Origin of the sequence: uncultured Chloroflexus sp. (assembly GCF_938091255.1) — a bacterium.
In the GTDB taxonomy this organism is placed as follows: domain Bacteria; phylum Chloroflexota; class Chloroflexia; order Chloroflexales; family Chloroflexaceae; genus Chloroflexus.
On sequence record NZ_CALLJH010000005.1, the window covers coordinates 1 to 57,671 of the forward strand.

The following is a 57,671-nucleotide window of genomic DNA, read 5'->3' on the forward strand; positions in this document are numbered from 1 at the left end:
CGCCACCGGCGTGCCAATGCCACCAAATGATGTTGTCGTCCCATTCCCTAGTTGTCCGGAGTAGTTGTCACCCCAGCACCACACCTCGTCAGCCGTGGTCAGCGCGCAGGTGTGAAACCCACCGGCTGCGATGGCGCGCACCCCGCTCAGCCCGCTCACCGCCACCGGCGTGCTGCTGTTGGCTCTCGTCCCGTTCCCCAGTTGGCCAAAGGAGTTGGCACCCCAGCAGCGCACCTCGCCGGCCTCGGTCAGCGCGCAGGTGTGGTCCTCACCGGCTGCGATGGCGCTCACCCCGCTCAGCCCGCTCACCGCCACCGGCGTGCTGCTGGCGGTCGTCGTCCCGTTCCCCAGTTGGCCAGAGGAGTTTTCACCCCAGCAGTGCACCTCGCCGGTCGTAGTCAGCGCGCAGGTGTGATTGTTACCGGTCGCGATGGCGGTGTAGGATAGAACCCCTGACAGGCTCGTTGCGGACGTTGGGCCGATAGCGCGCGGGAAAGCACGATGGTTCGCCATCACAGGCGCGGGCAGGGAGGTGGCGACCAGCATCATCAGCAACATGGCTAGGACGGTTGTACAGCGAGTAGTCATCGATTTCCTCCACGAAGAAGCTGTGCCTTCATACGTTCGCACCAACGAACTTTACTAACCGGTCAACAACTGCTCGATGTCCCTGCCGCACATTGCCCAACCTATCGGCTACTGCGCACGCTGCTGCATCCTTACCGGTAGGAACACCCGCAGCCTGAGCAACTCCTCAAGTACCATTCCAAGAGCCATCGGCGCACGACGGCAATCGTCGCTGGTTGCAGGAAGACGCACCAACCAAAGCAACCCTGTTTCCTTGCAGGGCGTTAGACGCACGTGGTGCCATATATACATTAGGAGCACGGGAAGGATTGAGCGGCACGCTAGGTTGGGGCGGAATGACTATCACCAGCGCGGGTTGATCGGAACAATATGGGCGATGGATGACGGCAACGATGAGCATGGAACGACAGTCATATGGTGAGACGTTGCGTGCGGGCACAGTATAGCACACACGTATGGCGAATGCAAACGTGGAGGCAAGTAGTAGGCCGCACGGTTGCCGGCAGTACGACGAAGCACAGCCCCGTCGCACTGCTCCGCACACACGGCTCGCTGCCTGATGGCACACCAATCACGCTACGCCGCCGCAAGGAGGAGAGGCCGGTTGAAAACCTGCCCCTCACCCCCCCATGCCCAACGGACTGACCGGGGCGGCCTCCATTCCGCCCTCCATTCGGGGGCCACCCCCCTCCCCCCGTGTGGGGGAGGGGCCGGGGGTGGGGGGCATTCCCGTGTGGGGGAGGGGCCGGGGGCGGGGGCCACCCCCCACGCCCAACGGATTAACCGGAGCGGAATTCATTCCGCCCGCCAATGTTCAGACTACGGTACAATAATGGTATGAACATCTTTCTCAGTGCCGACCATCACCGTCATGATCCGCCATTCGAGATACTCGATGGAAAGACGGTGCCATATTTTGAAACACCACAGCGAGTTACGATTATTCTTGCCGCGTTGCAAGCCGCTGGCTTCGCGCCGCCGGTCACTGCGCCGCCAGCGACCATCGCCGAACTGGCTACCGTGCATACGCCCGACTACCTCGATTACCTTGCCCATGCCTACGAACGCTGGCAGGCCGCTGGGTTGCGCGGGCCAGTGATGCCTTCGGCATGGCCGTTGCCCGGTTTGCGCGTGCGCAGCGATTGCCCGCAAGCGGCAGCCGGACGTTATACGTTTGATCTCAGTGCGCCAATCACCGCCGGCACCTTCGCCGCTGCCCGAGCGTCAGCCGGCGCGGCGCTGGCCGGTGCTGCGGCACTGTTGCAGGGTGAACGGTTTGCTTATGCGCTCTGCCGCCCACCCGGCCACCACGCCGCCGCCAATCTAGCCGGTGGCTACTGTTACCTCAACAATGCAGCCCTCGCCGCTGACCGACTGGCACGTGCCACAGCCACTGCTGATACCACATGGACGCTGCGCGCGCCGGCGGTGGCAGTGCTTGACATTGATTATCACCACGGCAATGGGACGCAGAGCATCTTTTACGAACGCAACGATGTACTGACTGTTTCGTTGCATGCTGACCCGGCCCGTGAATACCCATACTTTCTTGGCTACGCTGATGAACGCGGCGCCGGTGCCGGTGAAGGGTACAATCTGAATATTCCTCTGCCGGCCGGAACCGGCGATAGCGAGTATCTGGCCGCTCTCGCGCAGGCCTTGCAAGCGATCGCTGATTATGGCCCGCGCTATCTGGTCGTCTCAGCCGGATTTGACACCTTCCACGCTGATCCGTTAGGTGATTTTGAATTGACTACAGCCGCGTATCGCGCAATTGGCGCTGCGATTGGGCAACTTGGCCTGCCCACGCTCATCGTGCAAGAGGGCGGGTACGCGATCGAAGCCTTGGGCACAAATGTGGCGACACTACTAGATGGAGTTATCTCGCATGCTGACGAATAACCCGCTTGAGCAATCGCAACCGCCGATCGCGCCGGCGTGGGGCTGGCGCGATCTCTTCATTACGCTGCTGGTGATCGGCGCAGGCGGAGCATTGATTGTTCTCCTCCTCCGTACACTGGCCGAAGTAGCCGACTGGGACACCTCGCGCGGCTTTGTCAGCCCGCCCGTTTACCTTGCCGGCATGCTGCTGTATCTCATCATTGGCGGTGCGGTGCTAGCTGTGATTGGCCCACGCGCCGGCTGGCGCGATTTGGGATTGCAATGGCCGCATTGGATGTACTTCGCCCTCGTTCCACCCATCTTTATCTTCGGCATGGGGATGATGGTGCTGACAAACGCCGGAGTCACACTCCTGTTTGGCGAGTTCCAAAATCCGCAGATCGAGAGTATCTCAGGCGGACAGGCGTTCGGTACAGGTGAGCTGATCGCATTGTGGGTGCTCATTGCCGGGGTTGTCCCACTGGTCGAAGAACTCTTCTTTCGCGGTGTGCTCCACCATTTGTTGCGCCGTCATTTGAACAGTGTACTCACTGTCGTCATTGGCGCCGCCGTCTTTGCGGTTGTTCACTTCATCCCAATGCTTATTCCCGGCCTGTTCGTCGCCGGTCTATGCCTTGGCTATCTGCGCGAACAAAGCGGCTCGATCTGGCCGGGGGTGCTCTTTCACATGTTGCAAAACACGTTGGCGCTGCTGGCAATGGCACTGGTGCTGTCGATGGGTGGGGTGTCGTAAAAGCCGGTTTGAAACCGGCCCTTGCCCTACTACCGCACCACCAACGGCACTGCCACCCCAAACGGCAGGCCTAGCGACCCGATCAATGGTACATCACCGGCTGAGCCAAAGGCAACTTCAACTTCGGCCATGCCGCCATTGCGAGCCGTATCGCAATAAAATCGTTGCAGCGACGGGCGATACACGCACGGATCATCGCGGCCATCACCATCAATATCGCCGAGCAGTGGAATATCGCCGTCGTTCCCAAACTGAACGGCAAACTCGTCAGCGCCGCCGTCATGGGCCACATCACAGAAAAACTGGCGCGTTGACGGGCGATACACGCATGGATCATCGCGGCCATCGCCGTCAATATCACCGAGCAGCGGCGTATCAGTGGCTGTCCCAAAACTGACCGTATATTCCGCGCTATCGCCATTGCGAGCCGTATCGCAATAAAATCGTTGCAGCGACGGGCGATACACGCACGGATCATCGCGGCCATCGCCGTCAACATCGCCGAGCAGCGGAATATCGCCGCTAACCCCAAAAAGAACGACAAATTCAGCCGGAGTACCGTTGCGCGCTGTATCGCAGAAGAATTGATGGGTGGATGGGCGATAGGCACACGCCACATCGCGGCCATCGCCGTTGACGTCACCGAGCAGCGGAATATCAGTTTCCGTATCGAAGACAACGCTATATTCGGCAAGACCGCCATCTCGCCCGGTATCGCAGTAGAAACGCTGGGCCGAAGGGCGAAACACACACGCAACATCACCACGGAACAGAGCGTTTGACTGGAGCTGAGCATTGGCAGTCGTCGTTGAAGGCGGCATGGCCCCAAGAAAAACGAGGACAACGATGGTCAATAACAATCCGGCCCGCGGGGGAAGCCGGTCGCTTGCGCGCAGAATCATCCTGTTGTCTCCTTTCTGCTGATGCGCGATGCCAGCGTCACCTTTCGAGCAAGGATGCTGGCAATGAACCAAAAAGACGCCATGGCTCTATTTATAGCTGTATCGCTACCAATAGTACTACTACCTAATAGTCCTATTTTCTTATCGTGCCGGTAATCGTTCGTCGCCAAACATTTGCGCCTAGTAGTGAATTCTTTTCCTCATCACGGCAGCGAACCCGCTATACTGCCATTGGCTTCAGACCCAACAACAACGAGGTGTGGCAGTGGAATCCCCCGAAGAGCAACTCGAACGGCTGCGCAGCCTGCGCGAGCGGGCGATGCAGGGCGGCGGGCCAGAACGGATTGCCCAGCAACATGCGCGCGGCAAGCTGACGGCACGTGAACGCTTGGCCTTGCTGCTCGATGCCGGTTCGTTTCAAGAGATTGGCGCCTTGGCGACCAGCATCACCGAAGATGACGAGCAGCGCATCCCCGGTGACGGCACCGTCACCGGGTTCGGCAAGATTAACGGGCGGCGAGTAGCAGTCTATGCGCAAGATTTTACCGTGATGGGCGGCTCGTTCTCGGCGGTGCAGGCCAACAAGATTTGCCGGATGCAGGATCTCGCATTGGAAAGTGGCATCCCAATCATCGGCCTGAACGATTCGGGCGGCGCGCGCATCCAAGAGGGCGTCCGTTCGCTGGCTGCCTACGGCGAGGTCTTTGTGCGCAATGTGCTGGCATCAGGCGTAGTACCACAGATTTCGGCCATTCTTGGCCCCTGCGCCGGCGGCGCGGTCTATTCGCCAGCCTTAACCGATTTCGTGATCATGTCGGAGTCGACCGGCTATATGTTCCTGACCGGCCCCGACGTGATCAAAGCGGTATCGGGCCGCGACATCTCGACCCAAGAGCTAGGCGGGGCAGCGGTGCATTGCGCGCGCAGCGGCGTTGCGCATCTCTCGGCACCTGATGATCAGGCGGTGATTGAGTTGATCAAGCGGCTGCTGAGCTACCTACCGCAAAACAACAACGAAGACCCGCCCCAGATCATGCCTTACGACCGCGCCGACCGGCAGGAGTCGGCGCTCAATGCGCTGGTGCCGGCTGATGAACGACAAGGGTACGATATTCACACCCTGATCGATCTGGTCTTCGACCATGATAGTTTTCTCGAAATTCAACCACTCTTCGCCCAAAATGCGGTAGTTGGCTTTGCCCGGCTCGACGGTTATGCGGTTGGCGTGGTCGCCAACCAGCCGGCAGTGATGGCCGGTGTGCTCGATATTGACTCCAGCGACAAAATTGCCCGCTTTGTCCGCATCTGCGATGCCTTTAACATTCCGATTATCACCTTTGTCGATACGACCGGCTTTTTGCCCGGTATCGAGCAGGAGTACGGCGGCGTGATCCGGCATGGCGCGAAAATTATTTACGCTTATAGCGAGGCGACCGTACCGAAGATTTCGGTGGTAGTACGCAAAGCAATCGGCGGCGCATATGTGGCTATGTCAAGCAAACAATTGCGCTGCGACCTCAACTTTGCGTGGCCATCGGCCCAGATTGCGGTGATGGGCGCCGAAGGGGCGGTGCGCATCTTGCGTCGCGACGAGCTGCGCGCTGCCGCCGATCCGGCGCAACTCATGGCGGAGTTTGTCGCCGAGTACCGGCGTAAGTTCTTTAACCCGTACCATGCCGCCGATCTGGGCCAGATCGATGAAGTGATCGAACCAGCTGAAACCCGGCCCCGCCTGATCCGAGCGCTAGAGATTTTGCGCACCAAAGTGCAACAGAACCCGCCGCGCAAGCACGGGTTGTATCCGTCGTGAATAGCGGCAGGAGACGTTATGGAAAACCTTGGGTTTGGGCTGATGATGACCGTGCTCGGTATGGGCATTGTCTTCACCGTTCTGGTCTTAGTGTGGGGGCTGCTCACGCTGCTAACCTACTTCGACCGACCGGAACCAGCCACGGCGGCTGAGGTAGCACTGGCGCCAGCAGTAGCGCCAACAGGAGAGGGGCAGCTCACGCCTGATGAAGTGGCAGCGATCGCTGTCGCTGTCGCCGTTCACACAGCGACGTTGCGCCGTGAAGCAGCGCCAACGGTGCGCAGCTACTGGCCGGGCAGCCTGCTCTTTGCCAGTCGTTGGGTGGCGGCTGGCCGCGCGCGCCAGAATCAAAGTTGGCAACGAAGGAGATAACTCGCGATGCGTCGCTATCAACTAACGATTAACGGCAAGACGTATACAGTTGACATTGCAGAGGTGAGCAGCGATCGCTTCGCTGTCCAGCTCGATGGGCGCGAGTTCGAGGTGCAATTGAACGAGAGCGGCGAAATCGGCGAGATCGCGCCGCGCGCTGCGCCGGTTGCGCTACCCGCACCGCCAGTCGCACCGGTTGCACCACCGCTACCGGCTGCCCTGCCCCCAGCCGCCGCTGCTGGCGACAACCTGATCCGGGCGCCGATGCCGGGCACCATCTTGCAGATCGTAGCCCAACCCGGCGCGAAGGTCAAACGCGGCCAGCCGATCATCGTGCTCGAAGCGATGAAGATGAACAACAGTATTGGCGCGCCGCGCGATGGCGTGGTCGCGGCGATCTTGGTCAAGACCGGCCAGAGCGTCGGGTACGGCGAGCCGCTCGCCCAATTGGCCGAGGAGTAAACGCGGCGCAGCGAGCCGCTGCGGAGCGTGAGCCGCTGGCACGCAACGCACGATGCGCAAGTCTTGTAATGTGAAGTTTCGCGCAACCTCTCCCGTTGGGGTAATAGATGGGTGAGAGGGAGTGATACAGCAGAAAAGCGATCAACCCTATGGACGAACTAGCCCTCAGGCTCTTACAAGGGATCACCTCGATCACATGGCAATCACTGGTGATGATCGCCGTCGCCGGTTTACTGTTCTACCTCGCGATTGTGCGCGATTACGAACCGCTGCTGCTCATACCAATCGGCGCCGGCGCACTACTGGCTAACTTGCCATTGTCACCGCTACTCGGCGAAGACGGCATGCTCACCATTCTGTACAACACCGGCATTGGCAACGAACTCTTCCCGCTGCTCATCTTTATCGGCATTGGTGCGCTCACCGATTTCAGCCCGCTGCTGTCGAACCCGCGCATGGTCTTGGTCGGTGCAGCCGGCCAATTCGGCATCTTCGGCACCCTGCTGGCCGCGTTGGCCCTCGGCTTTAGCCGCGAAGAAGCGGCCTCAATCGGGATCATCGGCGCGATCGACGGCCCCACCTCGATTTATGTCTCAAGCTTGCTCGCACCGCAATTACTCGGGCCGATCACGGTCGCCGCTTATAGCTATATGTCGCTGGTGCCGGTGATTATGCCGCCGGTTATCCGCACTCTCACCACACCCGCCGAACGGCGCATCCGCATGGAATACATAAGCCGCCCGATCAGCCGGCGCACCCGCATTCTGTTTCCAATCGTGACGACGATCGTGGTCGGTATACTGGTGCCATTCGCTATTCCGCTGATCGGCATGCTGATGCTCGGCAATCTGATGCGCGAGTCGGGTGTGGTCGAGCGACTGACCAACACTTCGTCACGCGAGCTGGCCAACATCGTGACCCTCTTCTTGGGGTTGGCCATCGGCTCAACGATGGAGGGCACCCGCTTCTTGCAACCGGCAACGCTGGCCATTCTCGCGCTAGGCATTCTCGCTTTCGTACTCGACACTGCCGCCGGGCTGCTCTTCGGCAAGTTTCTCAACCTGCTCAGCCGGGGTCGTTTCAACCCGATCATCGGCGCTGCCGGCATCAGCGCCTTCCCAATGGCGGCGCGCGTGGTGCAAAAGCTGGCTCACGAAGAGGATTTCGAGAACTTCATCCTGATGCACGCGATGGGCGCAAACGCCGCCGGGCAGGTTGCGAGTGTGGTGGCTGGCGGGGTCGTCTTGGCGTTGATGGGAAGGTAGGAGAGCGTAGCGTGGTATGTCCCTACTGTAACCGGCGGTATACAATGAGAAGAAAGTATTGATAGCGATAGAGGAGTTTGAATATGGCGAAGACCGAGCGCGTAGCCGAGTGGATGACCGAAAACCCGGTTTGCGTTCCGCCGGATTTTTCGGCGCTCGCTGCCTATGAGCGCATGCGGGCACGCGGGGTGCGGCGCATGCCGGTGGTGGATAAACAAGGCAATCTGGTTGGCATTATCACCCGCAGCGACATTGAGCAGGCGATGAGCCACCCCCGCGATGAAGAAGAGCGCCGGTTGGCCCGCTTTAACCTCGCCGGTCAGACCGTGGCCGAACTGATGACACCGAATCCATTGACCGTTGCCTCAAGTGATTCGATCGGTAAAGCGGCGGCGATCATGGTGCGCGCGCGGGTCAGCGGCCTGCCGGTAGTTGATGATGGTCGGCTAGTCGGGATCATCACCGAATCAGACATCTTCCGGCTGGTGGCGAGCACGTGGGCGGCGGAAGAGACTGAGTAGTTATTACCGCTCACAGGTTGGATCGGCGCCGCTGCCAATGCAGACATCGAACCCAGCGCCGCCAATGAGCGTATCGTCACCTTTGCCGCCAATGATGCAGTCGTTGCCTCCCCGGCCATCGATGAGGTCATTGCCGGCGCTGCCCACGATGAGGTCATTGCTATCAGTACCGGTGATCACACCAGCGCCAGAGATCATTGTGCTCAAATCCATGCCGATGCAGTCCGGCGGCGCTACATCTTGCGCGCTCAGCGCTATGTGCAGGTCGGCCATTGCAGCGGCGGGAATCGCAATGCTTGCAGCGGATGCCAGTGCCGTTGCACTGATAACGGCACTCATCAAGATTAGCAAAATGAACCGTTTCATGCCTCGCCTCGCTGTTCAGTCGCCGCTTCCCAATGCTTTTGGCGGGCCTCGCGCCATGCCTGCGCAAACGCTAGGTTCTGACTACGCTCACGATACGCGGTGAAGGGATCAACTCCCACTGCTTGGCAGGCTTCACTCACCAAGCCTGTCTCGCGCAGGGTGGTCAGAAACCGATCACGCCAATCCACCAACGGCGGACAGTGTTCAACCGGTGCTGGCGTGAAGCACAGGTACGCCTCTGACTCAGACTCGGCAGCTTGATAGACGTAGACCGTACCGTCGTTAATGAACACGTATTGGCTTGGCTCGCTGCTGGTGTCGCGGATGATTAACCCGCCGGAGCGTTGGGCCAAACGAGTCAGATCGGCCATCGTCGCCACGGCTACCCGTGGCAAATCAACATGGGGCGCCGTGCCAGTGATAATGAGATTGCCGTACCAGAATTGAATCCGCAGCGTTTCATCGCGTTGCCAACGCCGCCATAATGGCCAACCAATTGCAAAGAAGACCACCGCCAACCCGCCAGCAATCACCATCCCCCACCACCGGGCCGTCTGTACCTCAAGGCTGAGGAACATCAACGACAACTGCGCTGGCTCGATCCTCGTCCGCGCCACTCGGCCCTCTGCACGCGGGGCAAGCCCCTGCCGGTCATCGGTAGGATTGACCAGTATGAGCTGCACTTTGTCAAACCGGAAGAGCAACTGTGGCGCAAAGGTATCACTGAACACCAGCCCGTCCACTTTACCGTTCACAGCTACATCTGGGGTGATAGCAAGAAGGTAGTACGGGTTGCTCAACCCGGTTTGCTGCTCGAATTGACCGATCAGCGCGCGTAGATCGGCGAGATTGATCACCCCCTGCACGGTTGCTTCTGTCCCCTGAAACGGCTGCGCTGGCGCGAGTGCCAACCGCCGTCGCCAACCGTTCGTGGTGCTGACTTCGGCATTCAACGCGATCGTGCCGCTGGCCGTGGTGACATTAGGCAATTCGTAGTGAAAGGTGACGACCAGCGTTGATGATAGTTGGAAGTAGACCGGATCGCCGGTCTGAGCCTGCTCAGTATCATAAACGCCGGGAGGAGCATCGGCGAGATAGGTAAATATCCCGTGTTGGCGATAGACGACCGGTTCGTTGACGACCCGGCTGGCGGGTTGGAGAAAGGCGTAGCCGGCGAGCATGCCGGCGATGATTGCGCCAAGAGCGCACAGTGTTACCGCAGCCATCTCTACTTCAACCGGCTGAACGATTGCATGACGTGGCCGGCGACGGCGGCCGGTTGCGCGTGGTTGTGCCATCACCATCCCTCCTGCAAGCGCCACAATGATCAGCCACCAGTATTGCCGCGCCAGCACTAAGCCGCTCCCTAGCCGAGGTATATGCAGCCACGCCCGCCCTTCAATCTCGGTCGTCAACGGCTCATAGGGGTCAACAAAATCGTTGTGATCACCCTTTAACTGCCAACGTTCGTCATCTTGACCGATAATGCGATGGATCACCAACCCAATCTCAGGATGGCGGTAGGTAACAATATCACCCGGCGCATAGTCATCGGCAACGCGCGTGATCACCAAATCACCACGTTGGTAGAGCGGGGCCATACTGTTGCCGTTGATCACAACAAACTGGGTGATGCCGCCAAGCGAGCGGGGGGCAAACAACCACCAGATCAGAGCGAAGCTGAGCAGAATCGCCAACCCACCTAGCCACCGTCCGATGACTGTTCGCCCTATCATTATAACCGCCTCTCATCAGACAGAACGGGCAAGAGGAGCGATCTCACCCGCCTCTCGCCCGCTCTCAAGATCACTGTCGATTAGTTGTGCGCCACGATGCGCAAGGTTGTATGGGTCGAAATCGGCACATTCGGCGAAGGATCTGCCGTCCACGTACCACTCGCCTCGGTTGCGGTCACCCAGTTCGAGCTATCGAGTTGTACGAGCACGGTGGTCGGAGCAGCAGCGCCCGTCAGGGTAAAGGTAATTTTGTCGATCAACGTCGGATCGGTCGCATCGTAGACATAGGTCAAGCTGCCGACCGTGTAGCCACTGATCGTCAACGAGCCATCACCGGCAACAACAACTGCACTGCCAAACGAGTTGGTGGCGGCAAAACCATACGCAGCAGCAGCAAGGGCCAGTGCTAGCACAGCGGCGATCAGGGTTTTGGGATGGAGAAGAGTAGACATACAATGCCTCCTTGCATATCGCGAAGCGGTTCCCTAACCGTTTCTTTAGAATTGATGATAGTTGAGGCATTGACGAATGACCATCGCATAAAAGTATGTTCCTACCGATAATCGTTCTGTGATCAGAGATATGACCACAGTACCACACAATATTGCGACAAAAATTACAATATTGAATGTTGTTACAGATTCACCCTGACCATACCAACACCCTCTAGCAGAATCCGCCGCTATCGTGTATAACAACAAGTACCAGTCATGCATTTCGCTGACCAAGATGAGGCACCGCAATGGAGCGACGGATTCTGGTCATCGGCGCGTTGGGGCAGGTAGGTTCCGATTTAGTACCGGCGCTACGCCAGATCTATGGCGAGACGCGCGTTACTGCCAGTGATCTCAAACCGGCGACCGATGAGGCTGGGCCGTATGTCATGCTCGATTGCACCGATGGTGCTGCGCTCGATGAATTAGTGACCCGTGCGAACATCGGCATCATTTACCATCTGGCAGCCATGCTCTCGGCCACTGCCGAGCGGATGCCGCAGCAGGCATGGCGGCTCAACGTTGATGGCCTGTATACCGTGCTTGAAGTAGCGCGCTTACACCGGTGCCAAATCTTTGTGCCGAGCAGCATTGCTGCCTTTGGCCCAGAAACGCCGCGCGACCCCACTCCGCAAGTGACGATCCAGCGCCCCACGACAATGTACGGCATCAGCAAGGTAATGAGCGAGTTGCTCTGCTCGTACTATGTGGCCCGCTACGGCCTCGATGCACGTGGTCTCCGCTTCCCCGGCCTGATCTCGGCCACTGCACCAGCCGGCGGCGGCACCACCGACTACGCAGTTGAAATCTTTCATGCCGCGCTGAGCACGGGCGCCTATACCTGCTACCTGCAGCCGGATACGCGCTTGCCGCTGATGTACATAGCCGATGGCATCCGGGCAACGCTCGAATTGATGTCTGCCGACCGTGACCGGTTGCGCTACGCGAATGCGTACAATATTCAGGGTTTTAGCGCCACCCCCGCCGAAGTTGCCGCCGCGATCAGTCGCCGCATCCCTGAATTTCAGATCGACTACGAGGTCCAACCCTACCGCCAAGCCATCGCCGACTCGTGGCCGCATGCGCTTGACGATAGCGCAGCCCGTGCCGATTGGGGATGGCAACCGCACTATGATTTGGAAGGAATGGTGGATGAAATGCTGCGGGTGATGCGCCATCACAGCGCATTGTAAACTCGCTGCTGCCTAACCAATCGCTCCACCGACGAGTCCACCTGCTAGATACGGAGAACGCTATGCCTCACGACCGTCTTGCGGGAATCCTCCAACAGCAACTCGACCAACTCAGCGCTGAACGGCGGCGGAAAGGCTTTGAGCGCGTGATCACCGAACGGCTGCCGGGTGACGGCATTCGCGGGCCACGCTACCGGGTCGCCGGCTACGATCAGCCGTTCATTCGCATGAATTCCAACAGCTACCTCGGCTTGGCCGCCGATCCGCGCTTGATCGCGGCAGCGGAAGTGGCGACGCACCAGTTTGGCGTCGGCCCCGGCGCGGTGCGTTTTATCAGCGGCACGCTCGCCCCGCACGTAGCGCTTGAACAACGGCTGGCCGCCTTTCACCAACGCGATGCAGCGATGCTCTTTGCCAGCGCCTATGCTGCTGTGCTCAGCGTGATCACATCACTCACCACGCCTGACACGGCGATCATCAGCGATGAACTGAACCACAACTGCATCATTAACGCTATTCGGCTTGCCCGCCCGCGCGAGAAGCTGGTCTACCGCCATCTCGATCTTGAGCAACTCGATGCAGCGCTCGCCCAAGCCTCTCAGACCTGCCGGCGGGCGATTGTGGTCACTGATGGCATCTTCTCGATGCGTGGCGTGCATGCGCCTCTCGACCGGATTGCCGCAATTGTGGCTCGTCACGATACGATGTTTGCTGAAAACGCCTTGCTGATAGTTGACGACTCGCACGGCGTCGGCGCGTTCGGTGCCACCGGCCGCGGTTGCGAAGAGTATTGCAGCGCGCGCGCCGATCTGCTGATTGGTACACTGGGCAAGGCATTTGGCGCGAACGGCGGTTACGTTGTCGGGCCGCAGGTATTAATCGATAGCCTGCGTGAAACCAGCCCAACCTATATCTACTCAAACCCAATCACCGCTGGCGAAGCGAGCGCCGCTAGCACGGCGCTAGACATTCTGGAGAGCGCTGAGGGCCAAGAGCGGTTGGCGCATTTACGCGCCATGACGGCCCGTTTCCGACAAGGCTTGCGCGACGGCGGCTTCGAGACTCTGCCCGGTGCACATCCGGTGGTGCCGCTGTTTGTGCGCGATCCGGCGGCAACGGCAGCTCTCGTTGACACTCTCTTTGCCCGAGGGGTGCTGGCAACCGCGATTATGTATCCGGTGGTGCCGCGCGGCGACGATAGCATCCGCTTTCAAATCAGCGCCGAACACACCGCCGCCGATATTGATGAGGCATTGGCAGCGTTGCGGTAGACGGTATTGGCACGACGTTTTGGTCACGCAACCCCTACAGCAATCTCCTGCGCTAACGCCCATCAATACCTGCGGGCGTCCCTCCCACCCTTGCAGGGATTGCACCGCTGCCTCCGGCGGCCCGTAAGGACAGCCGGCAAGCAAGAACACAACTTCTCCGCCGCAGTCTCCGCTACGCCAACCGGCCCTATTGACAGCACTTCACTTTTCAACGTATGATAAAAGTGTCAGAGATAAAAACTTCATCATTCTCTATCAGGGTAAAAAACAAGTAATCTATAGGTTATTTCTCATGCCCAAACATCTGCGTCTGCTCTACGATTTTGCCCGCCCCCACACCATCATTGCCACCAGCGTCCAAGTGATAACGATGCTCATTATCGTTGCCGGCTGGCGTCCGCTTACCTCCGATCTGATTGGATTAGCGCTGGCCACGTTGATCGTCTGTTTGGCGCTCAATCTGTATGTCGTCGGTATTAACCAACTCACTGATGTCGAGATCGATCTCGTCAATAAGCCGTGGCTACCGATAGCTGCCGGTCGTTTGAGCACCAGTGCGGGCCGGCGCCTTGTGGCCGCGGCGTTGGCAATTGCCCTGATCGGCGCGGCGTTGCTGAGTTGGGCGCTCTGGCTGACGGTAGCCGTCATTGCGTTGATCGGTTCGCTCTATTCCCTGCCGCCCTTACGCCTAAAGCGGAAGCCGTTGGCGGCTGCGTTGAGCATCGCCAGTGCGCGCGGTGTGATTGCCAACGTTGGCTTGGCGTTTCATTATCAGAGCCGATTAGGGGTGGAGCTGCCACTCACGACGCTCATCCTTGCTGGGGTCTTCTTTTTCGGTTTCGCGCTGGTGATTGCGCTCTACAAAGACCTGCCCGATGATCGCGGCGATCGCCTCTATCAGATCGAGACACTTACGACGCGCTGGGGGCCGCAGCGGGTGTTGCAGGTTGGCCGCCTCTTGCTGACCGGGTGTTATCTGCTGCCGATCGCGGTTGGCTTGTGGTCATTGCCTGCCCTTGCTGCCGGCTTTCTCGCGCTTAGCCACACCGTCGTGATTGCGCTCTTTTGGTGGGCAAGTTTGCGGGTTGATCTGCGCCAGCAACAATCTATTACCAATTTTTATATGTTCCTTTGGGGCATTTTCTATACTGAGTTTGCCTTGTTGAGCATTTACCAGTTGACCGATGCGTTGGGGCAGGTATGAACGCGATTGTTACTCATCTTGCATAAGGTGCGGCAGTTTGACTGCCGCACTCCATATTCAGAACCTATGGTCACCAACTGGTTTGCCAACACCATTGATCTCATCAAACTGGGCCGCCCGCTCCATCTGATCGGCGGCGCGATATTTTATGGCGTCGGCGTTGCCGCTGCCGGCTCAACACTCCGCGATGGCGGGTTGGCGTTGCTTGGCCTTGCTACCGCTTTGAGCGCCCAATTGATGAACCACTACAGCAATGATTACTTCGACCGCGATGCTGATGTCGCCAATGCCACACCCACCCGCTGGTCGGGCGGTAGTCGTGTCTTGCCAGCAGGCCGCTTGCCGGCGCAAGCGGCGCTAGCAGCGGCGCTAGGTTGGGGTATGCTGGCTATGAGCTTGGCCGTACTCAGCGCGATGCACTCGCCCAATCCGGCGCTGAGCGCCGGAATGTTGGGATTGGCAATTGCGCTGGCATGGGTCTACAGCGGGCCGCCACTCTATTTGCACCGGCGCGGCTGGGGAGAAGTTGTCGGTGCGCTGTTGGTGCCGGGGATGACGGCGCTGACCGGATTTGTGTTGCAAACTGGTACGGTGCAACCGATCATACTATTGACGATCCTGCCGCTTTGCCTACTCCAATTCGCCATGCTGATCGCCGTTAGTCTCCCTGATGTCGTCGGTGATCGGAAGGTAGGTAAACGCACGTTAGCTGTGATGTTCGGACCACAGCAGGCAGTGCGATGGCAAATCGGCGCCATCGGCATGGCATTTCTCAGCTTACCGCTGCTTGGGCTAGGTGGGGTGCCGTGGCTCGTAGCCCTCGCCCCGCTGACAACTGCACCAATCGGTTTATGGCTGATCATCCGCTTTCGTTCCGGCGCATGGGCCGATCCGGCAGCATGGGACGGATTAGGTTTCTGGAGTATTGGCCAACTGGTGGGCAGTGCCGGGATGATGTTGCTGGGGTTTGTGGCGACTGAATGGGTAACACAAGGGTGGGGCGCATAACACGCGCCCCACTATCACATCACCACAACGCAAAGACTCGGCTCGGCCCGCCCGAACCAGCGGCGATCTTCGGCGCGCCGACCACCAGCGTTGCGCCGCTCGGCGGGATCGACTCAAGGTTCGCCAGATTCTCTAAGCCCCAGCGGTTCGTTGGCAATAATGTGTAATGCACGGCAAACGTCGTCGAAGGGCCGTGATCAAGACTCAGCGTATCGACTCCGATCCCACTGATGCTCCGCTCGGTGAGTAGAAAATCGACTGCGTCCTTGCCAAAACCGGGGAAGTGCATCACCCCGCTCGAATCAGCATTGCGGAACAGCTCGACCGAATGCGCCCGCGCCCCCCAACCGCTCGCCATCAACACTGCTGCATTGGTTGGAATCCGGCCATAGCGCCGCTCCCATGCCCGAATGTCATCTGGGGTGACGACGGTATCAGGGTCGCGCGCAGCCCGTTCGGTGATGTTGATAACTACCGCCGGCACTACCAGCGCCTGCACCGGTATCTGATCGACGAAGAGACCATTGGGAGCAAAATGCACCGGGGCATCCATGTGAGTGCCCGAATGTTCCCAGTAGTTGAGAATGCTGCCGTAGTAGCCATCGCGGTCATGAAATACGACCGGCGTGATCTGGAACGGCGCCGCACCGGGGAAGAGCGGAAACTGGGTGCCGAGCAGGTGGGTCAAATCGGCCACATTGCTAAAACTGGTGCGTGATACCGGCGCCGCCTCAGCAGCGAACGGCGCGGCGAGCGCTGCCACCGCTGCGCCTAGACCAAACTTAAGCAAGCTGCGGCGGTTGATTTCCGGTGACTGGATCGATTCGATAAACCGAGGCGGACACATCGGGCAACTCTCCTTTTCTGAACGCGGAACCAACACTATTATGACCGGCAAGACGCCTTGCCGCGGTGATCACGATGGCAAGCGAACGCTTACGATCCTATCCGCTCAACCTGCCCACGTAGGGCCTGCGGTTGCAACACTGCCAGCAACACCGGGCAGAGTCGTTCCAGATCGGCTTGCAGCGCAGCCATCTCGGCATCGCTCACCTCACCGCGATAACGAATCGTATAGCGCAAATCGGTCGGCACAATCGGCGCTTCATCACTCACGGCCATTGCGCCGCGATAATCGATCTGGCCAGTTACCTCAACCTGTAGATCATCGAGCGCCAGCTCACGATCGGCAGCAATGGCCAGCGCCGAATGCGCGATGCAACTCGCCATTGCTGCCAGCAGTAATTCAGGCGCGTTTGGCCCTAGATCGTAACCACCGAGTGCGGGACCTGAATCGCTCAGCACTGTATGATCACGCACCCGCACCGGGCGTAGACCGGTGCCGGCTGCCACAGTTACCGTTGCGCGCAGCGGCACCGGGGCCGGCGGCTGCTCGCGCAAGCGCGCGCGGAAGGCAGCCAGCGCCTGTCGCTTGCGGGCTAAAAACTCGCGTAAACTCCAGATCGGAGCCATAGCGCCTCCCTTTGATAATGACGTTGCTCTCAGCGATAGAAGCAGATACGATATAGTATGGGGTCAAGTGCAGCAATGACACTGCTGCACGCAATAGGCGGCGACTTCCTGTCCGCCACAGCCCGGAAAGGATGTGTTACACCAGATACGATGGAAATTTCAGTTATTATCCATCCCCTCTATGTTCCTGTCAAGCAGCGATTCTCGGTTCACCATTTCGGCTACAATATCAATGCAATAATGGTGCGTCAGACACCCAGCCACTACCTTAGACGCACTGGGAGATGACAGATGCTGCTCAACGCCACGATCACCACGGGTCTCCTTTGGCTGGTCTGCCTGATTGCCATCGGCGTCGCGATCTATCTTTGGCCACGTCGCAGTGTCGCTGGCGGATACGAATTTCTCTTGATGCTCGCCGCCATTGTGATATGGGCCGGCGCTGATGCGCTAGAGTTAAGCGCGACAACGCTGGAGGGCAAGCTTTTCTGGCGGCTTGCCCAGCAGGTTGGCATTGTTCTATTGCCGTCTAGTTGGCTCCTGTTCACCTTTGCGTATCTCGATTTTCAGCCATGGAGCCGTTCGCGGGCGCGTTGGCTGCTCTTCGCTTTCCCACTGCTCACCTTGATCATCGCGTTTACCAATCACGAGCATCGCCTGTTCTTTCACGAAGTCCGTCTGATCCTCTATGATAATTCTCCATACCTCGAAATCCTTCCCGGACGGTGGTTTTGGGTGCATATTGGCTATTCGTATATCTGTCTCACCGCCGGATTAGCCCTCATTACCGGCGCCTTCTGGCAAACATCGCCACTCTTTCGGCGGCAAGCCGTCCTTATCGGGCTAGGCTTTCTCTTCCCTTTTCTGTCTAACTGGTCATACTTAAGCCAAGTTACCTTGGGTGTTGATACTACTCCAGTTTCATTTTTGCTCTCAGCACCGTTTATTATTACCGGGTTGTACCGTTATCGATTCCTCCACCTTGTGCCGGTTGCCCGCGATCGCTTGATTGAAGCAATGGCCGATGCCATGATTGTGACTGATCAAACCGGTAGGATTATCGACCTCAACCCGGCAGCCCAACGACTGTTCGGTCATGTAGCGCAAGTCAATACCCCCTTAGCCGAAACGCTCGATTGGCCGGCCTTAGTCAAAGCCGCCCAATCACATAACCCAGTACGGATCGAACTCAATTGTCCTGCACACCCTGATCGATTCTTTGATATTACAATCGATCCACTTTTTGATCGGAATAGCCAGTTTAGTGGCCGGATCTTTGTATTTCGCGAAATTACCGAGCGCAAACGAGTCGAACAACGGTTGCAAGAGGCATTGCAGCGCTTCACCGATATGATCGAACGAACGCCGCTGGTCGCCATTCAGCGGTTTGATCGCCGCGGTGTTGTGCTAGAATGGAACCGGGTCTGTGAACAGTTTTATGGCTACACGGCGGCAGAAGCGTGCGGCCGGCGCTTGCAAGACCTCATTCTCAACGGTGATGAGGTCGCCGAATTCGAGCACCAAATCGAACAGATTTGGACGAACGGCCAAGCCCCGCCGCCACGCACGTGGCAGACTCACACCAAAACCGGCGCGGTGCGTTGGCTCTATTCGGCGATGTTTCCCCTCTTTGCCCATGGGCAGGTGAGCGATATTGTCCGCATGGATGTGGATATTACCGAGATCCGTCTCGCTAGTGACAATCTGCGCCGCCAACGAGATCAACTAGCTGCACTGCACCGGTTGACACTTGACTGGCTCAACCGGCGCGAGATGAGTGATCTCTTGCAGGCGATTACCGATAGCGCTTATCGGGTGCTCAATGTGAGCTATACCGAATTGCTGCTGGCTGAAGATGAGAACACATTAGTGGTGCGCGCCTGTACACCATCGCTGCCAAGCCAAGTCATGCGACGTGAAACACCGACCACTGCTCCCCTCTCATGGCGTGCGTTTCGTGATCGTCAGCCCGCGCTCGTGCTTAATTACACAGCATGGCCGGAACATACGCCTGATTACGAGCAGTTCAATTTTGGCCCGGCAATGACCTTGCCAATTATTGTTGGCGACGAATGCCTTGGCGTGATCGGAATGGCCCGCGATCAGCACGGCTCACCATTCACAATCGATGAGATCCAGCATGCGATGCTGCTCACGCAACTCGCGGCGCTGGTGCTCGACAACTCAAACCTTTACACTGCTGCGCAGCGCGAAATTGCTGAACGGAAGCAAGCCGAACAACAGCAAGCGAAATTACAAGCCCAACTCTTACAAGCCCAAAAGATGGAGGCAATTGGGCAATTGGCCGGTGGTATTGCGCACGATTTCAACAATATTCTGACTGTCATCACCGGTAACATTGAGTTAGCCTTGCTCGAAGTAGAACCAGATCACCCCATCTATCCCGAACTCGAGTCGATTCGCCAGAGTACGAGCCGCGCCAGCGAGCTTGTGCGCCAATTGTTAGCGTTTGCTCGTCGCCAAACCGGCCAGCCACGGTTGATCAGTATCAATCACCAGATCAATGACACGATGAACATGATGCGGCGACTGATCGGTGAGCAAATTCGCTTGAAGTTAGAATTGAGCGAACCAATCGATCGGGTGATGATTGATCCACACCAGTTTGAACAAGTGCTGATTAATCTCGTTGTCAATGCCCGTGACGCAATGCCACATGGCGGTGAATTGACGATTCGCACGGCAGTGCAATATTTCAGTACTGGCGAGATACCCCCCTTTAGCCAAGCGCAGGCCGGCAAGTATGTGCTGCTCGCGGTAAGTGATACAGGCATCGGGATTGACGAGGCGATCTATCCGCATATCTTCGAGCCGTACTTTACCACGAAGCCAATGGGCAAAGGGAGTGGGCTAGGCTTGGCAATCTGTAGCGGGATCGTTGCTCAACACGGCGGATTTCTTATGGTGGAAAGCCAGCTCCACGCCGGCAGTTGCTTTACCGTCGCGCTCCCGGCCGTAGCTGAAGAGCCAACGGCGACTCCGGAGACGGTTAGCCCTGAGCCGATAACGGATGTCACCGGTCACGAGACGATCCTGCTGGTTGAAGATGAAGCTGAGGTGCGGCAACTGGCGAGCCGGCTGCTTCGCGAACACGGCTATACCGTATTAGAAGCATCACATGCGCAAGAGGCGCTTCAAATCGCGCAACAACACGGCAATGACGTGCAAGTTGTGATCAGTGACATTGTGTTACCCCAGATTGACGGCATCTCTTTAGCAAATCAGCTCCAAGCCTCACTGCCGCATCTGCGCATTATCTTGATGTCAGGCTATGCGCCGCAAGCCTTGCCACATAACCGTATGCTGCCATACCCCATCTTGCAAAAGCCATTTACTCGCCAACAACTAATGGCAATGATCCGGCAAGTGATCAATCAACCCTCATCGTGAGGTGATCTATGGAGCAAATTGGCGGTTTCTTGATCGCGCTCATTGTCACGCTTTTGCTTGGCCTAGTCGGGTTGGCCGCATGGCGTTATTGGCGCGAACAGGTCAACATCTCGCCCGAAGACGAGGAACTGATGCGTGAGATTGCCGAACTCAACGACCGGCAGGCCAACCGGATAAGTGATCAACGCTTGCGTTCCGGTGTTGATCCCGATGAGGCGTGGCGAATCATGGTGCAACGCGGCCAACGTAGCCGCCGTCGCACCACCGGATCATCCCGCCGAAAATGATTATGGTGCAGCGCATGGGTAGAGCCACATGACCATGCGGCTCTACACGTGCGCCGGCGCCTGATTGCCCGCTTCTTCGGCTGCCCGTCGTACATTGACGAACAGCAGCAGGATGAATCCGCTTACGAAGAAGATGATCAGCGAAACAATGGCAATCCGGTAGCTGCCGGTGAGCTGGTACGCCACCCCGAACAACAGTGGCGCCAACCAGCTCGTGCCGCGCTCGCCGACTTCATAGAGGCTAAAGTACTCGGCTTCCTGCCCATCAGGGATCATCAACGAGAAGAGCGACCGGCTAATCGCTTGGCTTCCGCCGAGCACCAACGCAATCGCCGCACCGAGCGCGATAAACTGGATATCGCTATTGGCTGGCATCACGTAGGCATAGCCAACAACAGCGGTCCAGATAATTAGACTACCTAACAACACCCGCTTTGAACCAAGCCGAGTGGCCAGTGCGCCAAACGCGAGCGCACCGACAAAAGCTACAAACTGCACCATCAAGATGGTTGCGATACGGGTTGACTCGCCGATCCCCAGCTCTTCAGCGCCAAACTGAGCCGCCAGCGCAATCACTGCTTGGATACCGTCGTTATAGAGTAGATACGCCGCTAGAAAGAGCAGCGTTTGCGGATAGTTGCGCATCTGGCGGAAGGTGTGGGCCAATTGGCGAAAACCAACGGTGAGATAGCGCTCACCGGGGGGTAAGCGCCGCACTGCGCCGCGGTTGCGTAGCGTGAGCATCGGTATGAGGGTAAAAATGGCCCACCACATGCCTGCCGAAGCAAGGCTAATTCGCACCGCCATACTACTCTCAACCCCCAGTGATTCGGCGTTGAGGAAGAAGACCAGATTAGCTGCGAGCAGCAACCCGCCGCCGAGATAGCCCAATGCCCACCCCTGCGACGAGACCGCATCGCGCCGATCAGGAGAAGCGATGTCGGGGAGGAAGGCATTGTAGAAGACAATCGAAGCGCCAAAAGAGAGATTGGCGATCACGAACAATGCTCCACCAAGCAGATACCGATCGCCATCGAGAAAGTAGAGACCCATCGTAGCAAATGCGCCAATATAGGCAAAGATCGCCAGCATCTGCTTGCGCGCGTTGGAATAGTCGGCAATTGCGCCCAAGATGGGGAGAAAAAAGACTTGCAAGAGCACCGAGAGCGATACCACGTAGGGGAAGAACGAACCTGCCGCAACCGGAATGCCAAACGGGTAGACAAGACCATTCGCATCCGCTGCATTGCGGGTAATTGCAGTGAGGTATGGCCCTAAAAAGACCGTTACAACAGTGGTGGAAAATGCCGAGTTTGCCCAATCGTAGAAGTACCAGCCGATCTGTTCACGCCGGTTATCGGTCACGGCTGCCACGGTCGCCATGCATACTCCTTTGCCTTACGGCCTCGCGTCGAACACACTACGCCACTAGTGTCGTCCTTGAAGAACGGGGATATGAACTTTCCAAAGCTACGCTGAACAAAAATATTGTACCACGGCAAATTGGTGAGCAACGCAACGATATGCTTACCGCTGCAAAACCCGGCAATAGGATAAGACGAGCATGGCAACGCAATGGATGCCGAGGAGCCGTACAATTGGGAATGTACAATGAGACAAGTGGGTTAGATCGGTTGGGGCGAGGCATGCCCCAACCGGAACGGGATACTATCGGTGCAGCCGTAGCAAATGATGGTGGATCCTAGTCTGCTTGCACATACACCAGTGGCTAGTTTTGAAAGGGTTACTCATCATACTTCGACATATACACCATCATTGCCAATGCCACAATGATAGTGCGATCGAGGTGATACGTTTTCCGATTGTCTTTCAGACCAAGCTGATGGTACAGGTCATTAATGTACGTGCGCACCGTTGCTTCGCTCAGGTCTATCTTCTTGGCGATCTCTTTTGGCACGTACCAGATATATTGTGCAATCTTGCGCAAACGCGGTGGTACGTGTCGTAACCGCTCGGCAACATCCTGCACTTCTGATTGGAGTTCTGGCGTAAGCCCATTAAGAATACTACGAGACGTATGCATCAGCGTTGTTCTCCTTCAGTAGATTGACGATGATCGCCTTATCAAGAGAACGTTTGATGACGCAGATGAACTGTGATCGTCGATGTATGCAGATTTTATAAGCGTCCCGTAACCATTGCGTAACAACAAGCGATCAGAACAGGCTAAGACGTACACGAATAGATCGCAGTTCTAGCATGAATTGGCATCCGAGACCTATCAGGCTTACCTGTCGAATTGATAAAAGTTTTTGTCATAATTATATCAACTCTGTACGAGCAATGCTAGTAATTTAGAAATGATATTTTTCTAAAGATAGAAATGATTTTATAGTAAGGAAAGATCAAACCAAGTACATATATGATAAGGATATCAATGACACCACAATATATGCCGAGCGTACTACGCTGAACTCATCTCTTATAAAGAGAGATCCTCTAGCGTGCATTTCGGCAAGTCGTTCACAACGCTTGTTACGTCAGCTCATGTCCCGTCTCAGGCAAGCAGTGTACGACGATGAAAGGCAAACCGGCACTGGTCAGACATTTCCTATTACTACTCGCATACCTAACACAGGCTACATCTGCTCGCGACTCGCCGCCACTTCTGCCGCCGGCAGCCAGAACCAAAACCGTGTTCCCTTGTCAAGCTTGCTCTCAACCCCGATCTGGCCGCCGTGCAGGGCAATGATGCGCTCGGCGATCGCCAAACCCAAACCGCTGCCGCCGTGCGCCCGCGCCCGACCCCGGTCAGCGCGATAAAATCGCTCAAAGACGTGCGGCAAATCTTCTGGCGCAATCCCGCTGCCGGTGTCGCGAACGCTAACCAATGCGCCGTCGCGTTCTGCTGCGCTGGCAATGGTGATGTTCCCGCCGGCTGGTGTATAGCGCAAAGCATTGCTGAGCAGATTCCGCACCACTTGCGCGATCCGTTCGCTGTCGGCCAGCACCGCCGGCAAGCTAGGGTCTGGCGTAACAAGCAGGTCAACCCCTTGCGCTGCCGCCAATTCGCGAAACAGCTCGGCTTCGCGGCCCAGCAGTTGGTTGAGGTCAAGCGGTTGGCGATGCAACGTCAATTGACCAGTGTCGGCCAACGATAACTCTCGCAGATCATCAACTAACCGGCGCAAGCCGAGTGTCGCTTCGTAAATCTGGCCGATCTCTTCCCGTGTGAGCGGATAGACATCATCGAGGATAGCGCGTAGGTTGCCTTGGATGACCGTAAGTGGCGTGCGTAATTCGTGGGCAATATCGGCGACCATCTGCCGCCGCTGATGGTTGGCAGCAGCAAGCTCACATGCCATCTCGTTGAACGCTTCCGCTACCCGTCGTACTTCGATCGGGCCTTCCACAATGGCGCGCGCCGTGAGATTACTCTGTCCTAATGCAGCCGCCACCTGCGCTAGATGCTGTAACGGCCGGGTCAGCCGGCGGGCAATCAAGATACCGATCATTATTCCGACGAGGGCAACGATTCCCCCTCCCAGCCAGATCACTTCACGCAATCGTTGCAGGAACTGAGAGGCTGCACCGGGCAGCCGGTTGGTGGCAGCCTGCACCACCAGATATCCCGCCACACGCTGGTCAACAGTGATCGGCAGCGCTTCGCGGCGTTGCAACGCGGTCAGCGTATCGCCAACGATCCCGCGCGGATCGGCGACGACACGGCCATCGGTGTTAGCCAAGGCCAGCGCCGGTCGTTGCGGGCCGCCTTGCCCGTGCCCCATGCCCATTCCGCCGGTGGATAACACCTGCTCGACACCATCCCAACTGCCGTGCTGCGCGTACCAAATAGCAAGCCGGTCTATCAGACCGCTCTCGGCAATTTGGCTTTGGGCCAAATACCGGCGAAAACTCGTATCGGCCAGCCGGTCAATCGCCACGGCTAGAATGATGGTTATCAACAGGATGATCGCGGCAAAGGCCGCGCTGAGTTGGACGACAAGGCGATTCATACGTTTCGCAGGCGATAGCCGACACCGTAGACCGTCTCGATCACCGGCGCTGCTGGATCAGCGTCCAGCTTCTTGCGCAGGTTTTTGATGTGACTGTCAACCGTGCGCTCAAGGCCGGTAGCGGCATAGCCTAAGCCCTGCTCAAGCAATTCGGCACGGGTGAAGGCATGGCCGGGGTAGCGCATAAACAGGCTTAGTAAAGCAAATTCGGTCGGGGTCAGTTCGAGTTCATGACCGGCAAGCCATGCCTGATGGGCATCGAGATCGAGCACGAGACAACCTAGCTCGATCCGGTTGCGCACCACGGCGCCGCCGCCAGCCCGCCGCAAGACCGCCCGCACCCGCGCAACGACTTCCCGCGGATTGAACGGTTTGACGATATAGTCGTCGGCTCCTAATTCCAACCCGACAATCCGGTCGGTGTCATCAACCCGCGCTGTAAGCATAATGATCGGTAGGTTGGCCGTCGCCGGATCGCTGCGCAAGGCGCGGGCAATCTCAAAGCCGTCGTCATCGGGTAGCATCAGGTCGAGCACGACCAGATCAGGCCGTTCAGTGCGAATCAGACGCCGCGCCGTCGCGCCATCAAACGCGCTTTGCACTTTGAAACCGGCTTGCTCGAGATACGAACGCACCAGCCTGACAATGCCGGGATCGTCGTCAACGACCAGAATGGCGGGCATGTCTCCTCCGTTGGTGGTATCCTAATGGGCAACGAATGAAGAAATGAACGATACGGGATATTCATCGGTACCATGGGTAGGAGCCGCCCATCGGTGCGGCTCTACCGTTCGGTTATTCATTGGCAAGTTTACCGTCCGTTACGCCCGTATTGATTACCGCCACCTCGCGGACCAACTTGGGCTGGCGACACTGGCGCATTGTCGGGGCGAATGCCGCCGGGGCCAAGCGGGGTGAAGGGCTGCATTAGCCGCGCCACGGTCATCGATTTGGCAATTGCTAGTTGCGCATCCGCCTGCGCTTGCGTGATCCGTCCGGCTGCAACCGCTGCATTCAGGCGCTCGGCGCGCGTAGCAACAAACTGATCGGCAACCATCTATGGATCAATGCCAGCCGCTTTCAGTGCATCGGCAATCGAGCCACCATTCGCCATTAGCTGTGCTATCAGCTCTTGCTGCGTGATGCCCAGCGCCGCCGCTGCCGTGCTGACCAACGAGCTAGACTGATTGCCGTGACCACCAACCTGTGCCCCTTGCTGCGTCCACCCACCACGACCTACCCCTTGCTGCATCCAACCGCCCCGCGCCGCCTGCCCAGCACCATACGCACCACCAATCGGAACCGGTGTTACCTTTGGGTCAACCGGCCCCTGTGCCAGCGCCGGCACCATCGTCATAAACACCACCATCGTTGCCAAGGCCCCAGCCAGTGCCGCTGCTATCAAACTAAGTACCCGTTTCATTGTATTCCTCCTTCATCACTTTGGTGGAAACCACCGGTTTCTTTTTTCAACTTCACTGTACCAAGCGATGATGGAGAACTTGTAGAGGGTTCGCGGATGGCTTGTCGAAAAATCGAGCCATCTGCTCTGTGGTATCATATTTATGCTGGCAGTATGTTGCTGCCGCTTACGGCTAGTTTCTGCAAGCAAAGGAGCATTTCCAGCTATGCCACGTCTGAGCGAAGCCGAGATTAGCGAGCATTTGGCCCAGCGTCCCGACTGGAGCCTTGAGAATAACGAGATTGTTCGCACCTTCCGCCTTGCCAATTTCCCTGCCGCAATCGCCTTTGTCACGCACGTCGCCTTTTTGGCCGAAGCCGCTGGCCACCACCCCGACATTGACATTCGCTACAACCGAGTGCGGATCGCACTCACCACTCACGATGCCGGCGGGTTGACCGAGAAAGATTTTGCTTTGGCATCCGCGATTGATGAGATACTAGGCTGATGCCATTGGTAACGACGACCATCGGTGATCTATTTGTCATGCGGCGCGGCCAGAGCGGCCCGCCGCTGATCTGCATTCACGGCGCTGGCGGCAGCTCACGCCATTGGGGATTGGTGATCGAACCGTTAGCAACTGTAGCGCAAGTCTACGCAGTTGATCTGCCCGGTCACGGACGCTCGCCCGTTACCGGCGACCCAGTTACAATAACCAACTATGCGCAGGCGATTAGTGCCCTGCATACGGCTCTTGGCTTGCCGCCGGCGATTGTGCTCGGCCATTCGATGGGTGGCGCGATTGCGTTGCAGCTTGCGGTCGACGCGCCGCAGATGGTGGCTGGCTTAGGTCTGATCGGCAGTGCGGCTCGTTTGCGCGTTGCACCAACGATACTGGCCGGCCTCGCCGGTGATGCTGTCGCCCGCCAAGAAGCTATCGCTCTGCTCGTCAACCAGCTCTTCAGCCCGACAGCCGATCCGGCATTGGCCGCTGAAGCCGCCGCCGAATATACCGCGCTCGATCCGGCCATCTTGCTGGCCGATCTGCAAGCCTGCGATGGGTTTGATATTCGTCCGCAGCTTGCCGCCATCTGCTGCCCGGCACTGGTTGTGACCGGAGCTGATGATACATTGACGCCACCTAAACTCGGCGCTGAATTAGCCACCGGTTTGGGGGTCGAACATCGCCTATTGACCAATGTCGGCCACATGCCAATGCTGGAAACTCCCAGTCAATTGAGCCAGCTCTTGCGCTCGTGGATCAAGGCGCTTGCCGAAGAAGAATCGCTCGCGTAGAATACAAATAGCCCAGCTCCAATTCAATATCCAGAGGAGGCGATCATGGAATTCCAGCTTAGCGAAGATCAGCAGATGCTCCGCGATATGGTGCGCCAGTTTGTCGAGAAGGAGGCTAAGCCGACAGTGGCCGAACGCGATGAACACGCGATTTGGCCTACCGACCTCGTGCGCAAGATGGGTGAACTCGGTCTGATGGGGGTGGCTGTCAGCGAAGAGTATGGCGGCGCCGGCATGGATTATGTCTCGTATGCGATTGTCATCGAGGAATTGTCGCGGGTCGATGCCTCGCTAGGCGTGATTGCCTCTGTCAACAATTCGCTGGTCTGTTACGGGATCGAGAAGTTCGGCACTGAAGAGCAGAAGCGCGAACTGCTGACGCCGCTGGCGAGTGGGCGGATGCTTGGCGCTTTTTCGCTCAGCGAACCGGGTGCTGGTTCAGATGCAGCGGCTCAACGCACCACTGCCGTGCGCGATGGCGATTACTATATCATCAACGGCGTCAAGAACTGGGTAACGAACGGCGATCACGCCGATACGATCATTTTGATGGCGATGACCGATCCGAGCAAAGGGGTGAAGGGGATAACTGCTTTCCTCGTGGACACTCATGCCCCCGGTTGCCGGGTGGTCAAGGTTGAGAATAAACTCGGCATCCGTAGCGCGCACAGTTGCCAGATGGCCTACGACGACTACCGGTTGCCGGCGTGGCGACGGCTTGGCGAAGAGGGCCAAGGCTTCAAGATCGCGATGACGATCCTGAACGCCGGTCGAATTGGGATCGCAGCACAGGCGCTCGGTATTGCGCAGGGTGCGTATGAAGCGGCGCTCGAGTACAGCAAGGTGCGCGAGCAGTTCGGCAAGCCGATCCACGAATTTCAGGCCGTTGGCTTTACGCTGGCCGATATGGCCACTCGCATCAAGGCGGCTCGCCTGCTGACCTACGAAGCGGCGTGGCGCAAAGATAACGGCCTCGATTTTATCAAGGACGCTTCGATGGCCAAGCTCTTCGCCTCAGAGACGGCGATGTGGGTGGCGACCAAAGCCGTGCAATTGCACGGTTCTAACGGTTACTCGAAGGAGTATCCAGTTGAACGCTTCTTCCGCGACGCGAAGATTACCGAAATCTACGAAGGCACCAGCGAAATTCAGCGCCTCGTCATTAGCCGCGAAATTGTGCGCTGATCGTCTTGTAATCACCGACTAGCAAACGCAACGGCGCGAAACGTAGGCGCGTTCTCAGCCGAACCAGCTTACGGCTTCGCGCTATTGTGTTGTCTCAAACGAAGCTATGCGTCTCATCCTTGTCCGCCACGGCGAGACGCCGTGGAATCAAACGTTGCAATATCAGGGCCATGCGCCAGTGCCGCTCAACGAGCGCGGACGTGAGCAAGCCCGTCGGGCAGCCTTCCGGCTGGCTCGCAGCGGGGCGGTTGCGATCTACAGCAGCGACTTGCCCCGCGCATGGGAGACGGCGGAGATTATTGGCGAACATTTAGCCTTGCGCCCGGTGGCGATGCCTGATTGGCGCGAGATTGATGTCGGGTTGTGGGAAGGGTTGACGCCAGACGAATTGTACCAGCGCTTCCCTGATCATATGCGTGAGTATGACCGCGACCCGGCGCGCACCGTGCGGCTCGGCGGCGAGAGCTATGCCCAATTGCAAGCACGGGTGTTGTGCGCGTTTCGCCAGATCGAGGCTACCCATCAATCCGGTGAAACTATCATCGTCGTGTCGCATGGCGGCTCGATCCGGGCGTTGTTTTGCCATATCATCGGGCTGGATCTGGCAAACTTCGGTAAACTGTGGCTCGACAACGGCTCGTTGAGCGAAATTGTCCGCGGGCGAAGTGGCTGGCGGCTGTTGCGGATGAACGATGTCGCCCACCTTGAAGATTTGGTGGCGGAAGGCGGCGAGTAAGGCGAGTTCATGATGAGCGGACGAACCACTTCTCCCGAACACGATCTGTTGTCGGCGAATATTCGCGCGTTGGGTGATGCGCTGGGCCGTATCATCACTGCCCAACAAGGGTCGGCGGCGCTGGCCTTAGTCGAGCAGGTGCGCCGCATGGCCAAAGAGTTGCGCAATGCGCCGCATGAAACCGATCCACAAGCCTTGCCACGACTCATTGCCGATCTGAGCCTGCCCCAGTTGCAGGGGTTGGTAAAGGCGTTTACCCTCTATTTTGGGTTGGTGAATTTAGCTGAAGGCGTCGAGCGACTCCGTTCGTTACGCGTGCGCGATTTACGCAACGCGCCGGCCCCCCGCACCGAGAGTATCGCCGACGCGATCGGGTTGCTCAAACGCCACGGCGTGCCAGCCGACGCCATCCAAGCATGGCTCGACCACGCCTTGATTATGCCAGTGCTGACTGCCCACCCCACCGAGTCGCGCCGGCGCACGATTTTGATCAAGTTGCGCCGAATCTTCGATACGTTGATTGATTTGACCTTTGGTGAACGATTGGTCTTGCCGTCCGACCGCCAAGCCGCTCTCGTCCGCATCGAGCGCGAGATCGTTGGGTTGTGGCAGAGCGATGATGTGCGTCATCGCCGGCCTTCCGTGCTCGATGAGGTTGAGAATGGCTTATTCTACTTCCAAACCGTGCTCTGGGATCTGTTGCCGCAGATCTATCGCGAGACGGCTGAGGCGTTAGCTGAGGCGTACCCTGATCATCAGTGGCAGTTGCCGCCATTCCTACGTTTCGGTAGTTGGATGGGCGGCGATCGCGACGGCAACCCCTTCGTGACACCGGAGGTGACGATCGAGACGGTGCGGTTGATGCGGAGCGCGATGCTGCGTTACCTGATTGGCTGCATTGATCGCCTCATCACCGATCTCAGTCAGTCGGTGCAGCAGGTGCAAGTCGATACAGCGATTATTGACCGGATCGCCGAGTATCGTGATTTGATGCCCGATGCGGAAGCGAGCCTGAATCCGCATTACCGTTGCGAACCGTACCGGCAGTTGTGCCACTTCATCCAAGCCCGCCTGCAACATACGCTTCATTACACACTCAACCATACCCCGCAGTGGGGTGCTGACCCGCCGCCGCCACGCTTGCCTACCGTCTATTATCATAGCCGTGAGCTTCTAGCCGATCTTGACCTGATCGATGCGAGCCTGCGTAATCACGGCGGCGAACTGATCGCCGATGGTTTGTTGCGCGATGTGCGCGCGAATGTGGCCGTGTGCCGGTTGCACACCGCGACTCTCGATGTGCGCCAGCACGCCAGCCGCCATACCGCCGCGTTAAGCGAGATTTTGGCCGCCGCCGGCGTGGTCGCCAATTACGAAGCGCTCGATGAAGCTGAGCGCGTGGCCGTATTGAGCACCGAAATTCGTCGCCCGCGCCCGCTTACTCCCAGTCGGCTGAGCCACTTTAGCCCGGCAACCGCCGAAACCGTGTATACCTTTCGTGTGATGGCAGCCATTAGTGAACAGCTCGATCCCGAAATCTTTCAGACCTACATCGTGTCCACTACTAGCCAAGTGAGCGATCTGCTAGCGGTGTTGCTGCTTTGCCGCGATGCCGGCCTCTACCAGCCCGGCCAGCAGAGCCAGTTGAACATTGTGCCGCTGTTTGAAACCGGTGATGACTTGCAGCGCGCGCCAGTTTTGCTCGATGAACTTTTGCAACTGCCGGTCTACCGCGAGCATCTAGCCCTACGCGACAATTTGCAAGAAGTGATGCTCGGCTATTCCGATAGCAACAAAGAAGGCGGTTTTGTCGCCGCCAATTGGGCGCTCTACCGGGCGCAAGTCGAGTTGACCGCCGTGACCGAACGTCACGGCGCGCGCTTGCGCCTCTTCCACGGACGCGGCGGCGCGGTCGGGCGCGGCGGCGGCCCGGCTGGCCAAGCGATTCTGGCCCAGCCCCCCGGCACCCTCCACGGCCAGATCAAAGTGACCGATCAGGGCGAGATGATCTCGGATCGGTATCTCGACCCGCGCACGGCCCATCGCCATCTCGAACAAGTAGTGAATGCCGTGCTCCGCGCCAGTTTTCCCGGTATGGCCCGCCAGCCCGAACCGGAATGGCTGGCTGCGATGGAACAGATGGCAACCACAGCCCGCACCGCTTATCGCCGGCTGGTCTACGAAGACCCTGACTTCCTGACGTATTTTCGCAATGCGACGCCGGTGGCCGAATTCAACCGGTTACGCATCGGCTCGCGCCCCGTCTCGCGCCGCAAGAGCGACCGAATCGAAGACTTGCGCGCGATTCCGTGGGTCTTTAGCTGGATGCAGAGCCGTCACACGATTCCGGGCTGGTTTGGCTTGGGTAGTGCGCTTGAACAGTTTGCCAAAGCCGATCCTAATCACATCCATCTGCTGCGCGCAATGTACCGGCACTGGCCGTTTTTTACTACTCTGCTCGATAATGCCCAAATGATCATGCTCAAGGCCGATCTGGGCATTGCGCGCCGCTATGCCGAGTTAGTACCCAATCAGGCGATCGCTGAACGTATCTTCTTGCAGATCGAGCGCGAATTTCACCGCACGGCGCGGATGATCTGCCAGATCACCGAATACAATGATCTGCTCGACAACCAGCCGGTATTGCAACGTGCCATTCGCCAGCGTAATCCATATATCGATCCGCTGAGTTACATTCAGATTGAATTGCTGCGCCGTTTGCGTGAAGCACCACCCGAAGCACAGGGTGAGTTGGAAACCGTGTTGCTGATGTCGATCAACGGCATTGCCGCCGGTTTGAAGAATACGGGGTGAGGATGGCAGAAGGATGAACAGCGCATTCGCAGGTCGTTGTGAGAGGGCAGCACTCCTTGTCATTGCAAGAGAGCAGCGGCGTTCAGCCGTGCCGGAGGCCGCCCGACCGAGGCAATCTCTTGCTTGAGCGAGAGTCGTACCTACGTGGATGCAAGCCGTGCTCGCGGGGGATCGCGTCGCCGCACCCTGTGTGGCTTGCAATGACCGGCCAGCATGTCATTGTGAGGGCGTGAAGCGCCCGCAGCAATCTCCCACTTTCTGCAACCTAGGTACGGATAAACACGAGGATAACGGATTGGTACAGATGCTTGAACCCACCCTTTGCGTCCTCCGCGCCCTCTGCGGTAAATCTCTATCTAGATCGTAGAGTACAATACTAGATGACAACCCTCTGCAGTACGCCTTAATGACGACAACAAATTGATGCATACCCAACGGCTTGACACATCCCCGGCGGCGATTGCACGCGCTGCCGAATTACTCCGGCGCGGCGAACTCGTTGCCTTCCCAACCGAGACCGTCTACGGTTTAGGTGCCAACGCGCTCGACGAGACAGCGGTTGCAGCAATCTTTGCCGCCAAAGGTCGCCCGGCTAGCGATCCGCTGATCGTGCATCTCGCCTATGCCAGCGACCTACCGATCGTGGTCGCCGCAACACTGCCGCTAGCAACCCAACTGGCGGCCGTCTTCTGGCCCGGCCCGCTGACGCTCATCTTGCCGCGCCATCCGCGCGTACCACTTGCTGTAACTGCCGGGCGTGAGACAGTGGCGGTGCGCGTGCCGGCCCATCCGGTAGCACATGCGCTACTGGTCGCCGCCGGCGTGCCAGTGGCCGCGCCAAGCGCCAACCGCTTCGGCCACACCAGTCCCACCACCGCCGGCCACGTGCTGGCCGATCTCGCAGGCCGGATTGCCGCCGTGATTGATGGCGGCGCAACCCCAATCGGAATCGAGTCGACCGTGCTCGATTGCACCACCACGCCACCCACCTTGCTGCGGCCCGGTGGAATCAGCCTCGAAGCGCTAGAAGCAGTGATCGGGCTAGTACAGGTGCGCACCCGCCCCACCATAGCCGAACAGCACGGCCTTGCTTCACCCGGCCTGCTCGACCGGCACTACGCACCTGACCACGAATTATGGCTGTTTAGCGGCCCACCGGCAGCAGCCCTCGCCCGCCTGCGGGCCGAAGCGGAAGCAGCACTGCACGCCGGTTTGCGGGTAGGGGTGCTCTTGCCTGATGACGATCTGGCCCTCGTCCGTGATCTCCCGGTCGAGATCGAATCGCTCGGTCCAGCCAACGATCCGGCCACGATGGCCCACCGCCTCTACGCCGCTCTCCGCGATCTCGACGCCCGCCAGCCTGATCGCATGCTGACCCGCGATCTCGATGATGCCGGCCTTGGTCGCGCCCTCCGCGACCGCCTACGGCGAGCCGCAGCGCGGGTGGTGGAGGTTTGACGAGAGTCGGGCAATGTAGCACGATCTGCAACGATGTTCGATTGTTGGAGTAGGATGAGTTCCCCCTATGAAATCACCACATGTTGTACAACTTATCCTTGGCGATTGCCGAGAGGTGCTACGAACCCTGCCATTCAATTCGGTCGATCTCATTTTCACTTCACCGCCGTATGCCGATCGGCGCAAGCATATGTATGGCGGCATTGCTCCTGAAGCATATGTTGAGTGGTTTCTGCCGATAATTTAGCAAGGAAGGTGTCTACTACATTGTTTCGATTAAGTCAGGCCCTCATTGGGGCAATGCCGATCAAATTCGCAAAATGCGCGAGAACTTCCGCGAAGCAGCCGATCCGATCCACCAACTACACGGTATCGAGGTAGTTGCTATTAACGGTTGCTGTTATGGCCAAGATGCCAATCCAAATAAAGGTGACTACTGGAAACTCTGCGGCCAAGCCTTCTAAACATTTATTTCAAATGGTGAGCAGGAACTGTACAAGCAAATCATCGAACCGCTTGGATTTGAAGCGCGGGAGCGTAATGCAACATTTCAGCAAGCGTATGCCGAGATTATTAATTCATTCACTGCTGAGTTTATTTCTGATTTCTGTAACGAGCAAGGTGCAATTCATTGGGATAAGTTGATAGAGTTCAACTCATCGCAATTAACAATACGTGAACGGAAGAGAACATACCAAGCATAAATAGCGTTAAGGTCACTCCCTATCTTTGTCATTGCGAGCCGAGTGGAGGGGCAGAGCGGCGCGCTGTCCCTGCGCTCGGCTCTGGCGTTGCGAGCCGCGGGCGGCGAAGCAATCTCCTTCGAGCAAGGATGCATCCCACGCAGCCATTCCTCTCGCTCAGGCGGGGATTGCTGCGGGCGCTGGCGCACCCTCGCAATGACATCAAACTATTTACTTTGCCACCCGCCAGACCCGAATCTCGCTGAGGCCAACGTCAATCAACCACTGACTGTCAGGGCTAAACAAGAGAGCATGTAATCTTATCGGCGACCCGCTCAGTACCTTCACCCGCTGGCCATCAGCCAACCGGCGCAAGGCAATCGTTTGCCGCGGTGGCCCCGGCTCGAACAGCGAAAACGAGTCGGATGGCTCCTCACGGTTGGGAGTCGCTAGCCAGTTCCCGTCAGGACTGATCGCTACTGGCATACTTTTTAATCGACTCATCCATGTATCTAGCATAGGCCGTGCTTGCGTAAATCGTTGTTCATGCACAACTTGCCACGTGCGGGTATCAAAGGTGCGGACGAGGGTAAATTCACTGAGACTGAGCCGCGAGCTGTCAGGGCTAACAGCAATGTGACTGCTCGGCCAGCTTTGGATTTTGCGGATAACGGCTTGCTGGGCAACATCTACGAACCAAACCCCTTCCGAATGTGTTGAGACAACTACATGCCCAGTGGGTGTAAACGCGAGCGCTTGAACAATTGAGATCGCTGGATCATCAAATCGAATTGTCCCAATCTGCGATTGGCGGCTCACATCCCAAAGCTGCACTTCCGGGCCGCGCGAGTGGTGCGATTCAGCTACCGCGAGGATGCTCCCGTCAGGCGAAAAACCGAGGTGCATTGGATACGTATGCTCACCGGGCGGCCAGCAGTCAAGTTGCCCGATCAATGAGCCGCTATCCGGGTCAAAGAGCTTGACCGTGCCGCGCACCGCGATAGCCAGCACCGAACCATCAGGACTAGACGCCACATAGCCACCGGCGGGCAGTTCACGGAGTGTTTGATAGTCGGGGAAGCTCACTATCATGGTCTGCCTGTCGTTCGCAATCGCCAACCGGCCATCGGGCAAAAAGGCGGCTGATCGGGCAACCACCTGCCAAACATACGCCGGCTGCTCTTCCCGCTCAAACCAGAACATCATTATCACCAACGCTAACCCGCCCAACCCAACCAGTGCTGCTATGGCACTGCCAGCTAAGATCAGTCGTCGTCTCATTATAGTGTATTCCTTATAGCTACGGGCATCCTCACAATACCATCCAAGTCCCTTCTCTCCTACCGGCTATGCCTGTATCTCGTTTTGCCCAACGTCCACCAACTACTACCCCTCAGGACTAACCATCAGGTGCCGCACCCGGTTTTGGCTGCCGCTTGAGAGATACACCCGCTGGCATCAGCCAACCGGCACAGCGCAATCGGCTGCCGTGGCGGATCTTGGTCAACGAAGAAGTCAGATCCCGACTCAGAATAAGTAACCGGCACGGCTAGCCATTGCCCATCAGGGCTGATCGCAACAAGCTTGCTTTCTATGAGGAAGGGCTTGGGTAAGGTCAACGGTTCGGTCACGGTTTGCGCATCTGATATAGGAAACGTTTGTTCGTGAACGATCTCCCACGTTGCTGTATCATAGGTTCGGATCGTACAGCCACCCACACTGAGCCGGGAACCGTCAGGGCTAAACGCAAGACTGCCCGCCGGCTCCGGCTGAATCTTGCGCACCACTGCTGACTGCTCCACGTCAATCAGCCAGCCCCCCTCTGGTAAGGTCGTAACGGCTATGTACCGGCCATAGGGTCTGAAGGCTCGTTGCCGCGCCACCGTGATGGCCGGATCGTCGCTGCGCACCGACCATAGTTGGCGCTGGTTCGCTCCATTCCAAAGCTGAACTTCGAGATCGTCGTCAGGGTGTGCTCTGGTTAAGGCCGAGGTGTGACCATCGGGCGAAAACACTAGCCACATCTCTGTCCACTCTTCAGGCGGCAACCAGCAAACAAGGTACGCGTACACTTTGCCGCTGGTCAAATCCCTGACAGCGCCACACTGCCCGACCGCTAATAATGAACTATCGGGACGCACGGCCAGATAGCCGCCGGTAGGCAAAGAGGTGAGCAGTTGGTGATCTGGAAAGCAGAGGGTGATGGTCTGATAACTGCTTGCTACCGCTAACCGACCACCGGGCGTAGAGACCGTCGAAAGATACCCACCGGACTCCCAGATGTGTGCCGGTGGTACCGCAGTTACCGTTGCCATTGTTTGGCGAGTATCGGCCTGCTCATCAGTGACTGATGATAGCAATTGCCAGAAGACGAAAAGCATCACAATGGCAAGACCGAAAAGGAGTGCCAGCCCGAGGGCGGCTAAACCAAACCGTAGTGATCGTTGCATCCGATCCCCAATCGCTTGATGCGCCAATCACCCAGCAGCTTAGGCGCGAAATGACCGTATACCTTTATTATGAACGCACGAGGACCCTCAACGCAATCACTTTGCGCACCGTTTTAGCGTCGTGTGAACACGAGAGCACGAACCATGCAGATACGATATGAGCAACTAGTGATAAGGTTTGATAACACGCTTGGCGTTTGCTAGGTGAATCGAGCAGTTTTGTGCGCTTCTTTGCACAATGTTTGTATTCGACAGTTCCACCCGTCTATGTCATGATTAAGGTGTACTGCGCCAAAGGCGGGCGCAGGGTGATAAGCGAGGTTAGCCATGAGCGCCAGTGTTACCGTTGGCCGCAACGGGATCGAACTTGACGGCCAACCCTTCTATCTCCTCTCTGGATGTATTCACTACTTCCGCTGGCCGCGCGCCGAATGGCGCCCGCTGCTCGAACAGGCGCGCTGGGCCGGTCTCAACACGATTGATACGGTCATTCCATGGAACCGCCACGAGCCGCAACCGGGCGTGTTCGATTTTAGCGACGAAGCCGATCTGGGTGCGTTCCTCGACCTCTGCCACGAGCTTGGCTTGAAAGCGATTGTGCGTCCCGGCCCGTACATCTGCGCCGAGTGGGAAAATGGCGGCTTGCCGGCATGGTTAACCGCTAACGGTGATTTGCGTCTCCGTACCAACGATCCGGCATTTCTCAGCGCAGTGCTGCGCTGGTTCGACACCCTGATGCCGATCCTCGTTCCACGCCAGCATACCCGTGGCGGCCCGATCATCCTCTGTCAGATTGAGAATGAGCACTGGGCGTCAGGGGTGTACGGCGCTGATGAGCACCAGTTAACGCTGGCCAGCGCTGCGCTCGAACGCGGCATCGAGGTGCCGCAGTATACGTGTATGGGAGCCACCCCCGGCTACTCAGAGTTTCGCAACGGCTGGAGCGGGATTGCCGAGAAGTTGGTGCAGACGCGCCAGATTTGGCCGGATAATCCTATGATCGTCTCTGAATTGTGGAGTGGTTGGTTTGATCATTGGGGTGGTCAGCGCCAAACGCGCAAGACGGCGGCCAAGCTCGATATGACGTTACATCAACTGACGGCAGTGGGATGCGCCGGCTTCAGCCATTGGATGTGGGCCGGCGGCACCAACTTCGGCTATTGGGGCGGGCGCACCGTCGGCGGCGATTTGATCCACATGACCACCAGTTACGATTATGACGCGCCGGTCGATGAATATGGCCGCTTGACTGCGAAGGCGCTAGTCGCTCGCCGCCATCATCTCTTTCTGAGCTGCTTCGGGGCGACGTTGTCGGCAGTGCTGGCCGATGCCATGCCCGGTGGGATGACAGTAATTCCGTCGGCGGCAATTGCTGGCCGAAGCGAGGGCGGCGTGCAGCCCTACCGCACAGTATCCGCCGGCCCAACCGCACCACCGGCGTGGCGTGAGTTCTGCGCTACGTTTCTCGTTAACCCCGGCCTTGAAGCAACGACCTACGAGGTGTTCTTGCCTTCGGGGGAGCATCTGAGCGTTGAAGTGGAACCAACCAGCATGCGCCCGATCTTTGCCAATCTGCCCCTCGGCGAGAGTGGGATCACCATCGTCGGCCATACCGGTCGCGTACTCGGTTATTGGCCCGATCAAGGGACGCTTGCGATCTATGGTCGCGAAGGTGAACAGGGCACGTTACTGTTGCGGCTGCCTTCGCCGCCGATTGGTATCCACGCCGATGATGCTGGCTTAGCAGCGCGGGTGGTGATGCGCGAGCAGGTCTTGCGGATCGATTACTGGATTACGGCTGAGGGTCGCCGGATCGAGGTGGCATGGGAAGATCATGCCCTCTTGATCGAGCTGTTGCCACAAGCACTGGCCGAACGCTACGGCAGCCAGCCTTTGCCGCTACCCGCCCAACCGCGCCGCACCATCCTCACCGCACGCGCGTTCGCGGTGGTAGAGGCGACTGACGACACCGGCTGGCAACCAATCGCTACGCCCGCACCGCTCGAACAGCTCGGTTGTCCCTACGGTTATGGCTGGTATCGCGCTGAGCTTGAGCTTAACGCGCCATTAAAGACGACGCTCGCAGCGCCAGCACTCCGCGACCGCGCGTTGGTACTGATCAATGGCGAATTCGCCGGCGTACTGGGTCTACACCCAACCGGCCCGCGCTACACGTTTGCCCTCGACCTACCGGCTGGCCGCCACGATCTGCGCCTGTTAGTCGATAATCTGGGCCGGTTTAATTATGGTCTGAATCTGGGGGAACGGAAGGGTTTACTTGCCCCCTTGTATCTCGATGGTAATCAAGTAGACATCTCGACAGGCTGGTATGCCTATTGGCAAGAGGTGCAATTTGCCGGTGAAGCGGTTGCTAACATCAAGCCGTGGGCCGCGCGGCCCGATGCCGAGAACGTTCACCTGAGCCGGTTTGCGTGGACGGGGCCGATGGTCTGGCTGATCCGTCCGATCGAGGTGCAGGCCGGGCGACGCTACCGGGTGCATATCACCGGCGACCGCAACTCCGGCGCGTTCTTTGTCAATGGCGTCGCCGTCGAGCGGTTTAGCCGCCATCGTAGCGGCGGGTTGATTGAGGCTGACATCACTGATCTCCTACAGCCGGGGATCAACACCCTCGCCTTGCAGATTCTCAACTACGCTGGCGCGCCATGGCGGGCGACCCTGATTAGCTACGACGCCAACCAACCGTTACCGGCCCACTGGAGCTTCCGCGCCGGCGTGACCGTCAGCGATCAACCGGCCCCACCTGCCGGCCCAGCCTTTGTGCAAGCGGTCTTCGCCCGCGCCGATCTCCCGGCTACCATCAACCGCCTCGCATTGCGTCCCGGTACCCTCGATAAAGGCCAAATCTGGCTCAATGGTCAAAACTGCGGCCGTTTCTGGCAAATTGGGCCACAAGAAGAGTACAAACTGCCTATCTCGTGGCTGGCTGCGCACAACGAGCTACTGTTGTTCGTCGAGCAGAGCCGCAGCGGCGCGGTAGAGCTGGTATATGAATGATTGCGGTAGAGACGTTGCAATGCAACGTCTCTTACCCTGCCAACGCCGGCTCGCGCGCGAGCGCCACGCCGCTAATCAACTGCTCAGCCGCCGCAATTTGCTCGCTTTCACCAATCAGACCGACCAGATCGCCAGCCTGAAACACCGTACTCGATTTGGGATTCGCGATCAGTTGTTGGTTGCGGATTATTGCAATCACCGACGCACCGGTGCGGGCACGAATATTCGCTTCGGCGAGGGTTTGACCAACGATGGAACTGTGCTCGCCAACCATTCGCCACGCAATCTCGATCCCGCGTGCGGCCCGCACCATCTGATCGAGCGCCTGATGTTCGGCTGGCGTCGAGACTGTGAAATCGTACTCATCGCGCCGCACCGCGTCAGTATAACCTTGCACTTGGGTAGCCGGATACCCCAAGCAGAGCAACGTATGGCGCATCACCTCCAGCCCGCCTTCTAATTCGGGGTGGATCACATCGCGCGCGCCAAGGTTGATCAAGCGACCAACGCCTTTGGTGGTAGCAGCACGAGCGATAATGGGCAAATTAGGCGCAATTTTGCGTGCTGCCGCTACCACCAACTCGGTTGCCGTCTCATCAGGCAACGTGACCACGAGGGCCCGTGCGCGCTCTAGCCCAGCATGCATCAACACGTCTGAATTCGCCGCATCGCCGAAAAGCGTCGGTACACCGTTCGCGTTGAACTCGGCTGCTCGCCCCGAGTCGATCTCGATGACTAACCGTGGAATCCCCAGTCGCTCAAGTACGGTCACGATGTGTTGGCCGACGCGGCCATAGCCAACTACAACGACGTGACCTTCGTGCGGCAGAACGAGATCAGACGATGCCAACGGATGACGGTCGAACCAGTCCCAAAGTCGGGGGGAAATGCGCTGCATCATCTGCTCGATTGGCTTGATTAAGCGGAACATGAACGGATTTACCATAATTGAGAGCAGTGCGCCAGCCAAAATGAGCGAGTATTGCTCTTGATTGAGCAGGCCCAAGGCCATACCAGTGCTACCCAAGATAAACGAAAACTCGCCAATTTGGCTGAGGCCGGCAGCAACAACTAACATTGTGCGTCCGCTAGCCGGTAAAAGGAAACCAAGCAGTTGAGTAATCAACGCTTTGCCAAACACAATCAAGGCTGTCAATGCCAACACTTGACCGGCGTTTGCCCAAAGATAAAGCGGATTGACGATCATGCCGACCGAGACAAAAAAGATGACGGCAAAGGTTTCACGGAAAGGTAACACATCATCGCCGATCTGGTGACTAAACTGTGACTCGCTCAGCACCACACCAGCGAGAAACGCACCGAGTGCGAGCGAAACATCGAAAAAGACCGCTGCTCCAAAGGCAGTACCCAATGCAATCGCTATTGCCGCCAGAATAAACAACTCACGTGAGCGAGTACCGGCGATAACGTCAAGCAATTTGGGCAAGAGCCGCCGTCCAGCAAACAGCATCACCACGACGAAGAGCACCGCTTTAAGCAGTGAAAAGGCACCGACAAGCAGCGATTGCTCGCTCTGGCTGCCAAACATGATGGGGAGCAAGACTAGAATCAGAACAGTTGCTATGTCTTCTAATACTAGCCAGCCTACCGCAATCCGTCCAGCACTCGTGTTCAGCATGCCGTTATCCATAAGGCCACGCAGCAGCACAACAGTGCTTGCAATCGAGATTGACAAGCCGAGGAGCAAGCCCGAAACAACCGACCACTCCCACCATTGGCTGAGCAAAAAGCCAAGAGTGGTCGAGATTGACATTTGGAGAATAGCGCCGGGTAAGGCTACTTGACGCACGGCCCACAAATCCTTGAGTGAGAAGTGCAAACCAACCCCAAACATTAAAAAGATCACACCAATTTCGGCAAGTTGGCTAATATCCTCGACATCGCCGACAAAACCCGGTGTAAACGGGCCAATTGCCATGCCGGCTACGAGATACCCAACAATTGTCGGTAGACCGAGCTGCCGGGCTAGCACCCCGCCGATGAACGCTACTACCAGCGCGATCGCGAGATTTGCCAACAGTGAAATATCGTGATGCATAGCACAGCTCCGGTCATCAACAACGAAAGCAGCAAAACAGAGTACGGGTATGGGGAAAAGCTCTACGCAGCGTGGCGCAAATAAGACGCATTATGTATGATAAGGAATGAACCCTGATCTGTCAAAAACATCGACATTGGCCCTATGCCTACCTCCAACAGGGTACGCATGGGCAGGCACAAGATCGGTAGGGGCAGGCAATCGTAGGGGTCGGCACAAGGTCGGCACAAGGCCGACCCCTACATGGCCGACCCCTGCGGCCGACCCCCGCATGGCCGACCCCTGCAATGGTCTAAAACATGCTATGATACATTACGAGTACGGGTTAAGGCCCACTGTTTGACCTTTGCGTATTCTCCAGAGGAGTGATGAGTACGCCTCAATGCGCTTTGCTACTTCCCCCATTATCTTTGTGTTTCCGAATGAATATGCGCACACCTCACTCTGTACCAACTATAGACAACTATGCTTGCTATCGTCATCGTCTCGTGGAACGTTAAAGATCTGCTCCGCCGCTGCCTCACCGCCGTCAAGGCCTCGCTAGCGGCTAGCGATCTCACTGCCGAGATTATTGTAGTTGACAACGATAGCCACGATGGCACGCCGGCAATGGTACGCAGCGAATTTCCCGATGTGCAAGTAATCGAAGCCGGCGCAAATCTCGGCTTTACCGCTGGCAATAATCTGGCCTTGCGCCGGTTATTGCAACGGCCTGATGGCGGCCCTGAGTTTGTCCTCTTGCTGAACCCCGATACCGAGCCGGTGGCCGATGCGATCCCGCAATTGGTCGCTTTTCTGCAATCTCATCCAGCCGCGATCGCGGTTGGCCCGCGCTTACTCTACAACGACGGTAGTCTCCAATCGTCGCGCCGCCGCTTCCCCACCCTGCTCACGATGGTCTGGGAGAGTACGCCGTGGGAACGCCTCTGGCCCCAAAACCCGTGGGTGCGCCACTATCACTGCGCTGACCGGCCAGATGATCGCGTGCAGCGAGTAGGTTGGCTGGTCGGCGCAGCATTGCTCGTGCGCACCGCCGCTATCCGCCAAGCTGGCTTGCTCGATGAGCGCTTCTTTATGTATAGTGAAGAGTTGGAATGGCAGTGGCGGTTACAATGGCGCCAGCCGGCTCCGCCACCGCCAACTCATGCTCGGCGCGAGAAGGTTGAAGTCGAGAGTCAGATCTGGTACCTACCCGAAGCAGTGGTGATCCATCACGAAGGGAAGAGTAGTGAACAAATGCCGGTAGGACGCCACTGCCACTTTCAGCAAAGCCGCTTACTGCTGGCGCGGATGTGGTACGGTTGGCCGTTAACACTGCTGCTGCGCCGACTGATCTGGCTGGGCTATCAGTATGAGCTGAGTATCGAGACGCTTAAGCTGGCACTTGGTCATCGGCCAGCATTGCGCCGACAGCGCATCGCAACGTATAAACAAGTATTGGCAGCATTACACGATTTTGATCCGGTTCATCCATTGCGGTAGCCGCAAGCGTTTGCAATCCATCTTCCCGCTTATGCATCTACATACATTAAGTGATGGCTGGCACATTCGCCCACTTACCGAATTTTCCCAAGGCATTTACCCGCGTCATGATCAGGGCTGGCTGCCGGCAATTGTGCCGGCCCATTGGCAGCAATTGCCCGGTCTCGAAACGCACAGCGGCAAGGTGGTTTATCGCTGTCGCTTCGTGAACCCTTCCTCACCCGATCAGCTTCCCGACGAACGACGTTGGTTGCGGATCAACGGCGCATTCTATTACCGACACACGTACTTCAATGGGGTCGATCTTGGCGCGCACGAAGGCTATTTCGAGCCGACCGAGCACGAGGTGACGACGCTTTTAAAACCTCAGAATACTCTGATTATCGAACTTGACTGTCCCGACGAGCACAATAAAATCGGCAAGCGCATGATTACCGGCGTCTTTTCCCATTGGGATTGCTTCGATCCGCACGCCAATCCGGGTGGGATTTGGCTGCCGGTTGAGTTACACCGCAGCGGGCCGGTGCGGTTGCACGCTGCCCGCCTGCGCACCGAGCATTGCGATGCCCGGCTGGCCCAGTTACGCTTTGCCCTTGATCTTGATGCCGCACAGGCTGTAGCAATTCGCAGCGAAATCATCTTTGCTCCGCTGACCTTTCACGGTGAAACGCAGGTCTTCACCGTGCAACGGCGATTGCGCGGCGGCGCGCAGACGGTGCAGGGCTTGCTGAAGCTGCGCGAGCCGCGGCGCTGGTGGACGCACGATCTTGGTCAGCCTGACCTCTATCAGGTCACGGTGCGGATATGGCTTGATGATACTCTCAGCGATGAGCAGTCGTTCGCTTATGGCGTGCGCACCTTCGAGCTGCGCGACTGGATTCCGCATCTGAACGGCGAGCGATTCCTTGCTAAAGGCAATAATTACCCTCCCGGCGATATGCGCATCGCGACCATGAATCGCGAACGGGCCGACCGCGATCTCGCCTTGGCCCGTGATTGCCATATGAATATGCTGCGTGTCCATGCCCATATCGACCATCCGGCCTTCTACGCCGCCGCCGACGCCGCCGGAATCTTGCTCTGGCAGGATTTTCCGCTCCAGTGGATCTATCGCCCTGAGGTGTTGCCGGCAGCTCGCCATCAGGCGCGAGCCATGGTACGCTTGCTCGGGAACCATCCCAGCATCGCGATCTGGTGCATGCACAACGAGGCGATTCATCTCGAAGACACTGCTGATGAGTCGTTGGGCGCCCGGCTGCGCACCTACCAGTCGGCGTTCATTTTCAGCTGGAACCGCGACGTGATGGATGTGCAGTTGAAGCAGATCGTCGAAGCAGAAGACCCAACTCGCCCTGTGATCCGTTCATCGGGTGAGCCAGATGTGCCCTACGTGCGCACTGGCACCGACGCTCATGCCTACTTTGGCTGGTACCGCACCTACGGCACGTTGGCGTTTGGCGAAACGGTGCGCGCCCGCTTCCCCAGCAATCTGCGCTTTGTGACCGAATTCGGCGCACAGAGTTTTCCCAACCTTGAAAGCAGTTTACGCTTCATGCCCGACCCGCTCGATGACGCAGCCGTAGCCCGCCTCGTTGAACGGCACGGGTTGCAGGCTGACATTATGTCAGCGTGGTATCCGTGGCGGCAAGCCGCCTCACTGGCCGAAGTCATCGAGATGTCGCAGAACTATCAAGCTGAACTCAACCGCTTTTACGTCGATCGCTTGCGTTACCACAAATATCGTCCGACCGGCGGGATCATTGCGTTTCTCTTTGTCGATCCCTATCCAGCCGTCCTGTGGAGCGTGATCGATTATTGGCGAGTGCCCAAGCGTTCGTATTACGCTCTGCGCGATTGCTTTCGCCCCCAATATGCCTTTACTCTGATCGAACCGCGCGACTTCGTTATTGGCGAAGTGATTGATTTGCCAATCTACGCCGTCAACGATGCCCGCCAACCATTGGCAGGCGCGCAAGTCACTATTACGATGCGCGATCCCACTGACGCTGAATTGGCCACTGTCGTGCGCTACCTCGATCTGCCCGCCGACTCGCTCGCTATCGAGATCGATCACCTGCGCCTCACCCCCCTTCACCCCGGACGGTACACGATCGAGTTACGCTTGATCGGGGCCGGGCCGGAATGTACCAACCGCTACCATCTGAACGTCGTTGAAGTCAGGTCAGGACAGTGAGGCTATGCCCATCCGGGGAGGATGTGTACCCGCGTTCCTTTACCTCGTACACGCCTGTTTGTCATTGCAAGGGCGCGCAGCACCCGAAACCATCTCCCGCGCCCTTTGCAACCTCTACACGCCTGCGCGTTAAACCCATCTGCGGCTTTGCGCGCTTTGCGCCTGCGCGTTTAGAGCCTCACAATAACGCAATGCAGAACGGCTACTGATGGTACAATACAGCGGAGGAAACGAATTCGCCGATCGGCAAGGTTGCAAGAACGTATGCCCATCTCGTACCGCGAGCAGGCGCCATTGACGTGTCCGCATTGCGGCAATGATTTTAGCGCCGAGATTTGGTTGATTATCGACGCCGATGAGGAGCCGGAAACGGCAGCGGCGCTGCGCCGCGAAGAGGTCAACATCGTCACCTGCCCGCACTGCGGAGCGCGTGGGCCGGCAGGCGCGCCGTTGCTGTATCACGATGCCCAAGCCCGCCGGGTGTTGTTTGCGCCCGCTCCCGGCGCGGCTGATCACGAGATTCGCGAGCAAGCCCGCGAGCTGCACGCCTTGCTGGTCGGTTCGATTGATATCGAGCAGCGGCGGCCCTATTTAGCCGATGTTGACATCGCCCAAGATATGAGCGGGTTGGCCCACCTGCTGCGCCGGCTCGATGCCCGTCGGCGTGGGCCAGCTTCGCCGCCATCACCACCTGCGCCGCTAAGCGACGAACCACCGCCGTTGCTAGCCGCAGTCGAAGCCCTCCTAGCCGCCGATACCGCTGCCGATCTCGAACAGGCACTGGCTAAGCATCCTGAACTGCTTGAACCAGCGACCATTGTGACCCTCACCCAATTGGCCGAAGTCGCCACCGCGCAAGGCGAAGCTGAGATTGCGCAGGGACTGCGCAATGCGCGCGATCTGCTGGCCGGAATGAGCCGTCATACCGCTTCCGAACGGCTCACTGCCATTCCGCCAGAAGCGTTGCAAGCCCTGTTGAATGCACACAGTGACGCCGAACTCGAACAGGCTATCGCGCGCTACCCGTTGCTGTTGCGACCCGAAATCGATGAGTTACTCGCGGTTGAAATAGAGACGGCGCTCGCCAGTGATACCGAGCGGCTAGCCCAACTGATCGAGGCACGCCGATCAATGCTGGCAACGTTCCGCGCTACGCTAGCCCCCGCCGCTGATTTAGAGACGGCTATCGAGGCGCTGTTAGTGGCCGATGACGAAGACGCGATAGCACACGTACTCGATCAATACCCGCTGCTGCTGAGCGAAACTGCCGAACAGGCATTGTGGGAATTTGCCGCCGAAGCGCGCGCCGGTGGTGATGAAGCATTGGCGCGCCACGCCATCGCTTGCCGAGAACTGCTGCGCCGGGTGCGCGCCGGTTTGGAAGAAGACCGTTCATAACCAACGGGAAAGTGTATGCTGAAACGAACTCCTTTCTACGACGCGCACCTCGCTATGGGCGCGCGCATGGTCGAATTTGGCGGCTGGGAAATGCCGGTACAATATCGCGGCATCATCGAAGAACACCATGCCGTGCGCAACCGGGCCGGGTTGTTCGATATCAGCCACATGGGCCGGTTTATGGTGCGCGGCCCCAATGCCGAAGCGTTCCTCCAACGCATGGTGACGTGTGATGTCAGCGCCATTCCGCTCGGCCACGCCAACTATGGTCTGCTCTGCCGGCCCAACGGTGGGATTGTTGATGATGTTTTTATCTACCATCTGCCCGATGAATTTATGGTGGTAGTTAACGCCGCTAATCGCGCGAAAGATTGGGATTGGTTCCAGCAGCATACCACCGGGTTTGAAGTTGAAATTGAAGATCGTTCTGAGCGCTGGGCAATGCTCGCGCTCCAAGGGCCACACGCCGAACACCTGCTCGCCACCGCAGAGGACTCAACCACGACTGAGATTGGCTCGCTCCCGTTTCACGGGGTGGCAATGACCACTATCTTCGGCCACAATGCCCTGATCGCTCGTACCGGCTACACCGGCGAAGACGGCTTCGAGATTTTTTTCGAGGCAGTGCATGCCGAACGATTCTGGTACGGTCTGCTGGCACTCGGTGGCAATGCGGTGCAAGCCTGCGGTCTCGGTGCGCGCGATAGTCTGCGCTTTGAGGCGTGTCTTGCCCTCTATGGCCATGAGATTGACGAAACGATTAACCCCTACGAAGCTCGCCTCGGTTGGGTGGTGAAGCTCGACAAAGGTGATTTTATCGGACGCGAAGCATTGCAGGCGATTAGGCAGGCCGGTGTCACCCGTCGTCTGGTCGGGTTCGAGATGGTCGGCAAGGGGATTGCCCGTGGTGGTTATCAAATCAGACGCATTACCGGCGAACCGGTAGGGTTTGTCACGAGTGGAATGCCTTCGCCAACCCTTGGCCGCCCGCTCGGTATGGCCTACGTACCCACCGATCTCAGCAGCGAAGGTAGTGAGTTTGATGTTATCGTGCGCGAGCGACCCGTTCGCGCGCGCGTCGTGAAGATGCCCTTCTATAAGCCGCGCTACAAGCGCTAGAGGAGTTCGACATGGCTTACAACACTCCGTCCGATCTGCGGTACAGCAAAACCCACGAGTGGGTGCGCTACGAAGGTGATGAGGTGGTGATCGGGATCACTGACTATGCCCAGCACGCGCTTGGCGATGTGGTCTACGTAGAATTGCCCGCCGTCGGCGCAACCGTCACTGCCGGCGAAAGCTTCGGCGTAGTCGAGTCGGTCAAGGCAAGCTCGGATCTCTATGCGCCGGTCAGTGGCGAGGTAGTGGCAGTTAATACAGATCTTGAGAGCGATCAGTCACCGATTAACAACGATCCCTACGGCAAAGGTTGGATGCTGCGGGTGCGACCAACCGGCGAGAGCGAGGAATTGCTCGATGCCGAGGCGTATGCTGCGTTGGTAGCCGAGATCGATCATTAGGCAGATGGCGAACGTCATTGCGCGGGTGCGCAGCGCCCCTGCTATAGCGCTAAAACATTGCCGGGAGGGGCGCAACCGAACAACAACGCAACCGCTGGGATACCGATAGTCTAGATGGAACTACGCATGACTCACTATATTCCGATTACCGATGCCGACCGGCAAGAAATGCTCAAAGCAATTGGAGTTGAGCGCATTGAAGACCTGTTTGTTGATGTGCCGGCCAGCCATCGTTTCCCGCCGCTCGATCTGCCACCGCCATTGTCGGAACCGGAGCTGATGGCGGAGCTGAACCGGTTGAGCGAGTTGAACGCCCATGCCCGCCGGTATAGCATCTTTTTGGGTGCAGGCACGTACAACCATTTTGTACCGGCGGCAGTTGACCAGATTCTGCGCCGCGGCGAGTTTTACACTGCGTACACCCCATACCAGCCGGAAATCAGCCAAGGTACCTTGCAGGCCATTTTCGAGTATCAGAGTCTTATCTGCGCCCTGACCGGCATGGAGATCGCGAACGCTTCGCATTACGATGGCGCGACCGCGTTAGCCGAGGCGGCAATTATGGCGCTTAACGTTTTGCGCAACCGGCGCAAGATCGTGGTAGCGCGCGGCGTTCATCCCCAATATCGGGCTGTATTGCGCACCTACCTGCAAGGGCTCGATGTTGAGATTGTCGGTGACGAGACGCCGGGATCGTCGATTGCCGATGCGTTAGCACGCGTTGATGATCAGACCGCGCTGCTCATTGTGCAGAACCCTGATTTTCTGGGCCGGTTGCACGATTTACGTGGTCTCGGCGCACAGGTGCAGGCTCGCGGTGCGTTGCTCGCGGTTCATTTCGACCCAATCGCGCTCGGCTTGTTCCAAACCCCTGCCGAAGCTGGGGCCGACATCGCCACCGGCGAGGGGCAGTCGCTTGGCTTGGGCTTGGCCTTCGGTGGCCCGTACCTCGGCATCTTTACCACTCGCCAGAAGTATGTGCATAAGATCGCTGGGCGTATCGTCGGCGTGACGAAAGATATTGATGGCCGCATGGCCTATGTCCTTACCCTGCGCGCTCGCGAGCAAGACATTCGCCGCGAACGGGCGACGAGCAACATCTGCACCAATCAGGGCTTGATGGCGCTCGCGTCGGCAGTGTACATGTCGCTGATGGGCAAGCGCGGCATGCGGATGGTGGCTGAAGTTACCTACCAGCGCGCCCACTACGCTGCCAAGCGGATTAACGCTCTGCCCGGCTATCGCGTGCTCGCTGATCAGCCCTTCTTCCGCGAATTTGTGGTGCAGTGCCCGCGACCGGTGGCTGAAATCAATGCGGCATTGCGCGAGCAGGGTATCATCGGCGGCTACGACCTCAGCGCCGATGAGCCACAACTCGGTGACGCGATGCTGGTAGCCGTCACGGAAATGAATACGCCAGCCGAGATTAACCGGCTGGTGGAAGTATTAGCCGCTATATGACGAAGTGGGTCACAGGCCGCCCCCCTAGTGAGGTGGGCTGGGAGGGGGCAACATCAATTCAGGTCAACCCGATGATCGAGGCAGTCTCACCCAATCAGATCGAGCGCATAGTCACCCGCATCCTACCGGGGGCGCAGGTGCGTGATGCTGCACCGCTTGGCGCGCGGAGCCTGCTGGTCACGCTCAACGACCGGCAGATTGTGCTCCGTCTGCCGGCTGGCGTCGATCGCTGGGCCGGCGAAGCGCTACGTACCGAGGCGCTCGCACTACGTGCGCTGCAAGCCGAGATCGATTTGCCGCTGCCGAGCGTGGTCGGTGAAGCTGCGGCCAGTGGCGATGACCCGCCGGCGCTGGCCTTGAGCTACCTTGCCGGCACGCCGCTGTCCGAGATCATCACTGCCATCGACGAAGAATCACGCTTTGCCATTGGGCAGGCACTGGCGCGCGTCATGGCGCGCGTGCATAGCTATCTGGCCTCGTATTACGGCCAGTTGCGCGCCGAAGCCTTGCCAACTCCTGCCGAACAACCGGCTATGCTTGCCGCTGATGTCGCCTACCTGCGCGAGCGGGTAGCAGCGGCAGCGGCTGACGCAGTAGCGCAAGGCAGCCTCACTGCCGAACAGAGCGAATGGCTGCAAGGCCGTCTCGCCAGTTGGATTACGACCACTGGCCGCCCGGCCTGCCTCGTCCACGGCGACTTACACCCGCGCCGGATTATCGTCCGCCGGCGGGAACGCGACTGGCGGCTGGTTGGTGTGGTCGGTTGGGGCTTTGCCCAAACATGGCGTCCGGCATGGGATCACGCCACCCTCCACCTCAACTTCGCCGATCCTGACTATTTTGGCCTACGCACCGGTTATGGCGTGGCCTACGACGAAACGACTGACCGTCGGTACGATCAGGTGCGCGAGTTTGCCCTCTTGACCTACCGGCTGGTCCTCTTGCTTGAACGCGAGCGGGCCGATCTCGCGCTTGCCATCGCTGATCAACTTGATCAGGTGCATACGCCGCCGGTGATTGCCACCCCTAATGAACCAATCCATGGAGTGCAGAGCAATGAATAACGAAGAACCGCCTATTTTTACCTACTCGCAACCGGGCAAAATCGGCGCTAATCTGCCGGCTGCCGGCGTTGAAACCACGCCGCTGCCCGCCGAGTTGTTGCGCCAAGATGACTTGGCCGGCTTTCCCGAATTGACCGAGCCGGAAGTCATTCGCCATTTTACCCGTATCAGCCAGCGCAACTACTCGATCGATACCGGCTTCTACCCGCTGGGGTCATGTACGATGAAGTATAATCCCAAGCTGCACGAAGAAGCCGCCCGCTTGCCCGGCTTTGCCGCCGCGCACCCGCTGCAAGATGAATCATTGAGCCAAGGCGCCCTGCAACTGATGTATGAATTGCAGACCTACCTTGGCGAGATCAGCGGCTTCGATGCGGTTAGCCTGCAACCCGCTGCCGGCGCGCAAGGCGAACTGACCGGCATTCTGGTCTTCCGCGCGTATCATCACGATCGCGGCGATACCCAGCGCACCGAAGTGTTGGTACCCGACTCGGCTCACGGCACCAACCCGGCGACAGCGGCAATGGTTGGCTTGAAGGTGATCGAACTAAAGAGCGATGCGCGCGGTAATGTTGACCTCGACGATCTCAAAGCCAAACTCTCACCGCGCACCGCCGGCATGATGCTCACGAACCCTAACACACTGGGGTTGTTTGAAGAGCACATTGTTGAAATCTGCCGCCTCGTTCACGAGGCCGGCGGCCTAATGTACGGCGACGGCGCCAATTTCAATGCCATCCTCGGCATCGCCAAGCCGGGTGAGTTGGGGTTTGACTTCATGCACTACAACCTGCACAAGACCTTCACCACCCCGCACGGCGGCGGTGGCCCCGGTTCGGGTGCAGTTGGTTGCACTGCCGAGCTTGCGCCATACCTGCCCGGCCCGCGTGTGCGCCGGCGCGACGATGGCAAATACGAGTTCTTCACCCCCGAGAAGAGCATTGGCCGTATGAAGTCTTTCCACGGCAACTTCGGTATGCTGGTGCGGGCATGGACCTACATCCGCTCGATGGGAGCCGCTGGATTGCGCGCCGTCAGCGAAGCTGCGGTGCTGAATGCCAACTATGTGCGGGTTATGCTGAAGGATATCTATCCGCAGGCGATCGATCGTATCTGCATGCACGAAGTCGTATTACGCGGCCAAATTGCCGGCGCACCCAAAGATGTGCGCACGCTTGATATTGCCAAGCGGCTGATCGACTATGGCTTCCACCCGCCAACGATCTACTTCCCGCTGATCGTGCCGGAAGCGTTGATGATCGAGCCAACCGAAACTGAGAGTAAGCAGACGCTCGATCGCTTCATCGCCACGATGCGCCAGATCGCCGGCGAAGCGGTTGAGACGCCAGAGGTGCTGCACACTGCACCGACCAAAGCGCCGGTGCGACGGTTGGATGAAGTGCGTGCCGCTCGCCAGCCGATTTTACGGTACGATGCTAAGGCGATCGAACAGTTACAAACGGCTTCGTAGGGCAGTGGGCACCTGTCTTGGGCAAGCATACCGTAGCGCCGTATCCCGTGCGGCGCTACGGTCAAACGGTTTCGGATCCAACTATTGATGAAAAGGAAGCCATCCCCTCCCCAAGCGAGGCGCAGCACAGTATAATACCGCATAGATGAAGAGTCACCGATTTTATTGCAGCATATCTCGCCGCTTTGCTATTCTGGCGGGTGTCATAATCGTAGGGAAAAAGTTATGAGTCTCTACCGCAGCCGCCACGTTGCGGCCCGTTTCGTGCCGGCCCTGTTTCGGATCTTTGTCCGGCTTTATGTACGGCCGCGAGTTGAAGGGATTGAACACATTCCCCATGAGGGTGCCTTCATTATTGCTTCAAATCATGCCAGCCATGCTGACACAGCCGTCATTTATACCGTCTTGCCGCGTGAAGTACGCCCTCGCTTCGTCGCTGCCGCCGCGCAAGATTATTTCTTTCAAGGCGGGGTCATGCAATTCCTCTCGCGCATTTTGTTCAATGCCATTCCGATCGCCCGCGACCGGCGCGGCGGCCAAGATCCGCTCCGCCACGCTGCGCGCGCTCTGCGCGAGGGCTATGCCCTCTTGCTCTTCCCCGAAGGCACGCGCAGCAAGACCGGTGAAATTGGCCCCTTCCGCAGCGGTGTGGGCCGCCTAATCGCCGAATTTCCCGGCACGCCGGTCATTCCGACCTATGTCGGCGGTACCAATCGTGTCATGCCAAAGGGTAAGGTCATTCCACGCCCCTACAAAGTCACCGTGCGTTTTGGCGAACCGCTGTATCTGAAAGCGCATCCGAAACTGCGCGCGACATGGCAAACCGCCGCCGATGAGGTGCGCGAGGCGATCATCCAGCTCAGCGGGACGGCGTTGGCCCATAGCCTTGGCACGTCATCCGATCAGGATACGTAATGACTGGGATGTAGTATGGATGGATCGGCGACGATCAGCGCGAATCTCATCTAACGATAGGTTCGAATCGGGAGCAAACGATGGCTGCTTTCACCGATCCATCCTCCCCAAGCACTGAGCGGGTACGGCAACACACCGCGAAATTACTGCGCTTCCTAATCTGGCTCTCCCTCCTTTCCGTCATAGGCTATACTGTCTTTAGCCCGATTGACCCATCGCTCATGCCGCAGCGCCTGATTATTGTCGTGCCTCTGATAGCGGCGCTCCTTGCGGCATTCTGGCTCTTGCGCCAGCAACAGGTTGAGCAAGCAAGTCTGCTCGTCATTAGTTCATTGTGGTTGATATTAATCGGTTCAGCGACGATCAGCGGCGGTATTCTTGCGCCAGCTTTCGCAGCGTTGCCCACCGTCGTCGTGATGGCCGGCATGCTATTCGGGCAACGAGGTGCATGGATCGTCGCGATTCTTTCAATTGCTACCGGCGTCATCTTTACTTTACTTGCCGATTGGTTACCCCAGCTGCCGATCCCTCACTCGCGACTGTCGTGGTCTGTCACCTATACGTTGTATCTTTTACTCTCGGCGTACATCATCGATCAGCTCATCAGTCATTTTCGCCAGTCATTACGCGAAACCGATAAAGAACTTCATGAACGACGCACTGTTGAAAAGCAACTCCGCGATTCGGAAGAGAAACTAGCCCGGCTTTTCGACTCGGCGCCGTTTGCGATGTTAATCGTGCGGATCAACGATGAACTCATCCTGAATGCAAATGCGGCCTGCCGCGAGTTTTTTGAGTTGAGCAGCGAACAGATTATTAAGCAACCGATTCGTAAGCTTAGCCGGTCGCAGTTGCCAGAGCGCTGGCCGGCTATCACTGAAGCGTTAGAACAGCAGGGAACGATCAGCGGTGTCGAGTTTAGTTTTCAGCGGAATGATCGCACTTCCGGCTTTGCCCAACTGGCGGCTGAGCTCATTGAGCTGCCTGAAGGTCTCTGCGCCGTCGTCGCGTTTCAAGATGTGACGCCATTGCGCCATGCCAACGAGCGTCTTGCCGAACTCGCTGCGCGACAAGAACAGTTGGCAACCTTAGCTCGCGAAGCGCTAGCGAATACTGACCTTAACACCCTGTTTGCCGCCGCTGTGGCACAAACGGCGCAAACCCTTCGCCTCAGCGGGACTGAGCTGGTTGAACTCGATCTCGATCATCAACCGTATGTACGCGCAAAGTGGGGCAATGTGCCTGAGAAGCTGTTGCCATCTGAGGTGTTCCGCGATCTGCCCAATGATCATCCCGGCTGGAACCAGTTGCCGCCAATCTTGGCTGAACGTATCGGCGATGTGGCAATGTATGGCGCCGGTATGCCTATTCGTGGGAAAGAGCGACTGTTCGGCGCGCTGTTGGCTTACGCGCAGCATCCGTTGGATACCGAGGCCATCTTCTTTCTGCACAGTGTCGCCAATGTGCTCGCAGTAGCGATTGAACGCTTTAACGCTGAACAAGAACGGCGTCGGATCGAGACCCAGATGCTGCAAACGCAAAAACTCGAAAGTCTTGGCTTGCTGGCCGGCGGTATTGCCCACGATTTTAACAATCTGCTGACCAGTATTATGGGCCATACCAGCCTTGCTTTGCTTGATCTGCCGTCGAACCACGCATTGCAGCCCCACCTCGCAGCTATCGATCAGGCTTCCCAACGAGCCGCTGAATTGTGTAGTCAATTGCTCGCATACGCTGGCCGCGGCCAACGTTCGCTCGAATCCGTTGACCTCTCGGCGCTGGTGCGCGAAATGGGTAATCTCTTGCGCTTGCCGGCCAGTCGCAGCGGCCAAGTAACGATTACCTACGATCTAGCGCCTGATTTGCCAGCGATTGTAGTCGAAGCCAGCCAGATCCGACAAGTCGTGCTCAATCTGCTTACCAATGCGATTGAAGCTATTGGTGAGCGCAGCGGCACGGTTACCATTAGCACCAACGTGACTACACTTACCGCGACCGATCTGCGTCGCTTAAACTTGACACCAAGCATTGCGGCGGGCAAATACGTCACCCTCACCGTCAGCGATACCGGAATCGGGATGGACGAAGCGACGCAGCGCCGTATCTTCGACCCCTTCTTCAGCACTAAACCGAAAGGTCACGGGCTAGGACTGGCTGCTGTGCAAGGCATTGTGCGCCGCCATTACGGCGCTATCCGGGTCGAGAGTACGCCGGGGCTAGGATCGACGTTTACCGTGTATCTGCCAGCCGCGAATACAACAACTCCGACGATGACTGCGGTGGCGACAACGCCTATCATCCTTACCGGCACTGCATTGATTGTCGATGACGATGCGGCAGTGCGTGGAACCATCAGCCGCATCCTCGAACGAGCCGGTATGGTGACACTCGAAGCGGTTGACGGGCGCACCGCTTTTACCCTATTGAGCGAATCAGCGATAAGTATTGATATCGCCTTGATAGATCTGGCAATGCCCGGCATGAATGGGTTAGAACTCCTTGAAGCCATTCGCCGCCACTCACCGCGCCTGCCGGTGTTGCTGATGAGCGGCAATGCCGAACAGATTACCAGCCAACCGCTGCCGATCAACCAATATACTGACTTCCTACCCAAACCGTACCGTTCACGCGATTTGCTCGAAAAGATTAGCCTCCTCATACAGAGGGCGACGTCCGTTAAAGCGAATAACAGCTCGCAATGACCCATAGGGCGTGGCGCTTTCCCCCACCTCTTGACGCCTTTGCGTGAAGCGCCTCTGTATCTTTGCTTACGTTGCGCCTTGGCGATTGCTTCACCCCCCGGCCCTTTCGCTCACCTGACGGCGGGAGAGGGGGAGCCGCGTGGATTGAGGGACAGGCATCGGAACGCGGGAGACCGTAGCGCCCCTCTCCCGCACCAGTGGGAGAGGGGCTGGGAGGGAGGGGACACTAGTATCGCAAAGCCATACCCTACATCTGCATCGATCATCCGCTCCCGCGATTGACCGTCTCAGCCAATGCGCGCGCCAGATCGACAAAAAACTGGAGCGATTCAGGGTTGCGTAGCGAATCGGGATTGGCTGCCCGCTCAACCGGCACACCCATCAGAATCTTTTTGACCGGCACCTCCAGCTTCTTGCCACTAAGTGTTAGCGGTACCGACGGAATCTGGAAGATGTCGTCGGGCACATGGCGCGGCGAGAGCGCGTTGCGGATCGCCTGCTTGATCCGTTGCCGCAGTGCATCGTCGAGGGTTGCCCCCTCGCGCAAGACAACAAATAGCGGCATATACGAACGCCCGCCGAGACCTTCCAGATCGATTACCAGACTATCAAGCACTTCGGGGATGGTCTCGACAGCGCGGTAAATCTCGCTGGTGCCCATGCGAATGCCTTGCCGGTTGATCGTGCTATCCGAACGGCCATAGATCACGATCCCGCCCCGCTCGTTGATCACGATCCAGTCACCGTGCCGCCAGACGCCGGGGTACTGCTCGAAGTAACTGGCCTTGTAGCGAACGTTATCGGGATCGTTCCAGAAATAGATCGGCATCGAGGGCATTGGCGCGGTAATCACCAATTCACCCATCACCCCAATCACACTGTGCCCGTCGGTATCGTAGGCCTCGGCCTTGCAACCGAGAATGCGGCACTGAATTTCACCGCTATACACCGGCAAGAGCGGACAGCCGCCAACGAAGCCGCTGCACACGTCGGTGCCGCCGCTGTAGGATACCAACCACACATCGCGCTTGATATGGTCGTAGACCCACTCAAACCCTTCCGGCGGCAATGGCGAACCGGTTGAACCGATTGATTTGATCGCGCTGAGATCAAACTGCGCTCCCGGCTCAATCCCACTCTTCATCAACGCAGTAATGTAACCGGCGCTGGTGCCAAAATAGCGCATCTTGGTCTGCTCGGCTAGCCGCCACAATACGCCCATATCAGGGTAAGCCGGGCTGCCATCGTACAAAATCGGAATAGCGCCGACCAACAAGCCGCCGATCAAGAAGTTCCACATCATCCAGCCGGTCGTGGTGTACCAAAAGAAGGTATCACCCGGCCGCATGTCGAAATGGAGGTCGAGCGACTTGATGTGTTCGAGCAGA

At 58.0% G+C, this 57,671-nt stretch carries 47 protein-coding genes and 2 pseudogenes (1 of these 49 running past the window's edge); 32 read left to right on the forward strand and 17 right to left on the reverse strand.

The annotated features are described in order from the left end of the window. Positions 1-588: pseudogene (locus tag Q1A00_RS02145) on the reverse strand (RCC1 repeat-containing protein); the annotation flags it as partial. An 837-nt stretch (positions 589-1,425) separates the two neighbouring features. Between Q1A00_RS02145 and Q1A00_RS02150 the strand changes: the two are divergent. Next, the gene (locus Q1A00_RS02150) at positions 1,426-2,490 is read left to right on the forward strand and encodes a histone deacetylase family protein (RefSeq protein WP_299755029.1); all 1,065 of its coding nucleotides are present in this window, start codon (positions 1,426-1,428) and stop codon (positions 2,488-2,490) included. After that, positions 2,477-3,223 carry a CPBP family intramembrane glutamic endopeptidase gene (locus Q1A00_RS02155; protein ID WP_298402717.1) on the forward strand — a complete coding sequence of 249 codons (747 nt, stop codon included), beginning with the start codon at positions 2,477-2,479 and terminating at the stop codon, positions 3,221-3,223. The genes Q1A00_RS02150 and Q1A00_RS02155 overlap by 14 nt, the downstream gene beginning before the upstream one ends. 29 nt (positions 3,224-3,252) lie before the next feature. Here the strand turns inward: Q1A00_RS02155 and Q1A00_RS02160 are convergent, their stop codons facing one another. Next, positions 3,253-4,125, reverse strand: a complete 873-nt coding sequence (locus Q1A00_RS02160; protein ID WP_298402716.1) for a hypothetical protein — start codon at positions 4,123-4,125, stop codon at positions 3,253-3,255. A gap of 265 nt (positions 4,126-4,390) precedes the next feature. On the opposite strand from Q1A00_RS02160, the gene Q1A00_RS02165 reads away from it, so the two are divergent. The 5 genes from Q1A00_RS02165 to Q1A00_RS02185 all read left to right on the forward strand — a co-directional run bounded on the left by Q1A00_RS02165 (position 4,391) and on the right by Q1A00_RS02185 (position 8,555). Then, positions 4,391-5,935: an acyl-CoA carboxylase subunit beta gene (locus Q1A00_RS02165; protein ID WP_298402715.1), complete on the forward strand. Its 1,545-nt coding sequence runs from the start codon at positions 4,391-4,393 to the stop codon at positions 5,933-5,935. 18 nt (positions 5,936-5,953) lie between these two features. Then, positions 5,954-6,307 carry an OadG family protein gene (locus Q1A00_RS02170; RefSeq protein WP_298482888.1) on the forward strand — a complete coding sequence of 118 codons (354 nt, stop codon included), beginning with the start codon at positions 5,954-5,956 and terminating at the stop codon, positions 6,305-6,307. 6 nt (positions 6,308-6,313) lie between these two features. Next, positions 6,314-6,769 (forward strand): biotin/lipoyl-containing protein, encoded by a 456-nt coding sequence (locus Q1A00_RS02175; protein ID WP_298402713.1) that lies wholly within the window; start codon positions 6,314-6,316, stop codon positions 6,767-6,769. A gap of 149 nt (positions 6,770-6,918) precedes the next feature. Further along, positions 6,919-8,034, forward strand: coding sequence for a sodium ion-translocating decarboxylase subunit beta (locus Q1A00_RS02180; RefSeq protein WP_298402712.1), 1,116 nt, complete (start codon positions 6,919-6,921; stop codon positions 8,032-8,034). Between the two features lie 83 nt (positions 8,035-8,117). Further along, a complete protein-coding gene (locus Q1A00_RS02185) occupies positions 8,118-8,555 on the forward strand; it encodes a CBS domain-containing protein (RefSeq protein WP_298402711.1) in 438 nt (145 codons plus the stop codon). A gap of 3 nt (positions 8,556-8,558) precedes the next feature. On the opposite strand, the gene Q1A00_RS02190 is transcribed toward Q1A00_RS02185, so the two are convergent. The 3 genes from Q1A00_RS02190 to Q1A00_RS02200 form a co-directional block, all read right to left on the reverse strand. Further along, the gene (locus Q1A00_RS02190) at positions 8,559-8,921 is read right to left on the reverse strand and encodes a hypothetical protein (protein ID WP_298402710.1); all 363 of its coding nucleotides are present in this window, start codon (positions 8,919-8,921) and stop codon (positions 8,559-8,561) included. Next, positions 8,918-10,657: a signal peptidase I gene (locus tag Q1A00_RS02195; protein ID WP_299755036.1), complete on the reverse strand. Its 1,740-nt coding sequence runs from the start codon at positions 10,655-10,657 to the stop codon at positions 8,918-8,920. Before Q1A00_RS02195 ends, Q1A00_RS02190 begins: the two co-directional genes overlap by 4 nt. An 80-nt stretch (positions 10,658-10,737) precedes the next feature. Further along, on the reverse strand, positions 10,738-11,109 hold the full coding sequence (locus Q1A00_RS02200; RefSeq protein ID WP_299755039.1) for a hypothetical protein: 372 nt from the start codon (positions 11,107-11,109) through the stop codon (positions 10,738-10,740). A gap of 290 nt (positions 11,110-11,399) precedes the next feature. On the opposite strand from Q1A00_RS02200, the gene Q1A00_RS02205 reads away from it, so the two are divergent. From Q1A00_RS02205 to Q1A00_RS02220, 4 genes are all read left to right on the forward strand, one after another. After that, positions 11,400-12,344 (forward strand): NAD-dependent epimerase/dehydratase family protein, encoded by a 945-nt coding sequence (locus tag Q1A00_RS02205; protein ID WP_299755042.1) that lies wholly within the window; start codon positions 11,400-11,402, stop codon positions 12,342-12,344. A 62-nt stretch (positions 12,345-12,406) separates the two neighbouring features. Next, entirely contained in the window at positions 12,407-13,615 is a 1,209-nt protein-coding gene (locus Q1A00_RS02210; RefSeq protein ID WP_298402706.1) for an aminotransferase class I/II-fold pyridoxal phosphate-dependent enzyme, read from the forward strand. A gap of 292 nt (positions 13,616-13,907) precedes the next feature. Continuing rightward, positions 13,908-14,819: a homogentisate phytyltransferase gene (locus Q1A00_RS02215; protein ID WP_298402705.1), complete on the forward strand. Its 912-nt coding sequence runs from the start codon at positions 13,908-13,910 to the stop codon at positions 14,817-14,819. Between the two features lie 66 nt (positions 14,820-14,885). Then, on the forward strand, positions 14,886-15,827 hold the full coding sequence (locus Q1A00_RS02220; RefSeq protein WP_298402704.1) for a prenyltransferase: 942 nt from the start codon (positions 14,886-14,888) through the stop codon (positions 15,825-15,827). Between the two features lie 19 nt (positions 15,828-15,846). Here Q1A00_RS02220 and Q1A00_RS02225 read toward each other — a convergent pair whose 3' ends face one another. Both Q1A00_RS02225 and Q1A00_RS02230 read right to left on the reverse strand, forming a co-directional pair. Further along, positions 15,847-16,674, reverse strand: coding sequence for a cyclase family protein (locus tag Q1A00_RS02225; protein ID WP_298402703.1), 828 nt, complete (start codon positions 16,672-16,674; stop codon positions 15,847-15,849). A gap of 89 nt (positions 16,675-16,763) precedes the next feature. Then, a complete protein-coding gene (locus Q1A00_RS02230; protein WP_298402702.1) occupies positions 16,764-17,300 on the reverse strand; it encodes an OsmC family protein in 537 nt (178 codons plus the stop codon). Positions 17,301-17,591: 291 nt separating this feature from the next. Between Q1A00_RS02230 and Q1A00_RS02235 the strand changes: the two genes are divergently transcribed. Together Q1A00_RS02235 and Q1A00_RS02240 are read left to right on the forward strand one after the other, a co-directional pair. Continuing rightward, entirely contained in the window at positions 17,592-20,711 is a 3,120-nt protein-coding gene (locus Q1A00_RS02235) for a histidine kinase N-terminal 7TM domain-containing protein (RefSeq protein WP_298402701.1), read from the forward strand. Between the two features lie 8 nt (positions 20,712-20,719). Then, a complete protein-coding gene (locus Q1A00_RS02240) occupies positions 20,720-20,998 on the forward strand; it encodes a hypothetical protein (RefSeq protein ID WP_298402700.1) in 279 nt (92 codons plus the stop codon). Between the two features lie 42 nt (positions 20,999-21,040). On the opposite strand, the gene Q1A00_RS02245 is transcribed toward Q1A00_RS02240, so the two are convergent. The 6 genes from Q1A00_RS02245 to Q1A00_RS02270 all read right to left on the reverse strand — a co-directional run bounded on the left by Q1A00_RS02245 (position 21,041) and on the right by Q1A00_RS02270 (position 26,398). Then, positions 21,041-22,381 (reverse strand): MFS transporter, encoded by a 1,341-nt coding sequence (locus tag Q1A00_RS02245; protein ID WP_298402697.1) that lies wholly within the window; start codon positions 22,379-22,381, stop codon positions 21,041-21,043. Positions 22,382-22,742: 361 nt separating this feature from the next. Beyond that, positions 22,743-23,042, reverse strand: a complete 300-nt coding sequence (locus Q1A00_RS02250) for a hypothetical protein (protein WP_299755050.1) — start codon at positions 23,040-23,042, stop codon at positions 22,743-22,745. 556 nt (positions 23,043-23,598) lie between these two features. Further along, positions 23,599-24,975, reverse strand: coding sequence for an ATP-binding protein (locus Q1A00_RS02255; protein WP_298402693.1), 1,377 nt, complete (start codon positions 24,973-24,975; stop codon positions 23,599-23,601). Next, positions 24,972-25,658, reverse strand: coding sequence for a response regulator transcription factor (locus tag Q1A00_RS02260; protein WP_298402691.1), 687 nt, complete (start codon positions 25,656-25,658; stop codon positions 24,972-24,974). Before Q1A00_RS02260 ends, Q1A00_RS02255 begins: the two co-directional genes overlap by 4 nt. Positions 25,659-25,786: 128 nt before the next feature. Beyond that, positions 25,787-26,032: a hypothetical protein gene (locus Q1A00_RS02265; RefSeq protein WP_299755054.1), complete on the reverse strand. Its 246-nt coding sequence runs from the start codon at positions 26,030-26,032 to the stop codon at positions 25,787-25,789. Then, complete coding sequence (locus Q1A00_RS02270; protein ID WP_299755057.1) at positions 26,033-26,398, reverse strand: hypothetical protein; 366 nt, start codon at positions 26,396-26,398, stop codon at positions 26,033-26,035. Between the two features lie 205 nt (positions 26,399-26,603). Here Q1A00_RS02270 and Q1A00_RS02275 point away from each other — a divergent pair, with 205 nt between their 5' ends. From Q1A00_RS02275 to Q1A00_RS02310, 8 genes and pseudogenes are all read left to right on the forward strand, one after another. Beyond that, on the forward strand, positions 26,604-26,885 hold the full coding sequence (locus Q1A00_RS02275) for a 4a-hydroxytetrahydrobiopterin dehydratase (protein WP_298482880.1): 282 nt from the start codon (positions 26,604-26,606) through the stop codon (positions 26,883-26,885). Then, positions 26,885-27,673, forward strand: a complete 789-nt coding sequence (locus Q1A00_RS02280; protein WP_298402685.1) for an alpha/beta hydrolase — start codon at positions 26,885-26,887, stop codon at positions 27,671-27,673. Before Q1A00_RS02275 ends, Q1A00_RS02280 begins: the two co-directional genes overlap by 1 nt. Before the next feature lie 45 nt (positions 27,674-27,718). Then, entirely contained in the window at positions 27,719-28,858 is a 1,140-nt protein-coding gene (locus Q1A00_RS02285) for an acyl-CoA dehydrogenase (RefSeq protein WP_298402683.1), read from the forward strand. Between the two features lie 106 nt (positions 28,859-28,964). Further along, complete coding sequence (locus Q1A00_RS02290) at positions 28,965-29,594, forward strand: histidine phosphatase family protein (protein ID WP_298402682.1); 630 nt, start codon at positions 28,965-28,967, stop codon at positions 29,592-29,594. Positions 29,595-29,606: 12 nt separating this feature from the next. Next, positions 29,607-32,408 (forward strand): phosphoenolpyruvate carboxylase, encoded by a 2,802-nt coding sequence (gene ppc, locus Q1A00_RS02295; RefSeq protein WP_299755090.1) that lies wholly within the window; start codon positions 29,607-29,609, stop codon positions 32,406-32,408. 423 nt (positions 32,409-32,831) lie between these two features. Continuing rightward, positions 32,832-33,866, forward strand: a complete 1,035-nt coding sequence (locus Q1A00_RS02300) for an L-threonylcarbamoyladenylate synthase (RefSeq protein ID WP_299755062.1) — start codon at positions 32,832-32,834, stop codon at positions 33,864-33,866. A 67-nt stretch (positions 33,867-33,933) separates the two neighbouring features. Continuing rightward, a pseudogene (locus Q1A00_RS02305) lies at positions 33,934-34,107 on the forward strand (site-specific DNA-methyltransferase); the annotation flags it as partial. A gap of 34 nt (positions 34,108-34,141) precedes the next feature. Continuing rightward, entirely contained in the window at positions 34,142-34,330 is a 189-nt protein-coding gene (locus tag Q1A00_RS02310) for a PmeII family type II restriction endonuclease (protein WP_299755093.1), read from the forward strand. A gap of 450 nt (positions 34,331-34,780) precedes the next feature. Here the strand turns inward: Q1A00_RS02310 and Q1A00_RS02315 are convergent, their stop codons facing one another. Next, positions 34,781-35,830 carry a hypothetical protein gene (locus Q1A00_RS02315; protein WP_298406797.1) on the reverse strand — a complete coding sequence of 350 codons (1,050 nt, stop codon included), beginning with the start codon at positions 35,828-35,830 and terminating at the stop codon, positions 34,781-34,783. A 125-nt stretch (positions 35,831-35,955) separates the two neighbouring features. Then, entirely contained in the window at positions 35,956-36,999 is a 1,044-nt protein-coding gene (locus Q1A00_RS02320; protein WP_298406794.1) for a WD40 repeat domain-containing protein, read from the reverse strand. A gap of 327 nt (positions 37,000-37,326) precedes the next feature. On the opposite strand from Q1A00_RS02320, the gene Q1A00_RS02325 reads away from it, so the two are divergent. After that, the gene (locus Q1A00_RS02325; RefSeq protein WP_298406792.1) at positions 37,327-40,017 is read left to right on the forward strand and encodes a beta-galactosidase; all 2,691 of its coding nucleotides are present in this window, start codon (positions 37,327-37,329) and stop codon (positions 40,015-40,017) included. Between the two features lie 31 nt (positions 40,018-40,048). Here the strand turns inward: Q1A00_RS02325 and Q1A00_RS02330 are convergent, their stop codons facing one another. Next, positions 40,049-42,076, reverse strand: coding sequence for a cation:proton antiporter (locus tag Q1A00_RS02330; RefSeq protein ID WP_298406790.1), 2,028 nt, complete (start codon positions 42,074-42,076; stop codon positions 40,049-40,051). A 465-nt stretch (positions 42,077-42,541) separates the two neighbouring features. On the opposite strand from Q1A00_RS02330, the gene Q1A00_RS02335 reads away from it, so the two are divergent. From Q1A00_RS02335 to Q1A00_RS02380, 10 genes are all read left to right on the forward strand, one after another. Then, on the forward strand, positions 42,542-43,558 hold the full coding sequence (locus Q1A00_RS02335) for a glycosyltransferase family 2 protein (RefSeq protein ID WP_299755070.1): 1,017 nt from the start codon (positions 42,542-42,544) through the stop codon (positions 43,556-43,558). Positions 43,559-43,589: 31 nt separating this feature from the next. Continuing rightward, the gene (locus Q1A00_RS02340; RefSeq protein WP_299755073.1) at positions 43,590-45,752 is read left to right on the forward strand and encodes a glycoside hydrolase family 2 protein; all 2,163 of its coding nucleotides are present in this window, start codon (positions 43,590-43,592) and stop codon (positions 45,750-45,752) included. Positions 45,753-46,016: 264 nt separating this feature from the next. Next, complete coding sequence (locus tag Q1A00_RS02345) at positions 46,017-47,150, forward strand: CpXC domain-containing protein (protein WP_298406781.1); 1,134 nt, start codon at positions 46,017-46,019, stop codon at positions 47,148-47,150. A 15-nt stretch (positions 47,151-47,165) separates the two neighbouring features. Then, a complete protein-coding gene (gcvT, locus tag Q1A00_RS02350; protein ID WP_298406779.1) occupies positions 47,166-48,269 on the forward strand; it encodes a glycine cleavage system aminomethyltransferase GcvT in 1,104 nt (367 codons plus the stop codon). Positions 48,270-48,280: 11 nt separating this feature from the next. Next, the gene (gene gcvH / locus Q1A00_RS02355; RefSeq protein WP_298406775.1) at positions 48,281-48,670 is read left to right on the forward strand and encodes a glycine cleavage system protein GcvH; all 390 of its coding nucleotides are present in this window, start codon (positions 48,281-48,283) and stop codon (positions 48,668-48,670) included. Positions 48,671-48,796: 126 nt separating this feature from the next. Continuing rightward, positions 48,797-50,131, forward strand: a complete 1,335-nt coding sequence (gcvPA, locus tag Q1A00_RS02360) for an aminomethyl-transferring glycine dehydrogenase subunit GcvPA (protein WP_298406772.1) — start codon at positions 48,797-48,799, stop codon at positions 50,129-50,131. Next, the gene (locus Q1A00_RS02365; protein ID WP_299755077.1) at positions 50,128-51,195 is read left to right on the forward strand and encodes an aminoglycoside phosphotransferase family protein; all 1,068 of its coding nucleotides are present in this window, start codon (positions 50,128-50,130) and stop codon (positions 51,193-51,195) included. Before gcvPA ends, Q1A00_RS02365 begins: the two co-directional genes overlap by 4 nt. Then, positions 51,188-52,666, forward strand: a complete 1,479-nt coding sequence (gene gcvPB, locus Q1A00_RS02370; protein ID WP_298406768.1) for an aminomethyl-transferring glycine dehydrogenase subunit GcvPB — start codon at positions 51,188-51,190, stop codon at positions 52,664-52,666. The genes Q1A00_RS02365 and gcvPB overlap by 8 nt, the downstream gene beginning before the upstream one ends. 225 nt (positions 52,667-52,891) lie before the next feature. Further along, on the forward strand, positions 52,892-53,581 hold the full coding sequence (locus tag Q1A00_RS02375) for a lysophospholipid acyltransferase family protein (RefSeq protein ID WP_298406766.1): 690 nt from the start codon (positions 52,892-52,894) through the stop codon (positions 53,579-53,581). Between the two features lie 80 nt (positions 53,582-53,661). After that, positions 53,662-56,283, forward strand: a complete 2,622-nt coding sequence (locus tag Q1A00_RS02380) for an ATP-binding protein (protein ID WP_299755082.1) — start codon at positions 53,662-53,664, stop codon at positions 56,281-56,283. 262 nt (positions 56,284-56,545) lie between these two features. Here the strand turns inward: Q1A00_RS02380 and Q1A00_RS02385 are convergent, their stop codons facing one another. Further along, a protein-coding gene (locus tag Q1A00_RS02385) for an acetoacetate--CoA ligase (RefSeq protein ID WP_366144876.1) crosses the window boundary here: on the reverse strand, positions 56,546-57,671 show its 3' portion. It continues 869 nt past the right edge of the window; only the last 1,126 of its 1,995 coding nucleotides appear in the window; the start codon falls outside the window, past its right edge; its stop codon occupies positions 56,546-56,548.

Coding starts and splice junctions, on each gene's coding strand:
- gcvT (WP_298406779.1), top strand. CDS start 47,166: ATGCTGAAACGAACTCCTTTCTACGACGCGCACCTCGCTATGGGCGCG.
- Q1A00_RS02320 (WP_298406794.1), bottom strand. CDS start 36,999: ATGCAACGATCACTACGGTTTGGTTTAGCCGCCCTCGGGCTGGCACTC.
- gcvH (WP_298406775.1), top strand. CDS start 48,281: ATGGCTTACAACACTCCGTCCGATCTGCGGTACAGCAAAACCCACGAG.
- Q1A00_RS02345 (WP_298406781.1), top strand. CDS start 46,017: ATGCCCATCTCGTACCGCGAGCAGGCGCCATTGACGTGTCCGCATTGC.
- Q1A00_RS02340 (WP_299755073.1), top strand. CDS start 43,590: ATGCATCTACATACATTAAGTGATGGCTGGCACATTCGCCCACTTACC.
- Q1A00_RS02245 (WP_298402697.1), bottom strand. CDS start 22,381: ATGGCGACCGTGGCAGCCGTGACCGATAACCGGCGTGAACAGATCGGC.
- Q1A00_RS02190 (WP_298402710.1), bottom strand. CDS start 8,921: ATGAAACGGTTCATTTTGCTAATCTTGATGAGTGCCGTTATCAGTGCA.
- Q1A00_RS02315 (WP_298406797.1), bottom strand. CDS start 35,830: ATGAGACGACGACTGATCTTAGCTGGCAGTGCCATAGCAGCACTGGTT.
- Q1A00_RS02240 (WP_298402700.1), top strand. CDS start 20,720: ATGGAGCAAATTGGCGGTTTCTTGATCGCGCTCATTGTCACGCTTTTG.
- Q1A00_RS02225 (WP_298402703.1), bottom strand. CDS start 16,674: ATGTGTCCGCCTCGGTTTATCGAATCGATCCAGTCACCGGAAATCAAC.
- Q1A00_RS02155 (WP_298402717.1), top strand. CDS start 2,477: ATGCTGACGAATAACCCGCTTGAGCAATCGCAACCGCCGATCGCGCCG.
- Q1A00_RS02215 (WP_298402705.1), top strand. CDS start 13,908: ATGCCCAAACATCTGCGTCTGCTCTACGATTTTGCCCGCCCCCACACC.
- Q1A00_RS02170 (WP_298482888.1), top strand. CDS start 5,954: ATGGAAAACCTTGGGTTTGGGCTGATGATGACCGTGCTCGGTATGGGC.
- Q1A00_RS02275 (WP_298482880.1), top strand. CDS start 26,604: ATGCCACGTCTGAGCGAAGCCGAGATTAGCGAGCATTTGGCCCAGCGT.
- Q1A00_RS02280 (WP_298402685.1), top strand. CDS start 26,885: ATGCCATTGGTAACGACGACCATCGGTGATCTATTTGTCATGCGGCGC.
- gcvPB (WP_298406768.1), top strand. CDS start 51,188: ATGAATAACGAAGAACCGCCTATTTTTACCTACTCGCAACCGGGCAAA.
- Q1A00_RS02210 (WP_298402706.1), top strand. CDS start 12,407: ATGCCTCACGACCGTCTTGCGGGAATCCTCCAACAGCAACTCGACCAA.
- Q1A00_RS02250 (WP_299755050.1), bottom strand. CDS start 23,042: ATGCATACGTCTCGTAGTATTCTTAATGGGCTTACGCCAGAACTCCAA.
- Q1A00_RS02330 (WP_298406790.1), bottom strand. CDS start 42,076: ATGCATCACGATATTTCACTGTTGGCAAATCTCGCGATCGCGCTGGTA.
- Q1A00_RS02285 (WP_298402683.1), top strand. CDS start 27,719: ATGGAATTCCAGCTTAGCGAAGATCAGCAGATGCTCCGCGATATGGTG.
- Q1A00_RS02150 (WP_299755029.1), top strand. CDS start 1,426: ATGAACATCTTTCTCAGTGCCGACCATCACCGTCATGATCCGCCATTC.
- Q1A00_RS02230 (WP_298402702.1), bottom strand. CDS start 17,300: ATGGCTCCGATCTGGAGTTTACGCGAGTTTTTAGCCCGCAAGCGACAG.
- Q1A00_RS02200 (WP_299755039.1), bottom strand. CDS start 11,109: ATGTCTACTCTTCTCCATCCCAAAACCCTGATCGCCGCTGTGCTAGCA.
- Q1A00_RS02290 (WP_298402682.1), top strand. CDS start 28,965: ATGCGTCTCATCCTTGTCCGCCACGGCGAGACGCCGTGGAATCAAACG.
- Q1A00_RS02380 (WP_299755082.1), top strand. CDS start 53,662: ATGGCTGCTTTCACCGATCCATCCTCCCCAAGCACTGAGCGGGTACGG.
- ppc (WP_299755090.1), top strand. CDS start 29,607: ATGAGCGGACGAACCACTTCTCCCGAACACGATCTGTTGTCGGCGAAT.
- Q1A00_RS02365 (WP_299755077.1), top strand. CDS start 50,128: ATGACGAAGTGGGTCACAGGCCGCCCCCCTAGTGAGGTGGGCTGGGAG.
- Q1A00_RS02270 (WP_299755057.1), bottom strand. CDS start 26,398: ATGAAACGGGTACTTAGTTTGATAGCAGCGGCACTGGCTGGGGCCTTG.
- Q1A00_RS02260 (WP_298402691.1), bottom strand. CDS start 25,658: ATGCCCGCCATTCTGGTCGTTGACGACGATCCCGGCATTGTCAGGCTG.
- Q1A00_RS02160 (WP_298402716.1), bottom strand. CDS start 4,125: ATGATTCTGCGCGCAAGCGACCGGCTTCCCCCGCGGGCCGGATTGTTA.
- Q1A00_RS02195 (WP_299755036.1), bottom strand. CDS start 10,657: ATGATAGGGCGAACAGTCATCGGACGGTGGCTAGGTGGGTTGGCGATT.
- Q1A00_RS02205 (WP_299755042.1), top strand. CDS start 11,400: ATGGAGCGACGGATTCTGGTCATCGGCGCGTTGGGGCAGGTAGGTTCC.
- Q1A00_RS02335 (WP_299755070.1), top strand. CDS start 42,542: ATGCTTGCTATCGTCATCGTCTCGTGGAACGTTAAAGATCTGCTCCGC.
- Q1A00_RS02325 (WP_298406792.1), top strand. CDS start 37,327: ATGAGCGCCAGTGTTACCGTTGGCCGCAACGGGATCGAACTTGACGGC.
- Q1A00_RS02300 (WP_299755062.1), top strand. CDS start 32,832: ATGCATACCCAACGGCTTGACACATCCCCGGCGGCGATTGCACGCGCT.
- gcvPA (WP_298406772.1), top strand. CDS start 48,797: ATGACTCACTATATTCCGATTACCGATGCCGACCGGCAAGAAATGCTC.
- Q1A00_RS02235 (WP_298402701.1), top strand. CDS start 17,592: ATGCTGCTCAACGCCACGATCACCACGGGTCTCCTTTGGCTGGTCTGC.
- Q1A00_RS02375 (WP_298406766.1), top strand. CDS start 52,892: ATGAGTCTCTACCGCAGCCGCCACGTTGCGGCCCGTTTCGTGCCGGCC.
- Q1A00_RS02175 (WP_298402713.1), top strand. CDS start 6,314: ATGCGTCGCTATCAACTAACGATTAACGGCAAGACGTATACAGTTGAC.
- Q1A00_RS02180 (WP_298402712.1), top strand. CDS start 6,919: ATGGACGAACTAGCCCTCAGGCTCTTACAAGGGATCACCTCGATCACA.
- Q1A00_RS02265 (WP_299755054.1), bottom strand. CDS start 26,032: ATGGTTGCCGATCAGTTTGTTGCTACGCGCGCCGAGCGCCTGAATGCA.
- Q1A00_RS02255 (WP_298402693.1), bottom strand. CDS start 24,975: ATGAATCGCCTTGTCGTCCAACTCAGCGCGGCCTTTGCCGCGATCATC.
- Q1A00_RS02220 (WP_298402704.1), top strand. CDS start 14,886: ATGGTCACCAACTGGTTTGCCAACACCATTGATCTCATCAAACTGGGC.
- Q1A00_RS02185 (WP_298402711.1), top strand. CDS start 8,118: ATGGCGAAGACCGAGCGCGTAGCCGAGTGGATGACCGAAAACCCGGTT.